General features: G+C 40.8%; 56 protein-coding genes, 1 tRNA gene and 3 pseudogenes (2 of these 60 only partly in view). 47 read left to right on the plus strand and 13 right to left on the minus strand.

Annotated elements, in window-relative coordinates:
- The 5 genes and pseudogenes from A0256_14270 to A0256_14290 form a co-directional block, all read right to left on the minus strand.
- On the minus strand, positions 1–1,004 hold the 5' portion of the coding sequence (locus tag A0256_14270; GenBank protein ID AMR32507.1) for a hypothetical protein. 1 nt of this gene lie to the left of the window's left edge; only the first 1,004 of its 1,005 coding nucleotides appear in the window; the start codon lies at positions 1,002–1,004; only part of the stop codon is in view: it crosses the left edge, with 2 bases visible at positions 1–2.
- A gap of 113 nt (positions 1,005–1,117) precedes the next feature.
- A pseudogene (locus A0256_14275) lies at positions 1,118–2,134 on the minus strand (fatty acid desaturase).
- Between the two features lie 338 nt (positions 2,135–2,472).
- Entirely contained in the window at positions 2,473–3,549 is a 1,077-nt protein-coding gene (locus A0256_14280) for a histidine kinase (GenBank protein AMR34554.1), read from the minus strand.
- Between the two features lie 94 nt (positions 3,550–3,643).
- Positions 3,644–3,889 carry a hypothetical protein gene (locus tag A0256_14285; protein AMR32508.1) on the minus strand — a complete coding sequence of 82 codons (246 nt, stop codon included), beginning with the start codon at positions 3,887–3,889 and terminating at the stop codon, positions 3,644–3,646.
- Positions 3,890–3,964: 75 nt separating this feature from the next.
- Positions 3,965–4,258, minus strand: a complete 294-nt coding sequence (locus tag A0256_14290; protein AMR32509.1) for a hypothetical protein — start codon at positions 4,256–4,258, stop codon at positions 3,965–3,967.
- A gap of 410 nt (positions 4,259–4,668) precedes the next feature.
- Here A0256_14290 and A0256_14295 point away from each other — a divergent pair, with 410 nt between their 5' ends.
- From A0256_14295 to A0256_14355, 13 genes are all read left to right on the plus strand, one after another.
- Positions 4,669–4,887: a hypothetical protein gene (locus A0256_14295; protein AMR32510.1), complete on the plus strand. Its 219-nt coding sequence runs from the start codon at positions 4,669–4,671 to the stop codon at positions 4,885–4,887.
- A 149-nt stretch (positions 4,888–5,036) separates the two neighbouring features.
- Positions 5,037–5,282, plus strand: coding sequence for a hypothetical protein (locus A0256_14300; GenBank protein AMR32511.1), 246 nt, complete (start codon positions 5,037–5,039; stop codon positions 5,280–5,282).
- A 12-nt stretch (positions 5,283–5,294) separates the two neighbouring features.
- The gene (locus tag A0256_14305; GenBank protein AMR32512.1) at positions 5,295–5,690 is read left to right on the plus strand and encodes a hypothetical protein; all 396 of its coding nucleotides are present in this window, start codon (positions 5,295–5,297) and stop codon (positions 5,688–5,690) included.
- Between the two features lie 410 nt (positions 5,691–6,100).
- Positions 6,101–7,096, plus strand: coding sequence for an AAA family ATPase (locus A0256_14310; protein ID AMR32513.1), 996 nt, complete (start codon positions 6,101–6,103; stop codon positions 7,094–7,096).
- On the plus strand, positions 7,096–9,726 hold the full coding sequence (locus tag A0256_14315; GenBank protein ID AMR32514.1) for a hypothetical protein: 2,631 nt from the start codon (positions 7,096–7,098) through the stop codon (positions 9,724–9,726). The genes A0256_14310 and A0256_14315 overlap by 1 nt, the downstream gene beginning before the upstream one ends.
- A gap of 413 nt (positions 9,727–10,139) precedes the next feature.
- Positions 10,140–10,676: a hypothetical protein gene (locus tag A0256_14320; GenBank protein ID AMR32515.1), complete on the plus strand. Its 537-nt coding sequence runs from the start codon at positions 10,140–10,142 to the stop codon at positions 10,674–10,676.
- Positions 10,677–10,707: 31 nt separating this feature from the next.
- Positions 10,708–12,381, plus strand: a complete 1,674-nt coding sequence (locus A0256_14325) for a hypothetical protein (GenBank protein AMR32516.1) — start codon at positions 10,708–10,710, stop codon at positions 12,379–12,381.
- A 187-nt stretch (positions 12,382–12,568) separates the two neighbouring features.
- Positions 12,569–13,798, plus strand: coding sequence for a hypothetical protein (locus tag A0256_14330; GenBank protein ID AMR32517.1), 1,230 nt, complete (start codon positions 12,569–12,571; stop codon positions 13,796–13,798).
- Between the two features lie 56 nt (positions 13,799–13,854).
- Positions 13,855–14,610, plus strand: coding sequence for a hypothetical protein (locus A0256_14335; protein ID AMR32518.1), 756 nt, complete (start codon positions 13,855–13,857; stop codon positions 14,608–14,610).
- Between the two features lie 721 nt (positions 14,611–15,331).
- Entirely contained in the window at positions 15,332–15,517 is a 186-nt protein-coding gene (locus A0256_14340; GenBank protein ID AMR32519.1) for a hypothetical protein, read from the plus strand.
- 650 nt (positions 15,518–16,167) lie between these two features.
- Positions 16,168–16,956: a ferredoxin gene (locus tag A0256_14345; GenBank protein ID AMR32520.1), complete on the plus strand. Its 789-nt coding sequence runs from the start codon at positions 16,168–16,170 to the stop codon at positions 16,954–16,956.
- A gap of 35 nt (positions 16,957–16,991) precedes the next feature.
- Positions 16,992–18,023 carry an FAD-binding molybdopterin dehydrogenase gene (locus A0256_14350; protein ID AMR32521.1) on the plus strand — a complete coding sequence of 344 codons (1,032 nt, stop codon included), beginning with the start codon at positions 16,992–16,994 and terminating at the stop codon, positions 18,021–18,023.
- 4 nt (positions 18,024–18,027) lie between these two features.
- Positions 18,028–20,316, plus strand: coding sequence for a hypothetical protein (locus A0256_14355; GenBank protein AMR32522.1), 2,289 nt, complete (start codon positions 18,028–18,030; stop codon positions 20,314–20,316).
- Positions 20,317–20,566: 250 nt separating this feature from the next.
- Here the strand turns inward: A0256_14355 and A0256_14360 are convergent, their stop codons facing one another.
- Positions 20,567–21,961 (minus strand): hypothetical protein, encoded by a 1,395-nt coding sequence (locus A0256_14360; GenBank protein AMR32523.1) that lies wholly within the window; start codon positions 21,959–21,961, stop codon positions 20,567–20,569.
- Positions 21,962–22,873: 912 nt separating this feature from the next.
- Here A0256_14360 and A0256_14365 point away from each other — a divergent pair.
- The 4 genes from A0256_14365 to A0256_14380 are packed head-to-tail and all read left to right on the plus strand — an operon-like array spanning position 22,874 to position 27,496.
- Positions 22,874–23,998 (plus strand): glycosyl transferase, encoded by a 1,125-nt coding sequence (locus tag A0256_14365; protein ID AMR34555.1) that lies wholly within the window; start codon positions 22,874–22,876, stop codon positions 23,996–23,998.
- The gene (locus tag A0256_14370) at positions 23,991–25,136 is read left to right on the plus strand and encodes a UDP-galactopyranose mutase (protein AMR32524.1); all 1,146 of its coding nucleotides are present in this window, start codon (positions 23,991–23,993) and stop codon (positions 25,134–25,136) included. The genes A0256_14365 and A0256_14370 overlap by 8 nt, the downstream gene beginning before the upstream one ends.
- A complete protein-coding gene (locus tag A0256_14375) occupies positions 25,129–26,307 on the plus strand; it encodes an amine oxidase (GenBank protein AMR32525.1) in 1,179 nt (392 codons plus the stop codon). Before A0256_14370 ends, A0256_14375 begins: the two co-directional genes overlap by 8 nt.
- Positions 26,297–27,496, plus strand: a complete 1,200-nt coding sequence (locus A0256_14380) for a hypothetical protein (GenBank protein AMR32526.1) — start codon at positions 26,297–26,299, stop codon at positions 27,494–27,496. The genes A0256_14375 and A0256_14380 overlap by 11 nt, the downstream gene beginning before the upstream one ends.
- Here the strand turns inward: A0256_14380 and A0256_14385 are convergent.
- Positions 27,435–28,028, minus strand: a complete 594-nt coding sequence (locus A0256_14385; protein AMR34556.1) for a methyltransferase — start codon at positions 28,026–28,028, stop codon at positions 27,435–27,437. The genes A0256_14380 and A0256_14385 overlap by 62 nt on opposite strands.
- A 21-nt stretch (positions 28,029–28,049) precedes the next feature.
- Positions 28,050–28,766: pseudogene (locus A0256_14390) on the minus strand (GlcNAc-PI de-N-acetylase).
- A gap of 457 nt (positions 28,767–29,223) precedes the next feature.
- On the opposite strand from A0256_14390, the gene A0256_14395 reads away from it, so the two are divergent.
- The 6 genes from A0256_14395 to A0256_14420 all read left to right on the plus strand — a co-directional run bounded on the left by A0256_14395 (position 29,224) and on the right by A0256_14420 (position 32,869).
- Positions 29,224–29,300 (plus strand) — tRNA-Pro (locus A0256_14395).
- A gap of 307 nt (positions 29,301–29,607) precedes the next feature.
- Positions 29,608–30,834 (plus strand): integrase, encoded by a 1,227-nt coding sequence (locus A0256_14400; protein ID AMR32527.1) that lies wholly within the window; start codon positions 29,608–29,610, stop codon positions 30,832–30,834.
- Between the two features lie 57 nt (positions 30,835–30,891).
- Positions 30,892–31,353: a hypothetical protein gene (locus tag A0256_14405; protein AMR32528.1), complete on the plus strand. Its 462-nt coding sequence runs from the start codon at positions 30,892–30,894 to the stop codon at positions 31,351–31,353.
- Positions 31,354–31,400: 47 nt separating this feature from the next.
- Positions 31,401–32,165, plus strand: coding sequence for a hypothetical protein (locus tag A0256_14410; GenBank protein ID AMR32529.1), 765 nt, complete (start codon positions 31,401–31,403; stop codon positions 32,163–32,165).
- A 158-nt stretch (positions 32,166–32,323) separates the two neighbouring features.
- Complete coding sequence (locus A0256_14415; GenBank protein ID AMR32530.1) at positions 32,324–32,596, plus strand: hypothetical protein; 273 nt, start codon at positions 32,324–32,326, stop codon at positions 32,594–32,596.
- A 12-nt stretch (positions 32,597–32,608) separates the two neighbouring features.
- On the plus strand, positions 32,609–32,869 hold the full coding sequence (locus A0256_14420; GenBank protein ID AMR32531.1) for a transcriptional regulator: 261 nt from the start codon (positions 32,609–32,611) through the stop codon (positions 32,867–32,869).
- Positions 32,870–32,871: 2 nt separating this feature from the next.
- Here A0256_14420 and A0256_14425 read toward each other — a convergent pair whose 3' ends face one another.
- Positions 32,872–33,054: a hypothetical protein gene (locus tag A0256_14425; protein AMR32532.1), complete on the minus strand. Its 183-nt coding sequence runs from the start codon at positions 33,052–33,054 to the stop codon at positions 32,872–32,874.
- Between the two features lie 105 nt (positions 33,055–33,159).
- Here A0256_14425 and A0256_14430 point away from each other — a divergent pair, with 105 nt between their 5' ends.
- From A0256_14430 to A0256_14485, 12 genes are all read left to right on the plus strand, one after another.
- Complete coding sequence (locus A0256_14430) at positions 33,160–33,552, plus strand: hypothetical protein (protein ID AMR32533.1); 393 nt, start codon at positions 33,160–33,162, stop codon at positions 33,550–33,552.
- A complete protein-coding gene (locus A0256_14435) occupies positions 33,533–34,483 on the plus strand; it encodes a mobilization protein (GenBank protein ID AMR32534.1) in 951 nt (316 codons plus the stop codon). Before A0256_14430 ends, A0256_14435 begins: the two co-directional genes overlap by 20 nt.
- 40 nt (positions 34,484–34,523) lie before the next feature.
- The gene (locus A0256_14440) at positions 34,524–35,159 is read left to right on the plus strand and encodes a hypothetical protein (protein AMR32535.1); all 636 of its coding nucleotides are present in this window, start codon (positions 34,524–34,526) and stop codon (positions 35,157–35,159) included.
- Positions 35,160–35,226: 67 nt separating this feature from the next.
- Positions 35,227–35,676, plus strand: coding sequence for a hypothetical protein (locus A0256_14445; GenBank protein ID AMR32536.1), 450 nt, complete (start codon positions 35,227–35,229; stop codon positions 35,674–35,676).
- 24 nt (positions 35,677–35,700) lie between these two features.
- Positions 35,701–35,880, plus strand: a complete 180-nt coding sequence (locus A0256_14450) for a hypothetical protein (protein AMR32537.1) — start codon at positions 35,701–35,703, stop codon at positions 35,878–35,880.
- Between the two features lie 70 nt (positions 35,881–35,950).
- Complete coding sequence (locus A0256_14455; GenBank protein ID AMR32538.1) at positions 35,951–36,682, plus strand: hypothetical protein; 732 nt, start codon at positions 35,951–35,953, stop codon at positions 36,680–36,682.
- 44 nt (positions 36,683–36,726) lie between these two features.
- Entirely contained in the window at positions 36,727–36,993 is a 267-nt protein-coding gene (locus A0256_14460; GenBank protein ID AMR32539.1) for a hypothetical protein, read from the plus strand.
- A gap of 33 nt (positions 36,994–37,026) precedes the next feature.
- Positions 37,027–37,311: a hypothetical protein gene (locus A0256_14465; protein ID AMR32540.1), complete on the plus strand. Its 285-nt coding sequence runs from the start codon at positions 37,027–37,029 to the stop codon at positions 37,309–37,311.
- A gap of 404 nt (positions 37,312–37,715) precedes the next feature.
- Complete coding sequence (locus A0256_14470; GenBank protein AMR32541.1) at positions 37,716–38,243, plus strand: hypothetical protein; 528 nt, start codon at positions 37,716–37,718, stop codon at positions 38,241–38,243.
- A gap of 3 nt (positions 38,244–38,246) precedes the next feature.
- On the plus strand, positions 38,247–38,573 hold the full coding sequence (locus A0256_14475; protein AMR32542.1) for a hypothetical protein: 327 nt from the start codon (positions 38,247–38,249) through the stop codon (positions 38,571–38,573).
- A complete protein-coding gene (locus tag A0256_14480; GenBank protein ID AMR32543.1) occupies positions 38,570–39,193 on the plus strand; it encodes a hypothetical protein in 624 nt (207 codons plus the stop codon). The genes A0256_14475 and A0256_14480 overlap by 4 nt, the downstream gene beginning before the upstream one ends.
- A gap of 4 nt (positions 39,194–39,197) precedes the next feature.
- Positions 39,198–39,404 (plus strand): hypothetical protein, encoded by a 207-nt coding sequence (locus tag A0256_14485; GenBank protein ID AMR32544.1) that lies wholly within the window; start codon positions 39,198–39,200, stop codon positions 39,402–39,404.
- 38 nt (positions 39,405–39,442) lie between these two features.
- On the opposite strand, the gene A0256_14490 is transcribed toward A0256_14485, so the two are convergent.
- The gene (locus A0256_14490; protein ID AMR32545.1) at positions 39,443–39,787 is read right to left on the minus strand and encodes a transcriptional regulator; all 345 of its coding nucleotides are present in this window, start codon (positions 39,785–39,787) and stop codon (positions 39,443–39,445) included.
- Positions 39,788–39,991: 204 nt separating this feature from the next.
- On the opposite strand from A0256_14490, the pseudogene A0256_14495 reads away from it, so the two are divergent.
- The 3 genes and pseudogenes from A0256_14495 (at position 39,992) to A0256_14505 (ending at position 43,454) form a co-directional block, all read left to right on the plus strand.
- Positions 39,992–41,515 (plus strand): annotated as a pseudogene (locus A0256_14495) (hypothetical protein).
- A 99-nt stretch (positions 41,516–41,614) separates the two neighbouring features.
- Positions 41,615–42,508 (plus strand): hypothetical protein, encoded by an 894-nt coding sequence (locus A0256_14500; protein AMR32546.1) that lies wholly within the window; start codon positions 41,615–41,617, stop codon positions 42,506–42,508.
- Positions 42,495–43,454: a hypothetical protein gene (locus A0256_14505; GenBank protein AMR32547.1), complete on the plus strand. Its 960-nt coding sequence runs from the start codon at positions 42,495–42,497 to the stop codon at positions 43,452–43,454. The genes A0256_14500 and A0256_14505 overlap by 14 nt, the downstream gene beginning before the upstream one ends.
- 511 nt (positions 43,455–43,965) lie before the next feature.
- On the opposite strand, the gene A0256_14510 is transcribed toward A0256_14505, so the two are convergent.
- A complete protein-coding gene (locus A0256_14510; GenBank protein AMR32548.1) occupies positions 43,966–44,640 on the minus strand; it encodes a hypothetical protein in 675 nt (224 codons plus the stop codon).
- Between the two features lie 93 nt (positions 44,641–44,733).
- Complete coding sequence (locus A0256_14515; GenBank protein AMR32549.1) at positions 44,734–45,132, minus strand: transcriptional regulator; 399 nt, start codon at positions 45,130–45,132, stop codon at positions 44,734–44,736.
- Between the two features lie 129 nt (positions 45,133–45,261).
- On the opposite strand from A0256_14515, the gene A0256_14520 reads away from it, so the two are divergent.
- The 7 genes from A0256_14520 to A0256_14550 all read left to right on the plus strand — a co-directional run bounded on the left by A0256_14520 (position 45,262) and on the right by A0256_14550 (position 53,826).
- Complete coding sequence (locus A0256_14520) at positions 45,262–46,359, plus strand: hypothetical protein (protein ID AMR32550.1); 1,098 nt, start codon at positions 45,262–45,264, stop codon at positions 46,357–46,359.
- A gap of 2 nt (positions 46,360–46,361) precedes the next feature.
- A complete protein-coding gene (locus A0256_14525) occupies positions 46,362–47,690 on the plus strand; it encodes a hypothetical protein (GenBank protein AMR32551.1) in 1,329 nt (442 codons plus the stop codon).
- On the plus strand, positions 47,687–47,875 hold the full coding sequence (locus A0256_14530; GenBank protein ID AMR32552.1) for a hypothetical protein: 189 nt from the start codon (positions 47,687–47,689) through the stop codon (positions 47,873–47,875). Before A0256_14525 ends, A0256_14530 begins: the two co-directional genes overlap by 4 nt.
- Before the next feature lie 14 nt (positions 47,876–47,889).
- The gene (locus tag A0256_14535; GenBank protein AMR32553.1) at positions 47,890–48,516 is read left to right on the plus strand and encodes a hypothetical protein; all 627 of its coding nucleotides are present in this window, start codon (positions 47,890–47,892) and stop codon (positions 48,514–48,516) included.
- A 713-nt stretch (positions 48,517–49,229) separates the two neighbouring features.
- Positions 49,230–49,811 (plus strand): hypothetical protein, encoded by a 582-nt coding sequence (locus A0256_14540; protein ID AMR32554.1) that lies wholly within the window; start codon positions 49,230–49,232, stop codon positions 49,809–49,811.
- Positions 49,812–49,951: 140 nt separating this feature from the next.
- Positions 49,952–50,944: a hypothetical protein gene (locus A0256_14545; protein AMR32555.1), complete on the plus strand. Its 993-nt coding sequence runs from the start codon at positions 49,952–49,954 to the stop codon at positions 50,942–50,944.
- Positions 50,945–51,108: 164 nt separating this feature from the next.
- Positions 51,109–53,826 (plus strand): hypothetical protein, encoded by a 2,718-nt coding sequence (locus A0256_14550; GenBank protein AMR32556.1) that lies wholly within the window; start codon positions 51,109–51,111, stop codon positions 53,824–53,826.
- Between the two features lie 415 nt (positions 53,827–54,241).
- Here the strand turns inward: A0256_14550 and A0256_14555 are convergent, their stop codons facing one another.
- Complete coding sequence (locus A0256_14555; protein ID AMR32557.1) at positions 54,242–55,321, minus strand: hypothetical protein; 1,080 nt, start codon at positions 55,319–55,321, stop codon at positions 54,242–54,244.
- Between the two features lie 594 nt (positions 55,322–55,915).
- On the opposite strand from A0256_14555, the gene A0256_14560 reads away from it, so the two are divergent.
- The gene (locus tag A0256_14560) at positions 55,916–57,031 is read left to right on the plus strand and encodes a hypothetical protein (GenBank protein AMR32558.1); all 1,116 of its coding nucleotides are present in this window, start codon (positions 55,916–55,918) and stop codon (positions 57,029–57,031) included.
- Positions 57,028–57,671, plus strand: partial view of a hypothetical protein gene (locus A0256_14565; GenBank protein AMR32559.1) — the 5' portion only. 379 nt of this gene lie beyond the right edge of the window; only the first 644 of its 1,023 coding nucleotides appear in the window; it begins with the start codon at positions 57,028–57,030; the stop codon falls past the right edge of the window. The genes A0256_14560 and A0256_14565 overlap by 4 nt, the downstream gene beginning before the upstream one ends.

The raw sequence follows: 57,671 nt of genomic DNA on the forward strand, positions 1-57,671 counted from the left end.
TACAAGGTGATGTAAAATTTAGATCCCTCACCAACAGTACTTTTAAACTCAATTCTTCCCTCATGACGTTCAATACATTCTTTGGTGAAGCTAAGGCCTAAACCGGTAGACGGTTCTCCGTTGGTGCCTATTCTTTGAGCACTGGTGAATTTATTAAATATCTTGGATTGCATATTTTCAGGTATGCCTATCCCCGCATCTACTATTTTTAATATAATATGTTCGTTTTCCACTTTCGTAGAAACTTTGATGATCGATCCAGGAAGGGAGAATTTAATAGCATTCGACATTACATTATGGACCGCCCGCTTAATTTGCTTCTGATCGATTAAACGAACAAAAGGAGTATTACAAATTTCAGATTTTACCTGAATATCTTTAAGCAGGCACAAGCCGTTCTGGGCGTGTATGCACTCCTTGAAAAAATCATTCATTTCTGTTGGCTCCAGGTTTAAAGGTTTGTTTTCATCAAGTTCAACAAACAACAAGTCTTCTAAGATATCCATTGCATGATCTGCTGATTGGTTGGTTAATCTTAACAAATTGTTCTTTTCCTCTTCATCTATCGGTTCACCTAAAAGAACAATAAGTCCCTGTATGTTAGCTATGGGGTTGCGAATATCATGGATAACCTTTTGGTAGTTTTGCTTTGCTTCGTTGTTTAAAACAATAAGCCTATCGGTAATACTCCTGACCGATATAACACCGATAAAAACCCCTAAATGAAATACCGGGAGATAATCACTCGCACTAAATTTCATTAGGTCATAAGTATCAAAAAGTGTCTGTCCTATCGCTGCATGTGGCTTAAGTATATCGCAATCAGCAATAGTACCGTTTTGATTTAAACAGAAATCTTTTAAGGTAATGATACCGGTAACGATAAGATTAGCATCTTCCACTGCTACAAACCCACGTTTGACAACGCTGTCCAAAATATCAGGCATACTCTTCAAAACAGAAATTTTGTAGTAGTCCTTTTCAATAAGGTTGTCTATTTTCATGTCTGATAGTTTTGAGCTCTCACATTGTGTGATTGTACTTTGGTATCTTGATTTTCGCTAAGGTATGCTATTTTGTTCCCATCTATTTTTTTAATCCCTAAATTTCTGCTTTCCAGATACGGGTTATGATAGTGCTTATAAAATTGCTTTTTGTAATCTTTGTAACTGCTAACAGCACCTAATGCATTCATCATTTTGATATAGTACCAGGCCAGGTCGAATTGGTACGGCCTAAAACCACTACGCGCACTTTTAGGGTATAAATGATGATTATTATGCCATTCGCCGGCAACTAAGCCAGGCCATAACTGATTAATAGATTTGTCTTTTTGACTAAAATCAATGCCCTCCCGCTGGTTGTCCTGCCCTTTGGCATGACCCTCATAATTGAAAGTACGCACACCAACTGCCCAGAAACCCGCTGCGCCGAAAAGGCTGCAAGCCAGCGCATGGCCGCCCATCAAATAGAAAGCTAAATACCAGAATGACCAGTTCAATATCCATGAAGTTATTGCAGCAATTGGCTTTACATAAGAGCCCCATTTTTGATATTGGGCAAAGCTATTGCCCAATACGCCTGTATGCTGCATGAGCAGCCTCACGCGGTTGTAATCTGCTTCACTTAAGTTTTTAGCTATAGGCTGATGATTCACATCAGCTAAAAAGCAATATAGAAATCCCGCTTGTGCATTATAGGGATCGCCCGGCTTGTCAGATTTTGCATGGTGAACATGGTGCGAGATCACATATATTTCTTCTGGTATCACACTTAGCGTTAGATTTTGCGTAACAACGCGCCAAAATGGATTACTAAATTTATACGCGCCATGCGTACAATACCGATGGTGCCAAATAGTACCGTGTGTACCCATGATGATCATGCTGTAGACAAATGCAGCCAGGAACGTCCACCAACTTAAGAAGTAGAACAAGAATACGACGAAAAATGGAATGAGGCAAATAACCTTAAACCAGCTAAAAAAAGGAAGCCAGTTCTTTCGGTCTTTAAATACATTCAACCTTGAAAAGAACTCCCGAAATATTTGGGAAGTAGTAGGCTTAATCAACTTACCCTTGGAATCCTGCCAACCGTATGATGGGCTTTGCAATACATGATCTAAAAATGGCATGGCATCAAATTTAAAACTGTTAAATTTTTAATTAAATCCTTATCGTATGTCAAATCGAATCGCAATTATAATAACCGTCAGAAATAAAAAAAAATTGATTTTAAATTTTTTGGTGTGGTAATCAGTCACAATACGGAAGTATTAAGGAAGGAGTTTTACAAGATCAGCTTAGCTTCTGTAAGCCATTTACATAATCACTCTAAAATCAGATACCCTTATGCTGGCAAGTTCTTTTTTACTTTCAAGCAGATAATCATTAAAAGGTTTATGGTGTTACAAAGCAAATATTAATTACTAATAGCCAGCCTAAATTTTATTTTCGAAACTATTGTTCAGTGTTATTGTGCTTTTAAGTACACCTGGAATTCAGACCCTTTACTTAACTCGCTTTTCAAGACTATTTTCCCTCCGGAATTAGTCACTATCTCATTGACTAAATACAAACCGATCCAGGAACCTTCCACTGTATTTTCAACTCTGGTATATTTTGAAAATACTTCTTTGTGTTTGCTCTCCGCTATGCCTATGCCGTTATCCTTTACTGTAATAACCACATAGTTTTTTTCCTTCTTCGTTTTTATCGATATTTCGGGAAGCTGATCAGGAGTATGAAATTTGATGGCGTTATTGACAAGGTTGTAAACTATACTTCGCAATTTTCTTCTTGAATATAATAGCTGGGATATCTTAATATCAGTTTTTATTATTGCGCCGGATTCCATAATTGTTCCAGCCAGCGTTAGCCTTACATCTTCAAGGATATTTTCAAAATCTAAAAGTTCTTCTTCTGCTTTATATTTATCCTTTAGCTTTCCTGCATCGGTCAGTTCTGTTATGATGACTTGCATCTTTTTAATCGAGCTTTCCAAAATCCCAAAAAACATTAGGAATGCTTTTGACTTGTCGGTAGAAACTTTTTTAAGTTGATTAATGGTTAATAATAAGCTGGTTAGTGGGCCCTTAATATCATGTGATATCGTATCCAACAACGTTTCGTGGTCGGCAATTAGCATTTCCTGATTAACCAAATCCTTTATCCGTGCTGTTATTTCCACGAATGTGATGATTACTCCATTTGTTTTTTTAGTTTTTATAACAACATAGGGTATGATATTCATCTGATACCACCTTAAATCCGTTGTTTGAATTTCCTTTTCAAGGATTTCGTTGCAATTAATGACCTGCTCTATGTTTTCTACGATGGTTGGAAAACGAAAATTATCTTTGATGTCATCTATATTCTTACCAACATCCTCTATTTTTAAAGAAAATTGCTTCATCGCCGGAGGTGTAAACTTTCGTAATACCAGGTTCCTATCGACAAATAATTGTGGAATGATCGTGTTTCTAAAATAGTTCTCTAACTCATCATTTAATTTGATGAGTTTTTTCATTTTCTGATCTTGATTAAGCATAGTATCGGAATAATTCTTAAAAAAAATAGCTTTTCGGACTAATAAGTTAAACGATAAACTACCACAAACCGGAATCATTACAATAAAGCCCTACTTATTCTTTGTAATGCTCTATTGTATCGCTTGAACGCTTATGCGCCCTATTTGGGTCGTCTCCTGCCTCACGGAAAGCCCGCCGCTGACGGAGCAAATCCCAATACTGGTCAAGTTCAGACTTAACTGCGTGGATATCCTTTATATCCTGATCAGATAAATCAGTTTTGGCATACAGCATTTCTTCCTTTTCAGTCAGCTGCCTTATATGTGTAAGGACACTGTTATCTTCTTTATTATCGTTCATATCGGTCTATTAATAAAATTTAAAAAACACAAATCATAATTTAGTGCGATTTGGCTAAACCAAAACTTAAAAATCCTAACTGGACTTCTCGTTTAGAAAAGCGATAAGGTGCTGTTCAAGTAAATCCGTGTTGTATTCACTATTATCGCCGTTATTTGATAACTCAATTTCATTTTCATTAACGATAATTGTAAATACCGTACCCTCAATGATTTCGGGAAAAGAAACATTAATTACGTCGTAAACGTGTGCGAACTCTACGCTTAAACTCGAACTAAGTTTGGAATTGATCTCATCTGTAAAATCATTTTTTAAAATATGGTAAAGTTCCTCGGGACTTAGAGGATGTACATTTTTGATTGTTGTCATCATTAAATTTTTAAGAAGGTGTTTAAGAAAGGCATTAAGCCTACGTCAAAATGAGCCGGGTAAGTGGTTGAAGGGTCTTAAGCGATTCGCTAATTGATAGTGACTGTATACACATAACAATTTTTGGGAGATTTGTTTCGCCAGTACTAAAAATAATGGTAGAATCACGTTTTATTATATAATGAATTACATCGCCCATTATAGTGTAAACAGTGAGGCGATCACCACTGTTATTTCTGACGGATAAATACCGGCTGGTGTCACGGCCTGTGGTTCGCTGTTGAATCTCGGTTATAACCACACCATAGAAACGCTCTCTCAATAACTTAATTAAAAACTAATATAAACGCTGTTTTATTTTCGGATTAATCATCTTAATAAAATCATCCTATATTTTATAATTTCACCTGATGCCAGTACAATTGAATATAAGCCGTGAAGAGTTACATGACTTGCTTTGGTCAAAGCCACTTAGTTTCGCAGCTGCGGAATGTCAAGTATCGATGCCTGTTCTTCGTCAGGTTTGCCTGGATCATGATATCCCGCTGCCGTGGGGTGGTTTTAAGCCCACTAAAAAACTAGCGACCGTAAAACGTTATCGCCACGTGCAGGCTTTAATTTCCCTTTAGCTGTTGCTAACGCTGTAAATTCACTACATTTTCCTGATGAAACACCAGCGTCGTTTCAACTCCCACTAAAATTGTCCAGCCCCGATTCATTAGTCGCTGCTGCTAAAAGTGAAGTTACTGAAGATTACCATTTTTATCGTATGCCTCATATGCTCCGTGCCGGGCATGGACAATTAGCAATCCGTGCTTCTAAAGATAATTTTGACCGGGCATTGAGAATCATGGACATATTGATTAAAGCCTGGCGAAAGAGGGGCTACCGCATAGTTAATCAAGATAAAGAAACTACTATTTATTTGCGCGAAGTGACACAGCATGTAAGTATACGCGAAACCACCACAGTAGAACCGGCTGAAGAAAAGTACGGTAGCCAAATACACACCGCTACTGGGTAGCTTGCATTTAAGATGAAAGGTTGGCTTGACCGGGAATGGAAAGACGGCAAAGTGCCGTTGGAAAATTACATCAAAGAAATTCTCGATCACATGGAAATTTCTGCCCGCGATCTTGAAAAAAGTTGGGCGAAGAGAACGGCAAGGGAACAAATCGAAGCAAAGGAGCGACAGGCCGAGGCTCAACGCATTAAAGAAAACGCCGAAGAGTCTGCAGTATTTGAATCACTTTTACAAGAGGCTCAAAGGTGGAACCAGCTGCAAATATTAGATAAATATTTAGACGCGCTTCGCCAAGAAGCTCCCCGCAATGCCGCATTCGAACAATGGCTGCAATGGGCGCGTCACCGCCGCCGCTTGTTCGACCCCATAAAGCAGCGAATAGCTGACCAAGGCTACAAAAAATTTTAGAGATCGTTTAGCGGTACCATTTGGGTATTAATTCTATCATTTCACTTTACAAATAATTAGTAGGACAACAAGTTTTCTACAAGACAAAACAAGTTAGTTTCATAGATAATATAATAAAAGGATCAAAATTTTTGATATTTATCCGCTACTGAAAATCCATAACTGCTTGATAATTTGCAAAGAAGTACCTTCTGGATGCAAAAGTATTAGTGAGTTTTACTTTCAGTAAATATTTTGGCAAAAGAATTCTTTTTGTAGAACAGTCAATCGGCAGCGGCTGCGCATATAATAACAAAAAGCTAAAGATCAAGCTAACGTATCGATGCATGACCGATAAGTAAAACAAAGATATTATGTCCGGGCATTGTGATTATTGTGATATATTTGTATTTTAGAATTTCCTTGCTGCCATGAACCAAGACCTGCTAGTACGCCTTTTTCGCTCTATTGATGGTGAACATACCGACGATATCGTTTTGGTCGCGGAATCCATTATCGATGCAGAAAGACAAAAAGGACATGGAAAATTAGCCGACAGGTTGAAGGGTATCCTTACCAAAAACATCAAGACCAACCAATCCTTCAAAGGGGAACTCAGAAATATTTTTGGTAACTCCATATTGATACCGACCGATAAACGCAGCAATATTCCTTTGGCGATTCAGGTCGGTAGGGATGAATTAAGGCATGAGATGATCCTATCAGCGTCGGTTGAAGAAAAGATTGAACGGATTGAAAAGGAATTTCTGGCCCGTGAACGTTTGGCTCATTTCGGATTAAGTCCCCGGAGACGCATACTGTTGCATGGATATCCCGGCTGCGGTAAGAGCATGAGTGCGGAGCGTATTGCTTGGAATATAGGCCTGCCATTTCTAAAAGTTAAATTTGAGGCGGTAGTTTCCTCTTATTTGGGAGAGTCTGCTAGTAATTTATCTAAGCTTTTTGACGCAATCAAAACTTTCCCATGTGTTCTTTTACTGGACGAATTCGATTTCATTGCCAAATCTCGCGATGGCAAACAGGATATCGGCGAAATGCATCGGGTAGTCAATATCCTGTTGAACGTTTTAGAAGATTTTAATGGACCTGGATTGATCATTGCGACAACCAATCTTGAAGGCACGATAGATAAGGCTATCTTTCGAAGATTCGATGATATTATCGAGCTTCCAAAGCCTGGTGCCACTGAAATACAAAGAATATTAAGGTCCACACTCTCATCCATTAAAACAGACAAAGATGTTAATTGGGACCGCATCGCAGAAAAGCTGCAGGGTTTTTCATCAGCACTGGTCGTTAAAATCGCGACCGACGCAGCAAAGTTTTCTGTTATTCAGGGAGATGGCATTATCAAATCAAAGTATTTTGATCAATCCCTTGCAGAGAATCAACTGTACAATAAATAATGTCTGAATTTCCACACCTAAATCTCAAACAAAAACTAGATGGCCGTTACCAATTCGCAGGCAGGCGGATTGAAAAAAAGATTGAGCCGCAAACCGAAGCTAACCTGGCTAACCGTGCAGGTCACGGCACCAAACTGGCCACAGCAGTGACTAAGGTCTCTCAGGATTATATTGATTTCCTGAGAGAACGTGAAGAACAGGGACTGCCACCTGCATTTGATGACCATACTGTGCCGGTGTTTTTAAGGGTCGATCCTAAAGATTTTGATATCGAAGCCTTAAAAGGTTTCGGGATTGAAATTGTTTCCGAGGAAGAGGACGGATTCATCATTGGTGCCAATACGGATAATTTCCGCTCACTCAATGATAAGATCCAAAGCTATTTAAATCAGCAGGGTATATCCAAAAATCAGGCAGCCAAGCTTTGGGAGATCATAGATGGTCAGGAATGGCGAGCCGATTATATTTTATCAGAAGATCTCAAAGAACACTACCAGGCAGGAATAGCGGATGATGATACGTTTACTGTCGATATCTCTGTGGCTTGCTACCTGAAATATCCTGACCGCCCGATTCGTTGGGAAGCTGAAACCGACGCGGCTTATGCCCTGTCAAAGGCAAAACACAATGAAAAATACCGTTCGCAAATTAATAAGCCCGAACATCGCAAGCAGCGGGAAGCAGAAACGACGGATCATTATGAAGAACGGTTGACCAGATGGCGCCGCAATATATCAGTCGCTGAAATGGAACGAGATGAGATTGCAGATGCCAGGCAATCCTATCTGACCAATTTCATTGTGAATGTTTATCAAGGAGAATTGTTAAGTGGTTTTATAGATCTGAAGGATAGTTTCGGTTTTAGCGCCCGGATGTCGGGGAAAGCACTGAAAGACCTGATTCGTGGTTATGCATATGTGTTTGAAATTACCGGGCATGATCTGGTCGATAATGAAGATGGTATGGATACGCCAGATCTGCCTGAAGATATAGAAGTATTAGCACCTGAACCTAACTCACCTACGATATGTGTCATTGACAGCGGAATGCAAGAGCAACATCGTTTGCTCGAACCGGCAATCTTGTCCGACTATTCAAAAAATTATGTTCCGTATGAAAATACAACCGCTGATGGCGTCTCCAATGGTGGTCATGGAACAAAAGTAGCTGGCGCAATCCTTTTTGGGAATGATCTTCTTCCGGGAGGAAACTACCGTCCGCCCTGTTTTTTGGTTAATGCAAGGGTATTAGACAGTGGCAATTACTTGCCAACGAGTATTTATCCGCCGCAATTAATGGTGCAGATCGCCGACGATTTTGACGGTATCCGTATTTTTAATATGTCCGTTGCCTCACGCGGCCCTTGTCGTACTACACACATGTCGGCATGGGCAGCAACTATCGACGCCTTAATCCATACCAGACGCTTGCTATTTATTTTGGCCGCAGGTAATATCACTAGCGAAACCGGCCGGGTAGATCGGCCAGGCGTGGCAGAACATTTACGTGCCGGGAGGGGATACCCGGATTATTTGTCCGAAGCTTCTTCCCGCTTGTCCAACCCAGCCCAAAGCTTGCTGGCCTTGACCGTAGGTTCCGTATGCACCGGTACCTTCGAGGATGCTGACCGCATATCTTTTGGGAAACGAGACCATACCTCTGCTTTTTCAAGAAGCGGACCCGGACTTTGGGGAAGTATAAAACCGGATGTTGTTGAATATGGCGGCGATTTTTTAAGAGAGAAAAACGGTTATTTAATAACAAAACATAACGATGTTTCGGCAACAGTCGTTAAAACAGGAGCAGGTGGAACAGGGTATGATGTAGGTACTTCATTTGCTGCACCGAAAGTAGCGCATATTATCGCTCAATTGGCAAAGAAACAACCTAACGAAAGTGTTTTGCTTTACAAAGCGCTTGTTATACAATCCGCCAGACTTCCGGAACATGTCTTTTACCAACCTACTTTCGCTGCTTTAAAAACTTTAGGATACGGTATTCCTGATCGACAGAGAGCGGTAGAGAACACGCCGTACCGAATTACTTTCGTTGCGGAAGGAAATGTTGCAGCACAGCAAGCGAATCTATATTCGGTTGCAATTCCTGATGCATTGAACCGAGCTGGTGCAGACCATGATATATTAATTGAGATCACTCTTACTTATACGGCGACACCTCGCCGGACCAGGCGACGTTTACGCTCATATTTTGGTTCGTGGCTTTCATGGGAATCGTCACGTCTCCACGAAAACTTTGAGAGTTTTTCTACCAGAGTTCTTAAAGACTTGGATGATCCCGAAAACGAATTAGAAGATCAAGCTATAGATAAACGATCTATTCGGTGGGCCGTTTCAACTTCACCAAATTATGGTCAGATCGCCGAATTTAAAAGGCAGGATAGCGCTACTCAAAAGGATTGGACAGTGATCAAATCGAATCAACTTCCGACAGAACTCAGTTTTGCGATCGTAGGCCATAAGGGTTGGGATAAAGATACCACCCAAGAATTACCGTTTGCTTTAGCGATTAGTTTTGAAGCGATCAGTAAAGACTTAGAGATTTACCAAATGATCGAATTAGCCAATGAGGTCGAGATAGAAGAAGCAGTCGTTATACCAATCAACCATTAGTTGGAAGTAGGACTTGATAATCTGAGAATCTACAAGTTTCTAGAACTTACAGCTGCTGATATATTTGGTATAAGGCTGGGCTTGGTATTACAAATTCAATTAGTAACATAATTGCATGTCAGTAATTGTAATATAATAGATTCTATGGCAAGTGCCTGACCGCCGGACGAGCGGGACGGAGCAGCCAAGTTAAGCGCAGCATACGATCTGATCCGGGTTTGGCCGGGGCAAACGACGGTCAGGCTTTTACCGGGCGTCCGGGTTCTGGCGAAAGTATGGAGCGGGGCGACAGTATTGAGCGGGAACAATGGACAAAAAATCCCCTGCTTCAATTCTGGCCACGACAGCGATAAACCAAGCTTAAGCCATCTATACGGCCTTTCGCGTCCGCCCTTAAATAGCGATATTTGCGCATGGAAAATAAATTCACTAAAAAACACATCATTTCGGCTTATAATATTCACTATAAAGGCCATATCGTCGCGGGCGTGGATACCTATTTTAAGGAAGGAACGAGTTATATTGTTGAGGTAACCCCTTACGGCGACGAGGCGGAAGCAGCCGGTTTGAAACTGGCGGATCAACAAGACTGGACAATTCATGCCGAAGCTAAAAAGGAAGAGGGGCAGCCTAAGCCGTCCGACACGCTGAAGCAGATGCTCGGTACGATATTCGGCGGCTACGCGGCGATGAGCGATCAGTTCGCGGTCAAAAAAAGAAAAGATGTGTACGAGATGGGCATCGAAAAAAACGGAAGTAATTTATCGCTGGCCATGGTTTACGAGTATGAGCGCTTCGTCGCTTCGGACACCGGATTTTCGCCTGCGCTGTACATCCATGATACCAAGGAATTCGATATCTGGCGTTTAGCAATCAATAGCAGCGAGGAAGTTATTTATCAAACCGTATATCTTAATCTGAAAAGCAGCGGATACAGAAGCAGACGCTAATCAAGTTAAAGTAGTTAAAAGAATAAATCCAATGAGTTTTCCGTTACCCAGGACCAGCGTTATACTCGGCTATCGCGACCTATTCGGTACGGAGCCGCCTGAAAACCGCATGGGAATCATTCGGCATATTTCCAAAGATCACCTGATTGCTGAGATCGCGGGGTTAAACTACCGGCTGACCGGACGTACTGCCAAAGAGGTCGATACCTCTTTCAGTACGCAGTTTCGTGAACTGGCCTATTTCTGCGGGGGCATACAGCTTTTGATTGATAAATACTCATTAATGATAGACAGGATCAGCCGGGGTAAGAAGATGTTCATTTTCACCCGGCAGTCCTGCCTATACGCGCTCGAAGAGATTATCCAGTCGGAAATCCCTTTTGTCGAAGGGTTCAAAATGGGGCCAGTCAATACTTGGGAATCCCTGTTGCTATACCTGCTCTGCGTGAACAACGAGGTCACCAAAGTCGACCAGGGCAAACCCGACGAACCCGTGAATTTCGAGACGCTGAGCCCGAAACTGCTACCCTTGTCCGAACTGCTGCTGATCAAAGATCCTTTCTATGTCGTACACCGCGGACTGATACTGATGGAATACCTGGCTGCGCATTCGGAAACCACCGTCCATCTCAGTGAGTACTTCGCCGAAACATATGCGCTTCCTTATGATCATTTTATCTTCGAACTCCACCGCATGTGGATGGGGAATAATGCAGCAGAGGACTACCTGAACTTTTATTATAAAGTTCCGGCAAAAGATAAGTTCAAGCGGCTTTTCGACACGCTGTCGGACAGATTCGCTAACGACAAATTCTACACCCTGGTCAATATCAGAAAAAATCCTTTCTACAACGTCGGCAATAACCATTATATACTAACCGATCAGAATATACTGCTTGAAAAAGCCTATAACCAGTTCATCAACGACTTTTGGTTCGACAGACTGAAAAAATCAAAACGAGCCGACGGTAAAGCTTTTTCCATGCAGGACTATAAGTCCATTATCGGATATTTTTTCGAATCCTATGTCGGCGATCTGTTAGACTACTCGTTCAAAAATTCAAAGAACTATATCATCAAAAAGTTCCATGAGCTGAAATATTATAAAGGTAAAGATCTTAAAGAAGCGGGGGACCTCTATATCCGGGCTGATAAGAAGATATTTCTGGCCGAAGTCAAGTCGACTTCCATTTACGATAACGAGCGCTATGGCGGTAATATCAATGCGCTATATAAAAACGACCGGAATAAATTTTTTAAGGATTTCGGCGTGGATCAGCTCATAGCTAACATTAAAGGTATTCGGGATAACCTGCAGCTGATCGATACCGGGCTGGAAAAACGGAAGCAGGTGCGCATCTGGCCGGCGATCATTTTTAACGAAAAGGCCTTTCAAGCGCCTTTGATGGCTCCGGTATTCTATGCAAGGTTCAAAGAGTTACTGGGAGATTTTAAAGACAAGTCTATCCATATCTACCCGCTCACGCTTATCCATATCAGCGACTTGGAAAGGCTCGAAACGCCGCTTCATAAAAGCCCGGATCGGTTCTGGGATCTGCTAAGCAGTAATTTTTACCAGCAGATCAGATTCATTCCGCCTTTTCATATCACTCTGAACCGGAATAATGTAAAGGCAAGCTACGACAGGATCATGAAAAAGATCAGACCGCTCTTCGACAAATACGGCCCAGATAAAAATCAATAAGTTATTTGGTCTCACGCTTGTTGATCGTCCTGAATTGCTTGCCTATGATTAGGCCGGTAAAGGAATTAGCTACAGATATGCCCGCTATTTTTAGAAAAGTGTATTTGCCTTTTTTACTTCTGAATAATATTTTTAATTATTTTTTGACGCATTTTATATAATTTACAGCTCTAAACTTATTACATATATGTCTTATAAAATATTTATCAGTTTTACGGAAGAAGACAAGGCACTAGCAATACTTCTGGATAAATTTCTGAATAACCAATACGGCGGAAAAGTACACACCTCATTCTCAAAACTTGACGTCAAATTTGGTGAGGATTGGAAAAAATGGATAAGGACTCAGGCAACTGAATGCGATGCAATTGTAGTATTGCTCACAAAGAACTCTCTGAAAAAGCCGTGGATTTATATAGAATGGGCCGCTTTCTGGTACAACGACCGGGAATCGCTTGTACTAAAAACTGATGAGGTTGGTATTAACGAAATGATCAATCCGATGCTGAGCAAACAGTTCGGTGATATTACGGACGAAGAAATGTTTAACTCGTTTATATCGAGAATACAGGAATTGTGTGGTGCTGACAGAATACCGTATCGCGCCGTACCGCAGTTTCTTACCGATGCAAGGGCCGCCATTGAAGAGCAAAAGGTCAGCGGCCTGAATAAACTCGCTGCGGAAATCGAAAAGTCCTTATCTGCTATTCCGGCTGATGATGCCGAAAAAAAAAAGATAGCTGAGAGCCTGCTGAAAGGCGGTAAAAAAGGTGCGGCATTACAGCGGATAATTACATCCATCGGAAGTCCTGGTGTAAAAAGTGATTTGATTGCCGGAGCAATACAGAGTAGAGATAGCGATTTACTCAGTATGCTTTCTTTTCCGGATGACAATGAAATTATATGGAAATCAGCTATTCAACTTTTAAATGCCGGTTTTCAAGATCTTGAGAGCTTTAAAACAATGATTGATTTGTGGACACCTGTTAATAATATAGGATTGCGGAACATCGGCATTGCTTTGGTTAAGCTGAATATGGAAGATAGTGAGCTTTTCCGTTACATCCTATCAAGATTTGAAAATCTCAGTGTTCTTGTAGCAATTGCTGAAGCAATGATCAATGCTGATAAGGTAAGCAATGATTATTTTAAAGCGGTGTGGCGAAAAATGGTACCTAGTAATGGGTCTCCTGCAAGAGTGGTTGGCGGTAAGCTAATCAGTGCGGGTTATGATAATGAAGGAGATTTTATGCCCTTGTATAAAGCTTTGATAGATGCTAAAAAATGCAAGCCCGCTGCTCATTTACTGAACCAGCTGCGCGAAAAATCAAGTAACATTTATAAGTATGCCGCTGAATGTTATCAAAAAAATTGTGGTGAATTGCCTGATCCAACATTTAAGATGGGTGAAGAGTAATTGCTCTTTTTTCAAGCATCAAGTTTAATTTTAATACCATTCTCAGCTTATTGGTTATGAGCCTTATTCCAAGTAAACGAAAATTAAAGAACGACCATATCGTCGTACAAACCGGTAAGATAAAAGATAAGTCGCACCAGTCTGCCATCATAACCTCTCTGCTCATGGATGAGGAAACATGGTGGTGTCAGCCACAGACGGAATGGCACATTGACTGCGATGGAAAGGACTACAGAATAGACCTGTGGTATGATGACCTGAAGCTTGCAGTGGAAATAGATGAACTTCACTATAATACTGCCCAGTCTGAAAAAGATGATCCCGAGCGGGAAAAAAGTATTGTTAAGAAAATGGCCTGTGAGTTTTTACGGTTTAAAATTGATGATCCTGGGTTTATTCATGCTGATGCTGTCAAAAAAATCAAGGTCAGAATGAACGAATTACGGGCTAAAAACCTTGGTCTAAAAGAATGGGATCCGCAGCACTTTACACCAGATCAGGTTTTTGTTGAGCATCAAAATATTGTTTTTGTTAAAGGCGACGAAAAGAATCCGTTTCCAAATTTTAAACTGGCAAATCAATTTCTCGGAATTAATGACCTAACGGTAGTTTTACTTAGAGAATCTGTTACCGGCTATGCTGATAAGCTTTTAAAGCAGGTAGATCAGGTCATCAAGGTGGAACATATGGAGTCTGCGGGCAATGGTTACGTCAGCTGGTGTGGTTCGACTATCAACCATCCTGTGATGAGCAGCGGGCAGACAAGCGTATCACTTATTGGAGGAGCAATGCATAATTTGAAAAAAAAGTAGATTAAATTTCCACCAGACATTAGCCTTCCTACGCTCTTTAGTTAAAACTTTAATGGACTAATATATAATTATGCCTATTATTGCTAAGTTATCCACACCTTGGGTAACAAAATAGTTCCAAAAATGCCCTAAATTAGGTCAAAAACTTTGTTTCTAATTTGGCACTGAAATCTCATAACTTACTGATAACCAAATAGTAATCACTTTCTGTATCGGTAAATAAAAATCAAATTCTATCTTGCTTAAATATTTAATTAGTTGCAAATTATACTTTTTGTATAAACCACACTTGAGTGACCGTCCTTGGTAAATCTAAAAGTGACTACCTTTAGATGTTAATTTCAGGCTTTTATGTGCATTACCTAAATTGATCTTAAATCTTACAGCATTGGCTGCACTTTCGATCGTTTTTTTGTGCGCGTTTTATAGGATGCCAACAGCGGCTGTGTTGCCGGTGGCTGTCACGACCTGTCCCGACTTTTGCTAAAAGATAATTTAACCTCTTTACTTTAAGATTGGTTATTTGGGTGTTGGCAGTGCTACTGAGGTTCTTTATACTCGCTGCCATATTGATTAAGCACACTAGGCTTAAAATTAAAATATTACCGTTTTTAGAAGCTATCCTTCGGTTCGTTACACAGCTGAGGTCGTTTGTTTCCACCGTCTAATGAAGGCTTAAGGAGAATTTAAAATTTGGTATGCCTATTGTGTTAAATGAATTATGAATACAGGAAACCAACATACACCAATAGAATCACAGACCGGTCCGGATGACATCATCGACACGGAAGTAGACAACTTAGATAGTAAAAAGGACAGCGTACAGGAAGAATTGGAGGGCGCAGAGCCATCAAAAGATGAAACAGAGGTAAACCCTGAAGATGCTAAGATTTCGCGGAGTGAATAGTGTATTATACCCAGGCCGCTTTGGCGACCTGGGTATACTCGTAATACGTCTGCCAATCTTTACATTAAAATAATTGTCCTTAGTTGAGTATTTACTTTCTGTTATTTTACATGGTGCTGGAATAGCCCCTTTGGGGTAGCTGATGCTTAATCATAACTTGGCAGAAAAAACCATCGGGTATCGTAAAGAAGCTCCGGCCACCGTAATGCTTGAGCTGATTTTTTAATTTGACGCGTTAACTCAATTCTTGCCGCTACAATTTGAAACATGAAGTAGCGGTATACGTTGTTGATTGATCTCGCTCACTGCATACGGCTTTCGCAACATATTTCCATCGGTCAGACAGTATGACTTAAACATCCGCCTTTTTCAAATGGTATTGGTACATAGACTCTGTCGGGTCCAATACCCTTAATTATTATCTCTCCACCCAGAATTCTTGCTTATTTTTTGTAGTATTTAAGTAATAGGTATATTTACTTTCAATACGTATTTGATTACACCGAATTGCCCTAAACCTTATATTAGTAAGATTGAATTTTCAACGTAAATTAATAGGCGGGGCAACGAAAATCCGAAAACAATCTCAATGAGCTGATGTTTTATAAGAAGCAGTTAACCTCAACTTCGAATTACTTCAATCCCACGTTATGGACGAAAAACCATTACTCTCTGACTTTTCTGAAGCGGAACGTAACGCATTAGAAGACCTGATGCCTGATGAAATGAGCGAGATCATAACGTCTGGTATTAGGCGCAGGCATTTCTTAAAGCTCTTTGCAGTAACCGGGACCAGTGTATTGGCCGCGCATCTGTTGGGCATAGAACAGTTAATGGCTCGCAGCATGCCGATTGAGCAGCGGGCGCCAATGTTAATTGAGAACGGAATTGAGTTAACATTTAAAGTTAACGGAAGTACGCAGCAACTAACGGTTGATTCACGTATGACATTGCTGGATACGTTACGTGAACGACTTAACTTAACTGGTTCAAAAAAAGGTTGTGATCATGGGCAGTGCGGCGCGTGTACGGTGCTGGTGGATGACAAACGTGTATTGTCCTGTTTGACACTTGCCGCAACTTGTGAGGATAAAAAAATCACCACGATAGAGGGGCTCGCAATCGGCAATGAATTGCATCCTATGCAAACGTCCTTTATCAAGCATGATGGCTTTCAATGCGGATACTGCACCCCGGGGCAAATCTGCTCAGCAGTTGCCTTAATGGATGAAGCAAAAAATGGCGATGCCAGTTATGTAACTGCTAATGTTCGGCAGAAACGCCAATCAGTTGACCTATCAGACCAAGAAATAAGAGAGCGCATGTCTGGGAATATATGCCGGTGCGGTGCTTATCCAAATATTGTAGATGCCATTCGGGAAGTGCACGGGGATAAAGCCGTAGCGCAGATTTGGCAGTTTGCCGACGGAACAATTTAGATCGTACCTTTTTATCACTCCATTAAGCGTCTATTATGAGACCATTTAAATACTCAACTGCATCCGATCCGGCTACGGCGATAGGGATCGTATCTGCTAAGACAACCGCGAAGTATCTTGGTGGGGGAACCAACATCCTCGACCTGATGAAGGAAGATGTGATGCACCCTACCGAATTGGTTGACGTGACGCGGCTTAAATTTGCAAAGATTGAAAAGAAAGCAGACGGCGTTTCCATCGGAGCGACTGCCACCAACTCATTTACTGCGAATAACGATCTTATACGGGAAAATTACCCTTTGCTATCCATGGCAATATTGGCTGGTGCCAGTGCACAGATACGCAATATGGCCACTAATGGCGGTAACCTCAATCAACGCACGCGATGCACTTATTTTTATGACGTGAATATGCCGTGTAATAAACGCGAGCCGGGAACCGGCTGCGGCGCTTTAAATGGCGTGAATAAAAACCATGCTATTTTTGGCTGGTCGGAAAAATGTGTGGCTACTTATCCTTCGGACATGGCGGTGGCCCTGGCTGCCCTTGATGCAATTGTGCAAGTGGGTGGCCCGAATAATACAAGCCGTAGTATTCCTTTTGCAGAGTACCACCGGCTTCCGGGCGAGCATCCCGAAATAGACAATAATCTAAAGCCGGGAGAGTTCATCACCGCTATCGACTTGCCCGCGAACCGGCTAGCTGAAAAATCATACTATTTAAAAATTCGTGAACGATCATCCTACGCCTTTGCACTGGTTTCTGTTGCAGCAGCTCTGCAAACAGAGGGTAACCGGATAAGTGATATACGCATAGCGCTCGGAGGCGTAGCTCATAAACCTTGGCGCGCAACCATTGCTGAGAAATGGCTTATTGGGAAACAAGCTACACAAGCCAACTTTAGGGCGGCAGCAGCTGCTGAACTAAAAAATGCAAAACCTCTGCAGCATAACAAATATAAGGTAGGCCTCACTGCTAATGCGATCGTTCGTGCCCTGGAAGGAGCAATGCAGGGAGGGGTGTACGGAGTAATGGAAGCTGATTCAATCACCACTAGTAAAAATTAAGCTTATGAGCGAAACTGGTAAACCAATTAGCCGCATTGATGGCCGCATGAAGGTAAGTGGCAAAGCAACCTACGCCGCAGAAAATAACCTTCCGAACATGGCCTATGCCTTTCCTGTGCGCGCGACTATCGCAAGAGGTAAGATTGCATCGATTGACGACGCACTTGCTATGAAAGAACCTGGTGTAATTGCCTTGATCAGTTATAAGAATGCATTTAAATTGAAACCGCTCGATATGCAGGCGCAGGCAAAAGCAGGTGCCGCTTTTCTCGGAGAAAATCTTCCTCCGTTTCAGGATAACGTTATTCATTATCCGGGACAATTCATTGCATTGGTTGTAGCCGAAACCTATGAGCAAGCCAGAGCGGCTGCATTTAAATTGAAAGTGCAATACAGCATAGAAAAGGGTGCTGTTGATCTGAAAACAGAATTGCCAAATAGTGAAAAGCCAAAAATGTTCATGGGCGAAGAAGCCCAGGTAAATGATGGTAAAGCAGCTGCACCGCTTGCGGCGTCATCCCAAAAAGTTGATAGTTCATATTCAACCCCCGCCGAACATCACCACCCCATGGAACCCCATGCCACAGTTGCTGTTTGGAATGGTCCGGATAAACTTACCCTTTACGATGCCACCCAGGGTGTTGGACTTACCAGTTCTATAGCTGCTTACTTCTTTGGCTTAAAGCCTGAAAATGTAAATGTAATAGCTCCTTACGTAGGCGGCGGCTTTGGATCGAAAGGGCTTTGGTTGCATACACTAATAGTCGGGATGGCAGCAAAAGCAGCGGGTCGGCCGGTTAAGCTTGCACTCACAAGGCAGATGATGCAAACCAACGTAGGGCATCGTGCAGCAACCTTTCAAAAAGTAGCTTTAGGCACAGATGCTGCCGGAAAATTAAGCGTAGTTCGTCATCATACTGATACTTATAATAATTTAACGCAGTTTTTTGAACCTAGCGGCAAGCAATCCCTCGTTCTGTATCAGGCACCGCTACGCGAGGTTACTTATAATGTAGCTCATCTGGACCGGAGTACGCCTACCTTTATGCGTGCTCCGGGTGAAAGTCCCGGTACATTCGCGCTTGAATCTGCGATGGATGAAATGGCTTATCAGTTAAAGATGGATCCAGTTGAATTTCGGATCAAAAACCACACTACCAAAGACCCTATTAAGGGACATGATTTTTCAAGCGAATTCCTGCTAGATTGTTATCGTATAGGTGCAGAAAGATTTGGCTGGTCTTCGAGGAGTTTAGAACCGCGGCAAAAAAGAAACGGAAAGTATTTAGTGGGATACGGCATGGCAACAGCAACTTATCCCGGCGGCAGGAGCGCCGCGTCGGTTAAAGTAAAAATGAATGCCAATGGCGACGTTACGGTGATGACTGCATCAATTGATATCGGTACCGGAACCTATACCGTTCTGGCGCAAACAGCCGCTGATGCACTTGGCGTTCCGGTTAATCGCATCGATGTAAAGATCGGTGATTCCAGTCTTCCTCCGGCGCCTCTGGCTGGTGGTTCGCAAACTACAGCGAGTATCCATCCTGCGGCATTAGATGCCTGTGTGTTACTGCGAAAGCAATTAACGGCGATGGCGATTGCTGACCCAGACTCCAAGTTAAATGGCCGGAAACCAGAAGAAATTGTATTCGCCGATAGCAAGCTGTTCTTAAAAAATGACGCTAGCAAAAGCGACACTTATGCGCATATTTTGAGCCGGGGGAAGCAAAATGAAATAGAAACCTGTGCAACAACATTACCGGTTTCCGGGAATGGTCTTACCATCCCAAGTGCGCTTTGTACCCCTAGCCAAACGCCGCCGGAAGAGAACAGCGATAGTAAACGGTATGCTTTTCACTCTTTCGGAGCGCAGTTTGCAGAAGTTTGGGTGGATGAAGATTTTGGCACAATTAGGGTTAAACGCTTTACCAGTGTGCAGGATGTTGGCAGGATCATGAATGAAAAAACAGCCCGGTCACAGGTAATTGGTGGTGTGATCTTCGGAATTGGTGCAGCATTGATGGAAGCCACAGAATACGACAAACGCTGGGGTAATCCGGTAACACGTACACTTGCTGATTATCATGTACCGGTCCACCTGGATGTACCGCCGATTGACGTGCATTTCATAGGTAAGCCGGATCCGCACATCTCACCAATTGGTGCACGTGGGATTGGCGAGATTGGAATTACCGGGGTCTCTGCAGCTATTGCAAATGCCGTATTTAACGCAACCGGAAAAAGATTACGTGATCTTCCGCTAACACCGGAAAAGTTTTTCGATGTGTAAATTTGGTAGCTTCAAAATTTCGGTCGTTTTTCCAATATGTCCAAATAGGGAGAATTTGTTATCAAATGGTTTTCATTAATAAAAAAAGGCAATTGAAAATAGTTTCAATTGCCTTTTTTTATTAAGATAGTAAATAGAGTTAGGTTGCTTGAATCAATATATTACGGCTTTGTTACCTGTTGGTAGAGCCGTATGATTATGTATACGAAAGCCTGAATGTTTTAAGACTTTATTATGATTGGCAATTCATTTATTTATTTTCTTTTATAATCAGCACATAGTGGCAAAATGCGCCGTTAGCAGAGCCCGATGAATTTCCATCCAAGGCAACCGTGCCATTTTCAAAATCCTTTTTATATAAATTCAATTTAGATACTTTAGGATCATCTATGCCAAGTTTGTCAGTTACTTTTGTATACTCTTTCAACCAGGCTGGGATTTTGGTTGCGCGGCTATCGTATGCAATGTATACGGTAGCGGGCCTGGCTAGTTTAAATGAAATATAGCCTTCCTGTTTGTTAAATTTATCGTCGTTGGTGGTCTTAATTAAAGTTGAATTTGCTAAATAGGTTGGCAGTGATTTTATTTTGTAAACCCTATCAGTGTAATAAGTAGATTCAACTTTTAGTTTTGAAGCTTGGAACTTGCTGCCTGAATTTCCGGTGATATTTGTGACTAACTCGGTATCAATAGGTGTACTAGGGGTATTGGTAGCGGTGTCTGTTGGCGGATCGAGAATGGATTTGGAAAAACTTTGAGCTACTAACTTTTTTAATGAAACGGTGAAAAGATTAGTCCATTTCATAAAGCCATAGTTACCTTCATGTGAGCCTTTGTATGGCTCATCAAATAATTCGTATGCTATGGCTACTTTTACACGTGGGTTGTTTTTACATTTTTCCACAAATTTTGTCATGAATTCGTTCTGGTCCGCTTCGTTTTTGAGTGATAGGGCTTTGTACCTGTACCCATATTCCGTAAACCAAATTTCTTTGTCTGGAAAATTATTTGCTAGTGTAACCGTAATATCCGAAATGTTGTAAGGCGCTCTTGCTGCCGGGCCTTCCATGTCTGAATACCAGTGGTAACCAACTGCATCGAAATTTACATCGTTGTTTTTGCAAATCGTTAAAAATCCCCAGTGCAGCCACCCTGCGTCAATAATCGTTTTTGCACCCGGATCGTTTAATTTTATTCCTTCATCCATGCCTTTTAGGTAAGCTGCGGTGATGGAAGATTTTGCTGCATCGTAGTTGGAAACCTCGCGCCCTGTGGTGTGTTTGTTCAATAAATCAAGTTCAAGATCATTGCCCAAATTGTAATAGGTGAAATATTGGCCATATTTGGCAGCGAAATTTCCACCTAGCACCTTTCCTTTTTTATAAGCATCAGCCGCGTTGTCGTTGAGACTCAGTGTGCGGGTATAAAGCATTGGCAGTAAGTTTACCTTACCACTAGCCGCAGCTTCTTGTAAGGATGCAAACAGCGAAGATGAAAAGGCAGAGATGGTACCATCTGAAGTGGTTAGGACATTAATTCTGTACCAATTCATATTCATTGACTTCAACATTGCTACTTGTTTAGTTGCCGGAGTAGCCAGATAAGCTGCGTCACCAAAAGGATGGCCATTAATTCCCAAAAACAAGCCAGTTGAAGAGAGTCCAGTTAGCGAAGTACTTTGGAATAGTTTTTGAGAAAGTTTTTTTGACGGTGTAATTGTCGAAATTGAATCTGGTGAAAAATCATCTTGCTTTTTGCACGAAGAAATGGAGATTCCAATTGTGCACAAGAGTGCGATTAAGCTTTTGAGGCAATTTTTGGTCATAAGGGGATTTAATTAATTAATAGTTTTAGTTTTTAAGGGTAGAAAACATGCCAGATTAGCTGTATTTCAAAAAAATGTGAACAACACCGCAATTAATTGTCGCATTTGAACCAAATTCATTATTTAGTAGCTCTTTTATAAATAAAGGGTTTGTTTTTATTTAATAACCCCCGCTGAATCTGACACCATAAAGAAAAACATTTAATTTGTTTGAAAAAAGTGCGATTTTAATTTGACCTATAAAGCGTAAAAATTTCACACGTGACCGGACATACGGATTTGCGTCCATGTGTACCCTTTATACTACATTGATTTCCGCGCGTGTTACCAAAGTTTGTTACCGCTGGGCTGATGAACTAAGTGAAATTTAAGATGTAGTGATTACGGAGACGGGGTCCGTGCAGGTATTCCCTATCGCAGCTGTCAACACTAAGACTTTGTTAAACTGTGAACGTTTGTTCCTTTGAAATACTGGCAATTTTTTTTGAGTGGGGTAAATATCAGGGAATTGCCTGGTCGAACCATTTAAATATCGAAAGGGTAAGTCATACAATTAATGTCTGCCATTGTAATTAAAGCTTACCTGAACATGATCTAAATATTTCTTCTTTTAAAAAAAAATAAATTAAAAATTAACAACAAAATTTATTTTCCATTGTCTTATAATCAAAACCGCCAATGGATATAGAATTAAACGCCACTACAAATCAATCGTTATTATTACCCGAACATCTGTTCATATTTTCGCACCTTAGGTGGGATTTTGTTTACCAGCGCCCACAGCATCTCGCAACCCGGTTAGCTGAACATTGTAAGGTGTATTATATTGAAGAGCCTGTATTTGATGCTACAGACAACATTTACTACCGTACTGAGTACAGACACAATATACAAGTTTTGGTTCCGCATCTTCTGCCCGGCTTTGATCATGACGTCACTATAAATGGTTTGAGCCAATTATTCAGCAATCTGATCGAAACAATTGACTTGCAAAATACCGCCTTTTGGTATTACACGCCAATGGCATTAGAGTTTTCTGATCGTTACGAACCTGGGATTTGTATTTACGATTGCATGGATGAACTTTCGGCATTCAAATTTGCACCTCCAAGCATGCAGTTGCTTGAGCGAAATTTGCTAAACAAAGCTGATTTAGTTTTCACAGGTGGAAAAGCGCTCTATCACGCCAAAAAGGATAGCCATCATAATATTCACGCATTTCCAAGTAGTATAGATAAAGCACATTTTTCAAAAGCTAGGCATGTATCTGCGGGGTCACCTGATCAAAACGCCGGTAAAAAAATCAAATTGGGTTTTTACGGCGTAATTGATGAACGGTTTGATATCGAACTAATCAGAGATATGGCAGATGCCAGGCCAGAATGGGATTTTATACTCATCGGCCCAATTGTGAAAATAGACCAGGAAACTTTACCCAGAATGGCCAATATTCATTACCTGGGTTCCAAAACTTATGATCAATTGCCAGAGTGTATGGCCGATTGGGACATCGCACTTATCCCTTTTTTATTGAATGAGTCCACCCGGTTTATTAGCCCTACAAAAACACCGGAATACCTTGCGGCAGGACTTCCTGTAATTTCAACGCCTATTGCAGATGTAGTGGATCCATATGGCGTAAATAATTTGGTTGGAATTGGTTCCAGCGCGAAGGATTTCATACGGTTGGCTGAAATGGTATTGCAGAATACGCATATGGAAGAAGAAAGACTAGAAAAAGTGGATTTATTTTTAGCAAATAATTCATGGGATTTAACCTTTGAAGGAATGAGGGAGGAGATCTTAAAGGTGATTAAACAAAATCATACAACTTTAACTGCAACTCAATATGTTTGATTACCTTATTGTAGGGGCGGGATTCGCCGGGAGTGTTCTTGCTGAACGCTTATCAGCTATAGAAGGCAAAAAAGTGCTTATCGTTGATAAACGTAATCATATTGCTGGCAATGCTTATGATTTTTACGATCATGCGGGGGTATTGATTCATAAGTACGGGCCGCATATTTTTCATACCAATAGTTCCGAAGTATTTAAGTACCTGTCGAAGTTTACCGAGTGGCGAAATTATCAGCACAAAGTGCTGGCCCATACCAATGGTCAGCATGTGCCTATTCCTATTAATCTTACTACGATCAATAGTCTGTATGGGGTAAATTTGAGTTCTTCAGAAGTTGCTGATTTTTTGGCATCCAAAGCTGAAAATATTCAACACGTGAAAACATCGGAAGACGTTGTTCTGAAAGCCGTTGGGCGCGAGCTTTATGAACTGTTCTTTAAGGGGTATACGAAAAAGCAATGGGATCTATATCCGTCTGAATTGGATGCTTCTGTTGCCGCCAGGGTACCAACACGAACCAACAAGGACGACCGGTATTTTACAGACACCTATCAGGCTATGCCGTTGTATGGCTACACAAAAATGTTTGAGAAAATGCTGTCGCATCCAAATATCAAGATTATGCTGAACACAGACTATCGTGAAATTATAGATGAAATTAAATTCGAGCGGATGATCTTTACCGGTCCGGTAGATGAATACTTTGACCATTGTTACGGTAAATTGCCTTACCGATCTATCGACTTTAAATTTGAGACGCTTGACCGCGAATCATTCCAGCGTACGGGTACCATTAACTATCCCAATGATTATGATTTCACCCGGATTACGGAATTTAAATATTTAACAGGGCAGGAACACAAAAAAACGACGATCGTTTATGAATATCCTACAAACGACGGTGACCCGTATTATCCTATTCCACGGCCTGAAAATAATGAGCTATATAAAAAGTACCAGGAGCTTGCACTAAACAGTGATACCATATTTGCAGGACGTTTAGCCACCTATAAATATTATAATATGGATCAGGTAGTTGCACAATCGTTATCGATCTTCAAAAAGATCAAAACTGAAAATGAACAGCAGATTAGTAACCCAGCAGAAACAACGGAAATAAGTGGCGCAAATGACTAGTCCTTTTAAATCTTTTTGGATGGGTGGATTTGAGTGCTCTGATCAGTTAAACGCTTTTGGCAACCGCGTTGACTTTTTGCATTTAACGCGCCATCTGGAGAAGATAGATGCTGATTATTTGCAATTGGCAGAATTTAATATCCAAACCGTAAGGGAAGGAGTGAGGTGGAGCCAGGTGGAACGGTCTCCTCACCAATATGACTTCAGCACCGTAAGAACTATGCTCAGAAAAGGGTGTGAATACGGTATCCAGCAAATATGGGACATCTGCCACTTTGGGTATCCTGATGACCTAACGCCACTTCACCCGCATTTTACAGGCCGTTTTGTAGGTGTATGCCGTGCATTTGTTCAATTTTATCTGGATGAACTACCAGGCCAAACCCTTATTGTGACCCCTATTAACGAAGTGAGCTTTATTTCATGGCTTGGAGGCGATGTTAGGGGGACTTCGCCTTATTGCCATCATATGGGATGGGAAGTTAAATACGCGTTGATGCGGGCTTATATTGCCGGTATAAAAGCAATGAAAGAATTGATGCCCACTATCAGGATCTTGACAACCGAACCTTTGGTAAGTATGGTGCAGCCGTTATTTTACACAGCTGAAGAAAAACTCAGAGCAGAGCATGCTCACCAAAATCAGTTTCAGGCGGTGGATATATTAACGGGTGCGATATGCCCCGAACTTGGCGGTTCACCGGATTTGCTGGATATGCTTGGCTTCAATTACTACTACAATAATCAATGGATTGTTGGCATTGCCAGCTTTTTAAAATGGGCTGACGACGATAAAGATCCACGTTGGAGATCTTTCAGCGATTTATTACAGGAAGCGTACTTGCGCTATAACAAACCTGTGGTACTTACAGAAACTAGCCACCCGGGAGAAGACCGGCCTAAGTGGATTACTTTTATTGGGAAAGAATGCCAAAAAGCAATCGCAGCTGGTGTTCCATTATTAGGGGTATGCTTGTATCCAATTATTGACCGGCCTGATTGGGACGATAATGATTATTGGCACCACAGTGGTCTTTGGGATGAAATCCCATTATTGAACGGTGATACCATTCGGGAATTAAACTTGCCATATGCTTTGGCCTTAAACCAAGCCCAAATTGCTTTAGCTACTACCGAAAAGAAAATACCATTGCCTTCATATGCGTTTTAACGAAATTCAACTTTTGCCGGCCTTTCAGGATTCCTCCCCGTCACCACTGATGGAGACCTGTGTAATTGTTCCGGTAAAAGACGAAGCCGGTCATTTGCAGGCTAACTTGTTATCTCTACTGCAACAGATTGATGAGCAGGATAACAGGTTGACATTTGAATCTTATGAGGTGTTGGTTCTTGTGAATAATAGTACAGATAGTTCGTTGGCTATTGCTGAGGAATTCCAAAAAGCTAACCCTTCATTTTGTCTTCATGTGGCTTCTATTGAGTTACCGCCGGAGCTGGCTCATATCGGTACGGTACGCAAACTGTTAATGGACCAGGCTTGCCGCAGGTTTGAATTATTAGGCAACCATTCGGGCATCATAGCTTCAATAGATGGCGATACCACAGCCGATGCCCAATGGATACACCATATCCGGCAGGAAATTGCTTCAGGTAATGATGCTGTTGGCGGCCGCATATTTACCAGCGATCATGCCGGCTCAGCAGAAAGAGCCTTTCTTCAGGATACAGAATACAGATTGCTGCTTACAGAAGTAGAACATATTTTATGTCCCGAACTCAATGACCCTTTGCCCAGGCACTTTCAATTTTTTGGCGCCAATATGGCCGTTACCGCGGAGTATTATAAAAAATCTGGTGGAATACCACTTGTGGACGTTCTGGAAGACATGGCATTCCATAAGGCCCTTATTCGTTGTGATGCCCGCATTAGGAGAAGCCTCAACGTAAAAGTCACCACATCGCCGCGTTTTGATGGCAGAGTTGCCATAGGCTTTTCTGAACAATTGAAAAAATGGTCAGATGAATCGCAGGGTAGTGTCATTCAAATTGTAGAGGATAGCAGGCTATTCATAAATTTTTATTTGCTCAAAAGACAGTTTAGAAATTGCTGGCTCCATAAAAATGATCTTTTCTTTAAAATGCAAGTGAAAGACTTAGCAGTTTCATTGGGTTTATCACCTCGCTTATTAAAGTCTAAAATTTCTTCCCACAGTTTTTTCGGAGCCTGTTGGGAAGAAATTTGGCAGGAAAGTTCACTGGGTCAAAATAAAGTGAAGGCATTTGAGCCTATGCACAGCGCAATTCAAAAACTCCGCGCCTTCATTGAAAATCCTGACGTTACTGTTTTTCAAATAGATCCAGCCGATAGTTATCTGTACGCTGATGGAACAAATGCTTAAAATATTTACCGTCACCGGCCTTATCCATGAAAAAATTGTGCACTTCGTCACCGGTTAACGGAAAATCTGGAACAAAATGCGTCCAATGAACCAGCAGGAGTTGTCCGGTATCATTTAAATGATTTTTGATTTTTTCTGTAAGCAAGTCCAGGTCAACAAATGAGAAGAAATATCCCACCTCAGACATTACAATTAAGTCAAAGTTCTGTTCAGGGAATTCAGCAGGCACCGTCATCTTCTTAATAGTTGCCTGCGGAAATCGCTCCAGCCTTTTTTTAGCCTGATTAACCGGCGCGTCTGCAACATCAACAGCCAAGATGGTACTGCACTTCTGCAGCAATACTTCGGTTAGCACGCCTATAGAGCAGCCGATTTCCAACGCACTTTCGTAATTCTCTCTTGGCAATGAAGCTAAAGTTGCGTTATATTTATCCCGCTCGTAATCGCTGGTGGCTAAGTTCCAGGGATCTTCTTTCTCCCGGTAAACTTCGTCAAAATAATTTTCGGATAGGGTGTGCAAGGGTTCATTCATAAAGTGAAGTGTTGTTTGATTAAAATATTCTTTGGGCTGATCAAAATGATCCAATACCTCTGCGGACAGCATAAATCCATCTTTATCATCATCGATCAAACCGGTTGTTTGCGATAGGTGAGCCATTACAGCCTGCTTCTTAGTTATTATCACAGTACTGATATCTACGAAGCATAAAGTGCCTTCATGCTTGTTGGGATGGTCAGTGTCTGCAGCCCTTTCCCATAACCAAATAAAATATTCAAATAGCAGCAACTGTCGAGCCGCCAGTTTTATGGCAGCTGTAGCAATTTGCCATGTTGCCTTATGGTCGCGGTGCGGATCCCGTCGCCACGGTAGAAATACCGTCCCTGGTTTTACTTTTTTTAACAAACTGAATACCCGGGTTACAGCGATATTGTATTCGGCATCTCCTGTAACCGGCAAATTTCCATCCGGCAATCGCAGGAAAAAAATATTATTTTGGTTTACACCCAACAGCAAACAAGCTTCTATGGCTTCGGTCTCTCTTAAGGTTACCAACTTTTCTCGCGGGTATTTTATCGATCCCGGGTGCGATTGACTGCCATCGCTCACAAAAACTACGTTTACCTCAATACCTAATTGGGTGGCTAAAGCAATCGTTCCTCCGCAACCCAGTGATTCGTCATCCTGGTGGGGGGCAATAATCAAGATAGGCCCCGAGGCTGAAAGAGCAGAAAGGTCTATTTTTTTACTTTGCTGGAGGTAATCGATCATGTTGAAATATTGTTGCTAACGGTTGTTATAATTTAAATTATTTCCTTTTGGTTATAACCCAATAGCGTTAGCTTTGTTGGTCTTTCGCTAAATAAACATCAGTTTTAACGGCAGAATAACATAAATGATCTAGCGCATTGTAGAATAGGCGGACTACACTCTTTAATGCAAATTATATTCTTAAGAATGTTTGATACAACAAGCCGGCATGCGCTGATAATGCTATCAGAATGAATTACATTAAAATCATGATTTGATCAGGGTTACAACTGAAAAGTAAATTCGAGCAGATTATTGCTATTTAAACATGGAGCAGCTATGATATGCTATGGTCAGAAATTTTTTTTTTTAATGTAAGTTTTTGCAAATGAAATCGTTATCCAATCGCTTTGAATATTTTTGAAAAAAAGTTTTGTAACTTGATTATAAATCCTACTTTTGCACACCCAATCAGGAACGGGATGTAGCGTAGCCCGGTATCGCGCCACATTTGGGATGTGGAGGCCGCAGGTTCGAATCCTGCCATCCCGACAAAAGCGATACCAATCGAGTCGAAAACCCCTTAAATCGTATGATTTAAGGGGTTTTTCTTTTTATTTCAACCCAAGTTATTCAAGTAAAACCAAAGAAAATGAGACCTATTCGGTTACCCATTTTAAATTCTTATGTTTGGGTCACCAAAAGCATTTTAACGTATTGATAGTCAATTAATTGATTAGTTTATTTTGACATATTTTGATGCGATTTGATACTTGTTTTTTATTCAAATCGGTGCCCCTTTTTAAAGGGTACATTAAAACAGTCAAAACCATGCTTTTGTAAATTATTAATTGAAATAGCTATGAGTACGACAAACAACACCTTTGGCGTTGCTTTTTACCTTAAAAAGCAAAAGACCACCCAAGCGGGAAAATCACCCATTTATGCCCGTATTACTGTAAACGGCAAACGTATTGAAATCTCGGTTAAACGCTCCATTGAGGAAAATAATTGGAACGCAACTAAAGGAATGGCAAAAGGCAGCCGGGAAGAAATGATAAAACTGAATAAATACCTTGACCAATTCAAGGCTGGAATTATTGACAGTTACCAACAGCTTTTATTACAAAAGAAATTTATTACCGCAGAACTATTAAAAGAAAAAGTTACAGGGGGCGATCAGGCCGATTTAACGTTATGCAAATTGATAGACTACCATAATACCGATCAAGCCCAGGTATTAGAACCAGGAACGATGAAGAACTATTATACCACCCAAAAGTATGTCAAAGAGTTTTTAAAGGAGCGGTTTAAAACAAGTGATAAGTATTTATCGGAATTGACTTACAAGTTTATTACCGATTTTGAATATTACTTGCGTAACAGGAAGCCGGAAAAAGGACAAAAGGCATTACAGACAAATGGTGTAATGAAACATTTGGAGCGGTTTTGTAAGATGGTAAACCTTGCCGTAAGACTGGAATGGATTGAACGTAATCCATTTCATGCCTACCAGTTGAAATTTGAGAAAGTTGAACGGGATTACCTTACTAAAGAAGAATTGGCAAGGATTGAAGATAAGCATTTTCATATTGTTCGCTTACAAGTGGTAAAGGACTTGTTTGTGTTTAGCTGTTATACAGGGTTGGCTTATATAGATGTGTTCAACTTGACCCCCGCCAACCTGATTGAAAAATCCGGTAAGCTTTGGATAATGACTAACAGGCAAAAAACAAATGAGCCTGTAAGGGTGCCATTGTTGCCCAAAGCTTTAGCCATCGTGGAAAAATACAAAGGTCACCCGCAGTCATTAGCAGAGGGAAAAGTATTGCCGACACTAAGCAATCAGAAATTGAACAGCTATTTAAAGGAAATAGCCGATATGTGCGACATCACCAAACCGCTAACCTTTCATATTGCCCGGCATACATTTGCGACTACTGTAACCCTAACTAATGGTGTACCTATTGAAACCGTTAGCAAGCTGTTAGGGCACTCCAAACTTTCCACTACACAGATATATGCTAAGGTGGTAGAAAGCAAAATTAGCGACGATATGGCACTGCTAAGTAAAAGATTACAGGCTTGATAAGGGTTAACCCTTATCAAAGCCCTGTACTGCAAAGTGCAGGGCTTTGTTTTTATAATGCTTTTGGTAACTTTATTTATAAAAACAGCCACTATGAAAAAGCACCTTGTAAACTTATTATTTGAGCAGTACAAATTAACCTCATTTGTATGCAAGCTAAGCGACCTTGGCGTTGAAATGGACAATCTGCACATCCATAATTATGAAATCGTTTTAGATATTATCGGCTTTCCAAAAGATGACGAGGAACAACAATTAAAAAGACTGCAAGCCTTTAAAGCCCTCACGAGCTACGATGTTAAGAACCTACCCGATGGCTTATTCAGCCGGGAAGACCTATACGAGCGTTATTTAACTACGCTTATTAATTTAGGTGCAGACGACAGTCTTGTATTGACCCGTGACGGTTTAATTATGAAAAAACAAGAGGATGAAGATACTGTTAAACAAGCATTAGGTAAGCATATTGACTGGCTTTACAATCAATACGAGAGCACAGGAAACAGAAGCCTTGTTTAAGGCCAATAGGCTATTAGCTTAATTTGATTATAATCTACCCAAGCGCTATGAGGCCACAGTATTTTAAGCATAGAGCTTTGTTCGACTTTGATAAGCAAACCAATGATGTAGGTTTCCCATTGCCATGGACGAAAGGCAACGAAGACAATCATTTCCTTTATCGTCTGTATAAGAAGATAAAAGACCAATACGAACCTTTTTATCAATATCAGCTTAATTTCTTTTTGGGCCGTTATGAAGATGCAACTGAACAGGAGTTTTTTGTTCACGTTAAGCAGATCATTACTGATTCGATCAGCGAGCTTATTAACAAAGACCGTTATACCCCAAAACATGTTCGGGAGCGTCAAAACCGCTTACAGTTGCAGGAGTTTTTGGATTACCTGAACTCAATTGACCAATGGTTCATTCAATCCACCGATCAGGAAACCATCAAACGCCAACTGGAAGAAATTGCAAAGCTAAATGCTGAAAACAAAAAACTTAAAGAGGAAAACAAAAAACTCCGGGAACTGGAAACCAAAGACTATATAGACATTCGCGAGGGCAGGCACAGAACGCTTTATCACCTCATGTTACAGATTAGGGAACTCAAACTGGACGACAATAAGGAACTGGCCAACGCTACCACGCTAAACATTTGGAGTAAGATGATTGCCAAGTACTTTAGAGCCGGAGGTAAGGAGATAAGCATTGAGAGCGTAAAGCGTTATTTCCCACCTGAGAATAACACCGACAATATCAAGTACAAAGACGTACCCAAAAAAGACCAGCTTTTTACCATCGTTTCGGCGAAAAAAAGAAGTTTGTAAAAAGAGCACTTTCCCATCTTTATAATAACCCCCACCATTTAATAACTAATTGTATTATAATCTATTAGTTGTTAATTATCTTTCCAATAACTACTCCAATTTGACCTTCAAATTTTTGAAGGTCACGCCTGCGCTGCGTTTCTGCTTTCATTTGCGGCATGGAAATAATCAATTACGAAGCCCTAAGCCACTGCATCAAGGATGCAGTAAGGGCAGAATTACAGGAACATTTTAAGAAAGGCGGCAGCCCGCCCCGGCAGGATGAAGAACGGCTATTGTCCAAAAAGGAACTGGCCGACGATTTAGGCGTGTCATTGGTAACACTCACCGATTGGATGAAAAAGGGTCTGCCCTTTTTGCGCCTGCACAAACGGGTTTATTTCAAAAAAAGCGAGGTACTCGCAATCATGCAACAAAAAACTAAAAATTAACAAGGGGGAAAGATGAACATCGAAATTATAACCAAAGATGATTTAAGGAGGATAGAGAACTTGTTAGGCGAGATCAAGGGTCTTATAAAGCCCGGTCAGGCACAAAGTAAACAATGGCTGAAAAGCTACGAAGTCAGGAAGCTGCTAAACATTTCGCCCGGCACCTTACAGAATTTAAGAGTTAACGGAACACTCCGTTATACCAAGATCGGCGGGCTGCTTTATTACAAGTTAGAAGACATTGAAAAGCTTTTGGAGGGCAACAGCAAGTGAGATCATACAAGGCAGCTCCGATGCTTCGCATCGGAAAAATAACAGGTAAAACCAAAGCTTCGCTTTGGTGAAAAGCGGCGCAGCATACCGCTTGCGGTATAGCTGTATAGTTGTCTATACCGGCCGGAGGCCGTTAACAAAAGGCATTTGCCGATAAGAAGCAAGTTTGTGTTTTTGGTACCCAAAAACTCCGTTGCAGCCTACGGCTGAACGGCAAACTTGCTTTTTGCTCCCGATGGTCGCAAAAAGGAAATTAAAAAAAGTGATGAGATTAAGACAGAGTGAGACGCATGGAAACGAACGAAAAATTATCGGTTAAAACCGAAAAACCAAAACATAAAGGTGGCAGGCCAAAAGTTAAGGTCAGGCGCGAAACGCATGTTAAAGTCAGGCTAACAGCAACTGAGCGTTTTATGATCTCGGCGAGAGCTAAGGACGCGGGTATGCGATTAAGCGACTGGATAAGAGCAGCGGCCAAAGCCGCAAAAGTAGTGGCACGTTTAAAGCCGGAGAATTTACAGATCATGCGAATGCTCGCAGGTTTAGCCAACAATCTGAACCAGTTAACGAAGCTGGCTCACCGGGACGGCATCTTAACGATTGCGATTAAATGCGGTAATCTTCTGATCGAAATAAACCAGGCATTAAAATATTTTAACAGCGATGATCGGCAAGATACCTAAACCCGGTAAGAGCTTTGGCGGCTGTATTGAGTATAACGTCCTGAAAAAAGAGGCGGCCATACTTTATGCGGATGGTGTGCGCATCGACAAGACAGCGCACATTATTGCGGACTTTAATATGCAGCGCAAAATGAACCCCGGCTTAGGTCAGGCAGTAGGCCATATTTCGTTAAGCTGGAGCCCCGAGGATAAGGACAAGTTGAACGATGAAAAAATGGTCAGTATCGCTAAGGAGTATCTGCAAAGAATGAAAATACTGGACACGCAGTTACTGATCGTTAAGCATAAAGACCGGGCGCACCCGCATATTCATATCGTTTATAACCGGGTCAACAACGAGGGCAAAACCATTCCTGATAGTTTCCAGCACCTGAAAAATATTAAGATCAGCAAAGAGCTAACCTTAAAGCATGGCATGCACATCGGGCAGGGTAAGGAAAAGGTTAACCGTCAGCAGCTAAAAGGTATTGATAAGCTGAAATATGAATTATTCGACACCATTAAAGCGGTAAGCCAAAAGGTTACCAGTATGGCAGAACTGAAACAGGAATTGTTAAAGCAGGGTATCGGTATGCAGTTCAAATACAAAAGCGGCACATCGGAGAAACAGGGCATCAGTTTCAGTAAAGGCGACTATAAGTTTAAAGGGTCAGAGATTGACCGTAGTTTAAGCTATGGCAGGTTAAGCAAGCAGATCGAGCAGCAGGCGCAGCAGAAACAGGCCGAGGATCAACGCCCAACCTTAGCGCAGCAGCTTAAGGAAGTGATAAACAGGGAGCCGGTTAAAGAGCAATCCGGCCACCGGTCCGTAATTGATTTGTTTGGCCGCATTCCAATCATTACGCCTGAACCGGAACCTGATCCCTACCACAGGAAAAAAAGAAAGGGTCAGGGTAACGATCAAGACCGAAGCCAGGGCATTAGCAGATAGTAAATAACAAAATTAATGAACAACAAAAATTATTAAAGACATGGGAACCCACGAAGAAAATAACATGCAGCAAGAGATTATAGATAGTATGGCTAAAAAGGTTACAGACCTTGAAAAAAGACAGTCCAAAATTGAGGAGCTTGGTTTAAGCGCCTTACCATCAAAAGTTAAGGAACTGGAAACTAAGGTAAAAGAAACCGCCGAAATGAAAACGCTGGAAAACACCAAGCAGTTAGAGCGTTTTGATAAACAACTGAATGGCTTTGATGAAAAAATTAATGCCATACCCAAAGAAATACCTGTTAAGTATAATGTTCAGTTTGATACTAAAGCAAAATTTGTGATCAGGACGATTTTGGGGTCGGGGCTTGCGGTTGCCGTTTTGCTTGCAGTCTCGATAAGCTTGTGGATTGAAAACAGCCGCCGGGCAGATGAAACAAACAAATTCTTGATCCTTCGTGGATTTTATCCCAATGTGGCAAAATATATTGATACTGCTTATACCAGCAACGCCTACTTCCTGATTAAAAAGGCAAAGGCTAATATTGATGAACAACAAACCATGTCAGAAGCGGCATTTGAAGCGAAACAGGCCGCGGAACAAAGTAAGTTGGCAAATGATAAAGTCGAGAAATTAAGGGATAAATCAAAAGCAAGTAAAAAGCATACAAAGTAGTTTATCAGCTACAGCACTAATACAAATTACTATTTTTGAAAACTGATTATCTCCTGAATGTAATACCATGAATTTAGAACGCTATCCATATATTAACAGTAATGACTTTCAAGACTATGAATTTTATAGTGACGGCCCCAAAGGACGGATTAGAAAAATTGTCATGTTTACAAAAATCCCTAATTCGGAACCGCCAATTTATAATTTAGGGTTTGGCGATCAAGACCCACATTCAGGGGAAACAGATGATATTGTGGTTAGTAATAACGAAGACAGGGACATAGTTTTGGCTACCGTGGCAAACACTATTGTTGAATTTTGCAACCACTATGGCAACCATTATATTTATGCAAAGGGTAGCACAACTGCCCGTACCAGACTGTATCAAATGGGTATAGCGGGTTTGTGGGAGGAAATTAGCAAGGATTTTGATGTGTATGGATTAAAAGATAATGATTGGCACGTGTTTAAGCCTAACACTATCAATTATGAGGCGTTTTTGGTGAAACAGAAGTAATTAACTATATTTGATTATTGCATTATGAAAGGAGTAAGTATGCCTACAGTAGAAAAAAAATTAAAAACTATAAAAGGTTTTGGGCCGGGGATCGTTAGCGATAATGTTAAAAGTCACGCCAATGAGCCGTTTTTTATCAAAAAATTAGAAGAAGCCACACAAACCCTTCAAAGGGTGGGATTGCCTGGTCAAAAAAAGAAATAAAACATTTGAAAATCATAAACGAGAGGCTGGATATTAATCCGGCTTTTTTTTTGCCTATAAAGTAAGAACTATGCCCTTTACCTTTTCCCACCCTGCTATTATTCTGCCATTCAGGAACTTACCTAAAAGATGGGTTTCATTAACAGGTCTAATAATTGGTAGTATGGTGCCTGATTTCGAGTATTTTATACGCATGAGGGTTAAAAGCATTTATAGCCACACATGGCCAGGATTGTTTTGGTTTGATCTGCCGTTAGGTTTGGTAATAATCTTTGTTTATCAGATATTAATTAAGGATAGGGTTATTTTACATCTGCCAGTAGTATTAAATCGACGGTTTTCAAGGTTTAGAGGCGTAGATAAACAGGGTTCATTTTTACAATACTTCACCATTGTTGCTTTATCTATTTTAATCGGGGCGGCATCACATATTCTTTGGGATGGTTTTACACATCCGAATGGTTATTTTGTTACAGTGGTGCCAGTTTTATCCACTACTATACAGTTAGGGGGACACCAGCTAATGGTTTATAAAGTCATTCAGCATGGGAGTTCAATAATCGGAGCAATAGTTATTGTATTGGCTGTTTATACTTTACCGTTAGGTAATGCCAAAAGAAGCCATCATATAATAAGTTTTTGGGTTCAAATAATTGTTATATCCATTGTTGTACTTGTAGTTAGGTTGATTGCAGGGCTTTCTTATCATCAATATGGTAATGTGATAGTTACAATAATAGCGGGTGGATTTATAGGATTGATCGTTACATCTATAACTACAAAACCGAAACAGACAATTTAAAATATTAAAATTTTTAACAATGCTCCTAACAAACCGACCTAACCATGAACAACAGATACTCATTTAAGCAAATGTTTTGGGCTTACACTTTTTGTGCAATGCCATTTTTAATTTTAGCCGGTATTTTATCATTTTTTAATGTAACGCCAGTTGAATTTAACGGAACTCCCCGGTACGGCCTGCAAGGCTTTTTTATAGCGGTTATATTTATACCTTTTACTGGCTTGATACTTACTTGCACCAATTGGCTTGCTTTAAATTTTGGCAACTTCCTTTATAGCGCTTTTTTAAATGCAATTAAAAAGAGATGATTATTGCAATAATAAGAATAGCACCCCAACACAATGGAAATAGATAAAGACGAAACAAAAATCACAGGTCATTGGACATTTGACGGGTCTAAAATGATTGCTGATGATGAATGTAAACGGATTGATTCGTTAAGAAGCCACTATTTGAAGTATGTCTCGGCTGACCCAACGTGTTGGCTTAAGCTTTATCAAGACCCAGGGGATGGACGCTATTGGCAATTGCAATTTGAGCATGGTGAAATGCAAGGGGGCGGGCCGCCTTCATTAATATTACTGTCAGAATTAGAGGCTAAAGACAAATACAATATTGGCTTATAATTTATTTTTTTTATTTTGTCCATGTAAAAGCCATTAGAATAATGTCAATTCCCAGCTCGTTTTTCCTAATTATTATGATCAATATGTCAAAAGAGTGTGCTTTGAGTTTAACTAATAGTTACAGAATGGACGGGAGTTTTAGTTGGTTACAACAACGGATTTTTGGCAGCACGATGGACTTATAGGTAGTAATTACCCTCTGCGATTACGGCGCGCGGTTCTATGACCCTGTAATAGGTAGATGGACGAGTGTTGACCCGTCATCCGAAGAGGGCGACCAGGAAAGCCTTACCCCGTATCAATATGGCTTAAACAATCCTGTAAGATACGATGATCCTGATGGTAGGTGTCCGAGTTGTCTTATTGGTGGGATTGTTGGCGGTTTAGTTGATTATGGGGAGCAAGTGGCAACGAACTATGTTCAGGGTAACAAAAATCCATGGACAAGTAACATCAACTTAGTTTCTATTGGAACTGCTGCTCTTGCTGGTGCTGCAACAAGCGGTGCAAGTGTAGTGGAAAACTTGGCTGCAAAAACAGCGATTAAAATTACTGCTAAAGTTGGTGCTGCTCTAATTAATAATACCGTAGAAGTAAACACAACCGATGGTGTTAAAGTACATAACGTTAAAGATGTTTTGAAGAATACAGCAATAGATTTGGCTGCAGATGGCGTGGCTGGTAAAATAGGTGGTAAAGTTGAGGGAGCGCTGTCTAAAGTTGGTGTAACGAATGCAGGTAGATTATCAAGTACTGCAAGAGCAGCTGTGAGAGCAACTGGAAACAATGTTACCCGTGCTACAACAGCAACTGTAAAAGCGGGATTGAAAGTAGCAACTAAAGTAGTTGCACAAACAACAGAAAGCACCATAAAAGCTACGACCAATCAAAAACGGGATGAGCTAAAAAAGAATACGAATACGGGGAATTAAGCTATGGATAAAATAAAAAACATCTTTTGGATTGCTATAGGTGTAGCAATTGTTGGGTACTTTATTTATAAGGTGGCCAGAAACTCATTCACAGACCAGTTTATGGGGAATGCTCCCCAACGAACTAAAGCGGTGATTATAGATAAAAAGAACTTTATGGGAAATCAACCCGTGGCCCCTAAGTTCTCTTACTCATATCAGTTTGTAGTTAAAGGTGAGAAATATACCGGCAACGCCCATGATACCAGTCTAAAAGTTGGCGATACCGTTGAAGTTGAATACAACAAGGAACATCCCAATATTAATAAACCTTTAAACCCCAAAGAATGAGATTACTTATTTTGTTATTATTACTTAGCCCAGCGATTGGCTTTGCACAGACCTTTGAGGGCAAAATCAGTTATGCCAACAGCTATAAAAGCAAATCGCCTCAATTGAAAGATGAGCGATTGGCGACCATGATGGGTACTACGCAAGACTACTATATTAAAGGGGGTGATTACAAATCTGTCTTTAATGGATCGTTTGTTAAAATGCAATTGTATAAAAGTGCCGAAAATAGAAGCTACGCGCTTACAGCTAAGTCCGATTCGCTTTACTGGGAAGATTACAGTAAAAACAAGGATGTAGCAACCAGGTTCGAAGTCGAAAAAGGAAAAGAGACTATTATGGGAGTACTTTGTGATGTATTAATTGTTTATACACCAAAAAGCAAAACTGCCTATTATTATAATAGTAAATATGGTATAAATCCAGCCTTTTTTAAACAACATGCATACGGAAATTGGTATTATGTTATATCAAAGACAAGGGCATTGCCATTAAAAACAATCTCGGAAAATGAGCAGTTTACTTTAATTAGCACTGCTGTGAATATTACTCCTATGAAGTTAGAAGCAAAACTATTTGAAGTGCCTGATAAAAACAAAATTGCACCCGCAACATGGTAAAAAAATGAAAAGTCTAACCCTACTACTTATAGTATTAACCTTAACAGCCAGGGCACAAACACCTGTTCAAAGAGATAGTGCCAAAAGGGATAGTGCCCACCGGCAGTATCATCTTATGCGCAGAGACCCAAAACAAAATTACCCCTACGCATTTGCTGATAGCGCAAAAGCTAAAAAGCCAGTCGGGAAACCGAATAAGAAAACAAGATAATGTAAATGACGAAGCCCCTGTTAAGGGGCTTTTTTGTGTTAAAGCGCATAGGCTTTACGGGCTTTAGCATCCCTAAGCAGACCATCAAGCGCATATAGAATGCTGTCCCTGTCAGGTTCAGAAAGTGAGTTTAATTCGTTGAGACGCTTAAGCATAGCAGGATCTTTTAGCACGTTCAGATCATCGTTTTCTCCCAGTAAATGCCCTACTGTGGTATCAAGCAGTTTCGACATATTACGGGCAACTTCAATAGATGGCTTTGTTTCGTCCCGCTCATACTTACCAATGACTGTATAAGAAGTATGCATCAACTTGGCAAGGTCTTGCTGCGAAAGCCCTTTGGCATCCCTGCACTCCCTTAATCTTTTACCAAATGAATCCATATTGTTATTAACAGCGTTTTTTTACCTATAAATACAAATATACGCAACTAAAGACTACAATAAAATCCTGTCAATGGAGCTAAAACGGCTTTAATCACAGTAAAAAGTAGTATAAACAATACAATAAATCATAATCTTATTGAAAAACTGTACCATATAAATATATTTGCATTATATATAGTTTATTACGACTTTTTTAAAGCGATGCAAAAACCTGTTGGGCTTATCACGGACAACCCGGAGTTATTATTGTACTTAGACGGGAAACTGCACATCACCGTATTGGGCGGCATTAAGCTGACCGGCTTTGACCGTTTAAAGGTGACGCTTAAACTGGTAAATACGGATGATAAGCTAAACGTCTTTCGCCATAGCTTAGACCTTTACAACAGCATCCAAACCGAGCAGCTGATCGAGAAATCAGCCGATGCGCTGGACACCGGCACCCGTGAGATCAGCACGGCCATAACCGGGCTGACCACCGCCTTAGAGCAATACCGTTCAGAACGTTTGGAGGCCATGAAGCCCAAACAGCCTGAAAAGAAACAGCTATCAGAAGCCGAGCGTAAAGCCGCCATAGCTTACCTAAAAGGCCCTGATCTGTTAGGCAGAACCAAGCAGGCCATCGGCCAGAGTGGCATTGTAGGTGAAGAAACCAACGCCCTGATCGCCTACCTTATTTACACATCACGAACCCGTGAAAACCCATTACACCTGTTATGCCTGGGCGCAAGCGGGACAGGCAAGACCTGGTTACAGGAGAAAGTAGGCGAGCTGATACCCGAAGAAGACAAACTGGAGATCACCACGCTCAGTGTAAACGCCTTTTACTACTTCGGTAAAGAGGAATTGAAATATAAGCTGCTATTGCTTGAAGATATGGACGGCGCGGAAGATGTGCTGTACCCGATCAGGGAACTGCAAAGCAAGCGCAAGATCAGCAAAACGGTGACCCTGAAAGACAGCAAAGGCAATCCCAAAACCATCACCTTACAGGTAGAAGGCCCTGTTTGTATCAGCGGCTGTACGACACGGGAGCAAATGTATGAGGATAACGCGAACCGGTGCATCCTGCTTTACATGGATAACAGCCCGGAGCAGGACGTGAAGATCATGGACTATCAGCGTAAAATGAGTGCGGGGCTGATCGATCAGTATGCAGAAAAGAAAGTACGGGAGCAGCTTAAAAACGTTCAGCGTATGTTAAAACCTGTCAGCGTTAAAAATCCTTACGCCCCTTACCTGCAACTGCCGGAGGCCGTGTTTAAACCACGCCGTACCATGCTTTTATTGCTGTTATTCATCGAAACCATTACTTACTACCATCAATACCAAAGAGAACTGAAAACGGACGAGGACACCGGGGAGCAGTATATTGAAACCACTATTGAGGACATACAGGCCGCTTTTAGCTTACTGGAAACCACCTTGCTTAAAAAGAGCGACGAGTTAAACGATGCCTGCCGGGACTTCTTTGAAAAGCTTAAAACCTACCTGAAAGAAAAGGACACCGACACCTTTTACAGCAAGGAAGTACGGGCCGCATTCCGGTTAAGTCCGAGCAGCATAGGCCGCTACCTGTTTGAACTGGAACGCATGGGCTATATCAAAATAGCGAAAGGAAGCCGCTATAAGGGCTTTGAATATAAAATACAAAGCTGGAACGACCTCGAAAACTTAGCAAACGATGCGCAAAGCATGGTTAAATCTATACTTGAAAACATCCAATTAGTAACCCGTATCCCACCGGTAACCCAAAGCCTTAATGGGTTACATAAAATGCAGAAGATCAGCGGGGAACGACCAGTAACCCACGAGTAACAGAAAATGCAAGCCACCCTATATAATCCGCTCTATATCCGCCTGCATGCAGGCTTTACCCAATGGCTGCGGATCCTCAACTTTGAACCGACCAGCCCGCGCGATATGCCTAAGATACTGACCGAGTTCCTGATCTACCTGCAAGATAATAACTGCCATCGCCCGCATGACATCCAGCAGGAACATCTTAAAAAATACCTGGAACGCCTGCACGAGCGGCCAAGCAAAACCGCCGCCGGTGCGATCAGCCTCAACTATATCCGCAAGCACTTGCAGGTGATCCGCAAGTTCAGCCGTTACCTTACCGAAAGCGGACAGGAAAGCTTTACGGTAAAGCTGCGCATCAAAGGCAAAAGTTCCAACGTGAAATGTATCCTTAACCTTGCCGAGATCAGCAGTTTATACGAGGCTGTAAAAGATGATACATTGGGTTTGCGGGATAAAGCGATACTGGCTTTGTATTATGGTTGCGGCCTGCGGAAAAACGAGGGTGCCAATATCAATGTTAAGGACATTTTGTTAGATAAGGGACTGGTCTACGTGCGTAAAGGCAAGGGTTATAAAGAGCGTTACGTACCGCTTGCAGGTACAGGTAAAGCCGACCTGGAGAACTATATCCTGTATGGCCGCCCTCATTTGGCGGCTGATAAAAAAGAAGATGCTTTGCTGTTGAACGTTAATGGCACCCGGTTAAGCGGCCACATGGCTTACGAGCGGTTACAAAAGTTAAAGGCCGTAGCGAAGATAAAAAAGCCCGCAGGACTGCATACGCTGCGCCACAGTATTGCCAGCCATTTACTGCATTCAGGTATGGCTTTGGAACAGATCCAACGCTTCTTAGGGCATAGTAGCATGGAAAGTACGCAGATCTACACCCACCTAAAGCATGAACAAATATAAGTTCGCCTCGGCGATACAGGCAGCTTTGAAAAGCTACCAAACCTATTTACAGCAGGAACATTACGCCAAAAACTATATCCGGCAAAACAGCAACTATGCGGGTATCTTCCTGGAATGGATGGAGGAAGCAAGCTTGGCCACCATACAGGTAACCCATGCCGATGTATTGGAGTTTGCCGATCAGCTTAAACAGGACGGCTATACGATCCGGCTCATTAACCGGGTAATGCTGGCCGTTAGGTATTACTTCACCTGGTTGCAACATGCCGGGCAGGCCACACATAACCCCGCGGCCGGCATCATCCTGAAAGGCACGATCAGGCATGTGCCTCACGACCTGTTAACCCAAGCCGAACTGGAAACGCTTTACGAAAGTTATCCTATAACAGACGAGCGTACCCACCGCAATAAGGTTATTGTAGGCTTACTGGTTTACCAGGCATTGACAAGGGATGAACTGGAAACCTTGCGCTCTGACCACCTGAAACTACGTGAGGGTAAGATACATATTCCCCAAACGGGCAAACTGAACAGCCGGGTGCTTAGCCTTGAACCGCATCAAATCTTAGACTTACAAGAATATATACTAATAATCCGGCCTAAGATATTGGCCGAACGCATGGCCGAGCGTTCCGGCAGAAAGCCGGATAAATATAAGGCCGTCGAAGATGTACAGCGGCTTTTTGTTACGATGAACGGGCAGGAAACGATGAAAAACAGCCTGTTACACCTCAACTATGCTTTGCGAAAGATCAACCCAAAGTATAAACATGGGGTGCAGATCAGGCAAAGCGTGATAACGGAATGGCTGAAAGAAAAGAATCTGCGGGCAGTACAATACATGGCGGGCCACCGCTATATTAGCAGCACCGAACGTTACCAGACCAGCAATCTTGAAGACCTGAAAGATGCGCTTAACAAGTTCCACCCCTTAAACCTTTCTTAATCATCAGGGGTTCAGGTTATCTTCTGTTAAGCAACCAAAAGCGGGAGAAGGCGGGGCTGTCAAGGGAACGTGGAATAAATGGCCTTGTGCGTGAAAGGCTTGCGGGTTTATGCCGCGAAAGTCCCTTTACTGACCTGGCTTCGGAGGCTACCTTTGCTGTAACAGATGATTAACCAACCACGGCCACCCGGCAATGAAACTACCAACAAACGCCGCCTTGCAAATGAAAAACTAACGCTTATCTTTACCCTAACGAACGTTCTTTATGGCACCGAAAAAGTGCAAAACGGAAAACAGCCAAAAACGTAAAAACTTTATGGTAGCCAATACGATTACGGCGCAAAGCGCCATAATCGCAGAGGGTAATTACTACCTATAAGTCCATCGTGCTGCCGAAAATTCGTAGTTGTAACCAACTAAAAATTCTTGCAAACTTTCGTTATAGTTAATAGCCAAATCGTAAAAAACTGGTTATTATTACTTCAGCTTAAGAATGTTTTAGTTGCCTCAATTAGTCAATCCATTGCCGTTTTAAAACGGTAAGAGAATTTTCAGACTGTTTAAGAATGATGTATTTATCACCAATAGGCTCAAACTTGTTAGATTTTAAAGTAGACAATGTAACTTTTAAAATATCATTTTCACCTTGAATCCGGCTTTGTAAAAAGTCAAGGTTACCGTCCTTATTAAAATCTCCAAAGCTGAACTGGCTACCATATTTAGACCATAAGGGGTAGTATTTTATTGTGCCTTTATTAGTTATGTCAAATAGATTGCATATAACTGAACTTGAACTACTGCCACTACCTGTATTAATACAGGTTAAAAGAACATACTTACGTCCCTTAAAGCTTCCCTGATAAACCTTAAAGGAACTTATGTCAAGATCGCAGGCAAAGTCGCTTTCATACTTCCCTTTTATATCAACCCTTTGATTGTTAATAATAAAATAGCTGCATGAGCCGTCAGACGCTATTTGGGGATAACAATATTCAAGCTTAATGCCTGGCATACTAAAGCTATATTTATAAGGCACCTTTTTGTGCTCTCCGTTTGCCTTTGCAGTTTTATAGTCACCGGCTATAAATGAGTTGTTTACTGTTTTGAAGATAGGAACAGCTTTAACAATGCCTTTATAATAATTGTCAGATTGTGCAAAGCTTATTGTTGTCCATATGCAAAGCAAAACACAAATTAGATTTTTCTTAAATGGTGATAGCACAATAATATTAAGAAATGGTTAATTTTATCTTTGTTGCGAAAATAGATTAATGAGGGATTATTTGCCGCCCAAAATCTTTACTTTTTCTTGCTCACTTTCAAGTAGGCGTTCATAAAGCTTTTTATTTTCTTCTACCATTTCCAATAATTTATCTAAGGGATTGAAAGTGCAATGATAAAAAGGGCCATGATTGCTACCATGAAAAGTATTATTAAAATAATTGACCACAGCGTCCTCGGAAAAGTTATCAATAGCTTCTTTACTAACACCTAAAATCTTAGCAACCTTTTCTAAAACCTCATCCTCGATAGTTTCGCTTTGCTCCATACGTGAAACGGTCTGTTGGCTTACACCTAATTCAGCAGCAAGTGCTTCCTGTTTAATACCTCGCATTTCACGAATGCGACCGATTTTCCTACCTATATGATTGTTTGAGGGTTTAGCAGATGTTTCCATGATCAAATATACAAAGATTTTACAACGGTAAAGATAACACCGTTATGAGTAAAACACGCAACGTTTGGGTTCGGTACGCAGCTTAGACCACTGAATTTTGATTAAATCATTAATCAAAATTCAAAAAATATGAACGTTATTAATTTTTCAGGTGGAAGACTGATATTGAATATTTCCGGCATGGATACTGACGGCCTAACCGTCTCCAATATTAGCATGGGTTCAGAAAACCTTACTGAATCTTTATACAAACGGCTGCTACAGGCAGAACGTGAGAAAGTACAAACGCTTAAAGAAGCCATAGATAAAAAATTCCCATTAGAGGAAATTGTCTCCGACTACTATATGACGGAAGAGCAATCAAAAGAGATGTCTGCGCTAATTGAGTTCCTCACTCAAAAATTTGATCTAACGCATATCTTTTGCTTTGCCCACAAAGGGAAAATGACTAATAATTTCAGCAAGTTCGGAGAATTTCCCTCTTATGTTGACCTGCATTTCTTTTTTCTATTTATTACTAAAGGCAGCGAACGAGTTGAGCACGAGATACAAGAATATATCAACTCCCACTATAAAAGCTTTAAGGTAACGGCTATATCGCATGGCCTTGAAAGTGTTCGTAGCGCCGTGGCGCAGGGCAGCAGATTTTTTATTGCAGCATGTTTAGGCGGTTTGGAAATGTTCCATGATAAGCTTAACCACCTTGACGTAGTATTTCCAACGTTAAACCCAGCAAATATACTTCAGAAGGCTGAAAAGCGTTTTCATGACCACATAAAAATGTCAACCGGCTTTTTATATAGCGCAGTTAATTGTATTCGTATTGAGGAATACCCTGAAAATGGTGTTTTCATGCTTCACCAAGCCGTTGAACAAGCCTGTATCGCACTGATTAAAGTTCATATGGGTTACCGGATCGATTTGCATAACCTAACCCGGCTTTTAAACCTCTGTAAATGTTTTTCCGATAAACCCGCAGAGCTTTTTTTAGCGGAAGATGAAGAATCCGTTAGGTTGTTTAAAATACTTCGCGAAAGCTACGGAGACACTCGTTATGCGGAAGACTTTAAAGTTGACAAGGATATTGCTATTAAAATACTGGAACGGGTTGATGCCTTTGTGAATTTGGCTGAAAACATTTGTCTGGATTGGATTAATGCTTTACGCACAAAAGTTGGTGAGGATGCAATTGAAAATGTTTATACCGTAAACGAGGAAAAGGATTAACAATGGCTGCCAAAAAAATAAAAAAGGAGGCCGTTATTATTCCGACCGACCTGTTCTTTTATCCGATACCTTTAACACAGCCCGGTCAGCTTTTGACCCGCGATGAGTTGTATAGGCATTATGAACCACCCAAAGGGCGCAAAGTTTATATGGGTAACCAAGATGAGTTTCTAAGTTTTGAAAGCGGCATAGCTACGGTAAAACTGAAATTAAACGATGGTTCAATATACTACTTGTATCTCCACGTGGAAAAAGAGGAATTGCATATTGGCTGTAAATGCGGGATGCCGGAAGAAAAACTTTGTTTTCACGCTTTTATTGGCCTGTTTAATCTAACTTGGCTAAGTCAAACCTTTGATTGTCAGAATTTGTATTGGCCGAATTTCTACAACGAGGAAACCAGCCGAAAATTCCTTGACATAAACCTATCGAGCCAACATATTAACGTAGAGGCTAAACCGGCGTATGGCACTTTTTACCGCAGCCTGATCGGGTTCGGCAAATCAAGGTTCCCTAAATTACAAGAGCAAATCGATAAGAAACTTTCAATAAAAACCGGAGAGAGTTTCGTGTATGCTTATGCTTTATGTTTTGCACCGGACATTTACCGTGATCGCCACTTCCCATTACTTATTCCATTTCATGGTAAGACCGACAGGAGCGGTTTAAAATTAGTTGCGTTTTCAAATTTTTGTCTTCCCGATAAAGAATCAAACCCAAGTGGAGATCATCCATCCCAACAACACTTAAATGCGATAAGTAAAACCATGTATGAGATTACGCGGCCTCTTACTTATAAAAATGAATATCGGGATTGGCGGGTTTGGGACGATGCGAAAGAAACCATATTTACATTATGGCAAAAAGCTTTGCCGTTGCTTATTGATTTCCCTTACAACCACACCTATCTTTTATACTGGTTTCGATATTTAAGAGAAAGACCAACTAAATTTTTTATGCAAGCGTCAAGATACAGTTTGGAACGGCCCTCACTGTCATTAATGTTAACATTTCACAAAGACCGCTTTAATCTTTCGGTAGAGGTGATTATTGGTAGCCAAGCGATTATAGTAGAACATAAACCGCATTTTTTTATTCATGATGAACAGACAGGAAATTGTTATATGATGAATAGTCTTCAGGATGATAGTTTACTGAATTGGATGCTGGATAACAAAAATAAGATCACAGTTTTAAAGGACGATTTTGTGGACTTTGACGAGAATATTTTAAAAGGTCTTGCTGAACGCTATCCAGTGTTTTTTGCGGATAAGCCGGGGAACAGGTTGGCTTATGATTACAATCTTTTAAAAACACGATTAACCTTGTGAAAAAAGAAGCAACTGCGGCAAGCGGCTCCATACTTCCGCCGCCAGCCTCGCTGCAAAAGCAAACCGCATTTGCCGTTTGCAGAAAAAGCAATGGGTTCCCCTCAATCACCATAGCCGCAAAGGTAGCCCTCGCCGGAATAAAACGTCAAGGCTATACAAGCGGGCAATTGAGTTTTGTTTTTTAGCGGCTTGCCCGGCCTTGACATTTTATCCGGCTAAGCGCTTTTGGTTGCTTACATGGTGGTTAAGGGGTGGTGTGTTTTTCAGCTTAATTTTTCAGAAAAGAATACTTACTATTACACAGCGGCAAACCTTGATAACTTATTATATGTCTTACCAAACCATCAAAATAGCTACTGCCATGATATTGCTTATCATTCCTTTTTTTGCTTTTGGCCAAGAAAACGAGCGTAGTACATGTTTGAAGGTGCTCCAGTATAACCACATAAACCAGGAGTATATTTTCAAAGCTAAAGACCAATCTACAACTCATCTTAAATACTTAGGATGGCTACGCTCGAAGAAAGGTGTGCGCTATAAAATTATAAATTCGGTTTGGTTATGGGGCCAATCACATCACGCAACTAACCGTATTTTAGTTTACAATGAGCATAATAAATATCTTGGCAACTATCGGCTTACAATAATCTATGATCTTCCAAGCTTCATAAAAGGTAATAAGTTGATATTCAAAAACAACCCTGATGACAGCAATGGCAATCTTCGGTCAATTACCTATGTTGACTTTGATAATGGAATACCCCATGAGTTTTTTCGTAAGTGCAACGGCGACAAAGGGGATGTTTATACTTTCGACAAAGAGTAGGTTTGACGTATTTATGTATAAGCATTCAAATAAAAGTGGGTCCGGCGTCCTAAAAAACGACTTTTTTATTCAAAAAAATTCGTTATATTTGTATAACAAGTTCATTGACTATTTGTTACGAGCGTTCCAATGATGCAAATGAAATCAAATGAAGTCTAATAAAATGAGACCCATTCGGTTACCATTTTCAAAAGTAAGCTTGATAACTACATTATAATCAACCCTTTAAGGGGTAGGATCATCATCCTGCCATCCCGACAACAAGCGATACCAAGTAGTATCAAAACCCCTTAAATTGTATGATTTAAGGGTTTTTTTTATCTAACCCAAATTATCCCAGAAAATTCGGAGAAAAGGAAATCTAGTCGGTTACCCCTAAACGACAAGCGTGTCGGAATTTGAATTAAACGCTTGATTAAGGGAATAACTTGAACCCCAACAAAGAATTGGTAAAGGTAAGCCGGCAAAAATCACTATAACGAATTAGTATCTGGATCAATTCAACGCTGTAACGATCGACAGTTACTAAAAGCATGTATTTACGATTTGCCGATTAAGACCCGCATTCAAATGAAAACACATGATGTTAGTAATAACGAAGATGGGTACATAGTTTTGGCAAAATGGATTGCAACTTTATCTTAGTTTGTATAAAATGCAACTAGTTGTGCTTAGCGAACGTCTTTTATAGTAGTACGTTAGTTTAGCAAGCAATGGCAGCATATTTAGTCTTAACAGATCTGCAACTGATCGATCTTTTAAAAAAAGATGATGAGACCGCCTTTTCCGAAATTTACAGTCGGTATGCAGATTCACTGGCAGATTTTGCAAGTTCCAAGTTTTTTGATGTGGAGGATGGCAGGGATATTATTCATGATGTTTTTGTTAAGCTCTGGCAGGAAAGAACAAAATTGAATGTTAACCGCGATTTAAAAGCTTACCTCTTTAAACTAACTCGCGACCGGATAGTGGACAAAATTAGAAAGAATATGACACACCGGAAGTATGCGGCTATGATAGACTCGCTGGCTGTACACTACGACGCGACCATCGAACAAAAAATAGCTGCAAAAGAAATAGCCCAAAGTATTGAGATTTCGCTGGATGAATTATCTCCACGGCTAAAAGAAATTTATTTATTGAGACGAGAAGAAAATTTAAGTATAAGAGATATTGCTAAAAAATTGCAGCTTTCTGAACAAACGGTAAAAAACCAGCTTTCTACTGCATTAAAACACTTACGAGCTTCAATGGCAACGGTCTCTACAGCTGCATTGTTGTTATGGCTTTCCTAAACCCGGCATCCTAGGCATTACATGCCCCTCCACTCAACCTTTCGTCTCAAAGGTGGAGCTAAATTGAACCCTTTTAAAAAAAATCATTTTTCTATAGTACTAAAAGGCATCTCATACGGCTACTGTGAAATGGATAACAAATGAGCCGTAATAAAATAGCCGCCTTATTGGATCGTTATCTCAATGGCGAAACCACAAACGAAGAGAATGAGCTGGTGAAACGCTGGCTGGAAGAAAATAGTAATACTGACCCTCGATGGCATGATTTAGATCAATTAGAAAAAGATAAATGGCTTTCCAGTGTTTTTAGCGAAATTAAAAACACAATTCACGAAAAGGAGGCTAAAGTAGTGTCGCTGCAGCAAAGAGAGCGTAGGTTTTGGCGAAGTATTGCGGCTGTCGCAGCAGCGTTGCTGATCTCTCTCACTTCGTACCTATATTGGCCGTCTTTGCAAAGCCGTTTAAATCCTATTGAGCTTACATCACTTCAAGCGCCCGTTAATCAGAAAAAGGAGGTAACCCTTACCGATGGCAGCCGGGTGTGGTTAAACGCCGGCTCGGAATTAAGATATCCTAAAACATTTAAAGGTAATGCAAGGGAAGTTTATCTCTTGGGTGAGGCTTATTTTGATGTACGCCATGATGCGAGCAAACCTTTCATCATTCATACAGGGACTGTGCTGACCACCGTGCTAGGTACAGCGTTTAATATCAAAGTGGACAAAAATAATCATACCATTCAAGTCACAGTTGCCCGTGGCAAAGTAAGCGTTGCCAATGGCAACAAATTATTAGGTGTAATTATCCCTAACCAGCAGATTAGCTTTAATACATTAAAAGCCGAATCAGTACAGGCAACCGTTAATGCCAATGCGATCGTTGCCTGGCAGCAAAGTGATCTGCATTTTGACGATGTTAGCTTTGAAGATGCTATTGCACAATTGCAAAAACACTTCAACGTGAAAATTAATCTAAGCAATGCAGAATTGAAAGACTGCCGTTTCACGGGCACTTCTTTAAATGGCGAAGAATTAGATAAAATACTCAAAGTAATGTGCGCGTTCAACAATGCCAACTATCAGATCAAGCCGGACGGAAGCATCATGATAGATGGGCCAGGGTGTAGTAACTAAAAATAAAGAAGATAAAGATGAGTAATACCTAAGCCTTGCAAATGCTTTAGTCCTCCAGGCAGGATATTAAGTCAAAATAACCTGTAAACCGACGGTCATCGGCTTACAGGCGTCCCGGATAACCGGGGTTTTAAATAATTGTGTCACTTAAAACATTTAAAAGTATGAATATTTCTGCAAAAGTGCGGAAACCGGGAGGCTTATATACTCGCCTCAGCGGTGCTATAGAATTTAACAAGCCATTTATTTTTCAAATAATGCGTGTAGGCGTTGTAGTTACCCTAATTATTTTAACCACTTTTCAGTTATTACTGGCTACAACTATCAAGGGCCAAAATATGCACTCGGACATGGTTACTATCGGCCTGCAGGATGAGAGTCTTACGAGTGGTCTCGCAAAGATCGAGCAACAAACCTCGCTTCGTTTTTATTACCGCAAGGCGGAAATTAAAGCACTTATCGGATTTAACCTCGCTTCAGAGAACAGAACAATAGAGCAAACCTTGCATGAGCTATTACAAAATACCTTTCTAACTTTCCGACAGATAGAAGGTAACATATTGATCGAACGGAATGATGTACAAGCCAACTATGAGATCAAAGGCCGTGTAGTAGATGTAAATCATCAATCAATAGCTTTTGCTAACGTGGTTATAAAGCAGGTGGCTACCGATAAAATTGTCCAAACGGCAAAAACAGATACCGGAGGACGTTTCAGGCTCACAGCAACAGACAAAGGGGACTATTTGATCGGGATTTCGGAGGTAAGTAAGGATAGTTTGTCCCTTGCTCTAACTTTAGAAGACATGAAGATAGTTCAATTACCGGATTTCATACTGAAGGCGTCAATTAAACAACTTAAACAAGTCACTGTAACCAGCAAAACCCCTGTTCTTGAACGAAAGGTCGATCGATGGATATTTAACCTGAACAACACGATAATGGCAAATGGTTCTTCCCTTTTTGAGGCACTGCAGGTGGCGCCTTTTTTAAAGGTGTCCGACAATGGTGTTTCAATGGTAGGTAAAGGGGGGATGGGTGTTATGGTAAATGATAAAATAATTTATTTGAGCGGAACCGACCTGACTAATTATCTCAAAACCCTCAGATCTGAAGGTGTGGAAAAAATAGAGATCATTACCAATCCGCCCGCAAAATATGAGGCGCAAGGCAATGCGGGATTGATAAATATTGTGTTGAAGAAAAACGAATCATTGGGTTGGCGCGGATCAGTAGGTTCGTCATATCGGAAAGACGTTTACGCCTCCTACAGCTATAATGCCGCTCTTTTTTTTCGATCAAAAAAAATTAACAGCACTTTTACATTTAATCAATCGCGTTACCACAATATGCTGGACGATTGGCTTAATATAATTGGGAACCCCTACCAAATTTTGAGTAACGAACAGCGCATTTCAATTCCACCGGGTTTGCAGGCCGGTTTAAGTATAGATTACGAGTTAAACAAGCACAATAACATCGGGTTTATTTATAACCTTTCGCATAGTAAGGAGAAGGATACCTATGTTAATAGTTATAGCTATGTTACGGGCAATTCTATCGATTCGGTTTTAAACACCAAAGGCGAAATGTTAAGGCCGTTATTAGCAAATACTTTAAATATATACCACGACTTAAAGATCGATTCGGCCGGAAAGAAATTAAGTAGCGCTGTTAATTATTTCACAAACAGGCCTGAAGTAAAAAATATATTTGTTTCTGAATCTGCAAATAACTACTCCTCAGTTCAAAACAATAACTTATCAAAATACAATATCTGGTCTGTCCAATCAGATTTAACATTGCCTTATAAATGGGCTAAATTAGAAACCGGTGCTAAGTTTGCCAATTATAATAACACTGCAAGCGTAGCGTACTATAACGATAGCCTTGATCATCTTGTGTTGGACCAAACACGCAGTAATGATTTTGATTATATTGAAAAAAACCTGGCTGCATATTATAGTATGGAAACTGACCTGTCGAAAAAATGGAGAGCCAAGGCAGGGTTGCGTTATGAGTACACGATGACGGACGGTTATTCACCTACTTTAAACCAGCGTAATAAGCGTAATTACGGAGCATTATTCCCCACGGCCTATATTGTTTACAAAGCCGACGGAAGCAATGTTTTTTCGATAAATTATTCGAGGCGGATCAACCGCCCGGGCCTCGCTTCCCTAAATCCTTTTGACTATTATACAAACATTTATACCTATTCTACCGGAAATCCACTGCTTCTACCTTCATATAGCAATAATTTCGAACTTAATTACCTTTACAAGAGCATGTTGTCTTTTACTGTATTTACCCAACACGCGAGTGATCTAAATTCGTTACTTACGACGATCGAAGGGCCTCTGCTGGTTTCAAGCAGAGGGAATTTTTTAACACGGGATAACGTGGGGGCCTATGTTTCCTTTAACCGTGCCTATTTCAATTGGTGGGAAAATAGCAGCTCTGCCTCATTTTTTTATTCATCCTCCGAGTCCAAAATAGAAGCTATTCCCATTCAAAACGGAACATCTGCATCTTTTAGTTTCAATAATAGTTTCAAGGCAACTAAACTTTTAAATTTCTATTTGAACTACAGCCAAAGTCTTCCCTCAACCAGTGGAAATACTTACACATATAGTCAACGTGATTTTAGAATAGGGGCCAGGTTAAAATTATTTAACAATAATTTTACCATCAACCCGGCTTACTTTTTAGGTACTGAAAGCAGATATGAATCACGATTTAGCGAGTTTGTGCAGACAGAGCGAACGAATTATCATTATAGAACCTTTAGCCTTGCTCTTACCTACTTGTTCGGAAGATCAAAGGTTTCTGGTAATAACAAGAACATATCGTTTGATGAGAAACGAAGAGCTCAATACTGAGATGATTTTATAATAGGGTTCATTGCAATGCTTTTCAAGGTTGATATTCAAGTAGATAACCCAATAATAAATCATGTTTTTAAAAGCATTTCATTCGCCAGTCCAAAAAGATAGCGTCCGCCGGAATAAAACGTCAGGGTCATACAAACGAGCAGGATTTATCCGCTTTTAGCGACCCCGCCCGTCCTTGACGTTTTACCGGCTACGCGCTGTTGATTGCACCACCGGTAACAATGAAAGGCTGTGTGCGTGACTTGTAGGGTTACCGGGAATAGGCTTGTCAGATATTAGGTAATTGATTATCAATGTTTAAAAGATTCCAACGCAAGTCTCATTAGTAACGTTGCTTGCATAATTGCTTCGCCATTATTTTAAGTCTCTGTATCTTGTCCTGAATTTTACATTCTCGGCTCGCTTATTTGCCCTTCAGCTCATTTTTTAACAGCCGGATGGTCTTGGTATCCAGTCCTAATACAGCTTCGTCTCTATCTTTTGAGCTGGCACGTGCTTTGGGTTCGTTAATGGCTTCATATAAAAAAACACCATTACTTTCGGAGAGATATTTTTTAAATAACGACGGAAGATGTTCGCTTGCAGATAAACCTTTGGAGCGGCTTGGTTTAAATCCCATTTCAGAAACAAAATACTCCGGTACCCTGGGGAAATCCCCTTTCATTAATTGAACAAACCTGCCATGAGCCGGGCGACCATGCTCATCGTTAGAAAATTCTTCATTATTATAAGCATCTATCCCAACAAAATCTAGTGGTACGTCATTATTGATCCGCTGAAGTAATCCAGCATGCCGCCATGCGTAATTCATTCCGCATTTTGCTTGCGGGGTAGCATCTTTTATCCCCTTTATCATCGCCATTATCTGAACGATAAGCAAAGGGTAGGTTATCAAATTATAACCAAAATCATGTTGTGATAATCCGTAACGGTTTAGTGTATAATTAACAAGGCTCTTATGAGTATTACCTACCGCTTTAACGTCAAGCTCATTGTCAATCTGGTAATACTTTACGTCGGGATAGGTAGATGCGAAGCCTTTGGCTGAAGTGTAGCTAATCTTTGCAGCAGCATTAAGTTCATCTTTGGAATAGCCTACTCCGTTGTCAGGCATGCGTCCTCTTCCTTTAATATATAAAACTACATAATTTTTCATACCGCTAGCTTTTGCAGCCTTTAGAAACATATCGCCGTTTACAGATGGTTTTCCGTTGTTGTCGATATTAAAGTCGCCACGAAATGAGTTTAGCCCTATTTCTTTAGCCATCCGGATTACGCTACCTATCTGATCAACAGTGTAATCAGGATGTCCATTCATCCCCTGGCCAAAATGATGGTTTACGCCCGCTAATTTTAGCTGATGGATTTGGATTGGCCTGTGTAAATAGCTGCTTTCTGTTGCTTTTTTTAAAGTAGGTTGCATTGTTAACATTCCTAGCAAAGGTAAAGCTACCAAAATCGCTATAAGTGGTTTCATTTTCATTATCATCCGGATTAGATTTTGTACACTTATTTCAAAACATGTAGACCTGTTATGGAAATTAATTTATTAGCTACTTAACTTATATTTCGGCCAAGAGTTTTTCATTAAGCGGTTATTATAAAAAATGTGTCAGACAAGCTGATTAATTTCTCCGACTTCAATAATCTAATAAAGCGTATAATCACTCGGGAATTTGTAAAAATGGAACAAATTTTCAAGGATTAAAACTGCTCAGGATTCTAAGGATCATAAAGTTAATAAAAAGTTTATCTCCTGAAATTTTTGGTGCGGACACTAAAAACCTAAACGCCAGAGCGATTGTGCAATGATCAAGACTCACATTTAACTGATCGATTTAATGATTTCTTTGTCTAGTACTGATTTGCCGAGCAAAATTTCTTCCGATACCGTCGAAACATTACAGCACCGAAGCGGTTTTTGTAAGTCAAAACTATTCGAAAGAAGATAAGCATTTTCGTTTTATGATATTAATTCTTTCTGCTGTAATGAAAGAATTAATACCAAGGAATCGATTTTTGGGTGATTACTAAAACTTTTCTTATTTCGGTTTTATGTGCATGTACTAGTTATTATATGAATATTTTACTTGTAGCAGGTCCTGGCATATCACTTAAGGAGCCTTATGAAAGCGGAATAGAAGCGTTTATCGTTTCATTTGCGAACCAGCTTATTGATGAAGGGCATAAAGTAGATGTGGTTGCCAATGAGGCGGAAGCCAGCTCTAAATTTACGCTTATCAACCCTTTCAATAAAAAGACTCCGGGAGGTTCTGAAGTTGTTGACCTTATCAACGAAAAGCGTGAGTTTGAAAATTTAAATTTTAAGTTATATGATGTTATTCATTATAACATGTTTTATCCTCACCTGTTGAGCGTAGGATTAGAACTTAATAAAATTTCCTTTCTGACATTACATTCACCGGCCGACCAAAAACGAATAGCGGCTTACAAAAAAGTATCTGGGCGAAGCAATTTGGTATTTGTATCGATTTCAGAACGGATTAAGAAGCAATGGGACCAGGCATTAGGAATAGATACCGCGCTTATTCCGAATGGGATTAATTTGGACCTTTGGTCCACAATTGGCTCAGAAAATCGCGATTATCTGTTGTGGTCGGCACGAATCAATGAACAAAAAAATTTAGCAGCTGCCATTTGCTTAGCAAAAAATATGCAGCTGCCGCTGAAGATTGCCGGCAGAATTACTGACCAGCAGTATTTTGATGAGATGGTAAAACCTCACCTAAACGAGCAAATCCAGTATGTTGGTCACGTTACTCAGAGGGAACTGGGCATGTTAGCGAAAGGGGCGTCTGCTTATCTCGCAACAGCAACATGGCAAGAGCCTTTTGGCTTATCAGCCCTGGAAATGCTTGCAAGTGGCGTACCAGTTGTTGGCTTCAAAACCGCCGTTCCGCCTGAGTGGGATCATGAAAGCGTTTTAACAACCGCATCTGTGCATTGGCAAGACTTAGTAGAGCTGGTTAAAAAGAGTACTGCGATCAGTTCGGAAGCGTGTAAAGATTTTGCATCGAACATGAGTATTCAAAATATGACCACGAAGTACGTGAAGTTATATGAAGATATTTTATTGCCGGAAGCTGATTTGGAAGAAACGAAGATAGCAGACAAGGGCATATTAAAAGTTGCCGCTCAGCAACAAAATACATTAAATAAAACTGGCTTATGAAGATCGCTGTTATAGCTAAAACCAGATTGCCGATAGCTGAGCCATTTCGCGGCGGCCTGGAAGCATTCACCCACGCTTTGTGTGAAGAATACCTATCTCTTGGCCATAAGATCACTTTATACGCCCACGTGGATAGCGACCCTAAATTGAATCTTAAAGGTTTTTATGGCGATGAGCATAGGGAAGACAAACAATTTGAGCTATACGAGAACAACGAATACCTCTCGATACTCAAAGATATTGAACGGAACGATTTTGATATCGTTCACAACAATGCTACGCATGAGCTACCCATAATATGGGGTGTAAAGGCTCCAATTCCGGTGGTTACGACTATCCATACGCCACCAACCAGCAAATTGAAGGCCGCGATCAAGATTTGCTCAAGTTCTGAAAATCTCCATTTTGTTATGCCGTCGAAGTCGTTTCAAGGTACATGGCATCCCTATATGGCTAATGGATCGACTGTTATTTATAATGGTGTTGACCTGCTTAAGTGGCCGCTCGTACGCACTGGTAAAGACTACCTGTTATGGTTTGGCAGGATTGTACATGCGAAAGGGCTGGATATCGTGCTCGATGCAGCACATGAATTAAATTTACCCCTAAAATTCGCCGGATCAATCGATGATAAAAGCTA

Origin of the sequence: Mucilaginibacter sp. PAMC 26640 (assembly GCA_001596135.1) — a bacterium.
Taxonomy (GTDB): Bacteria; Bacteroidota; Bacteroidia; order Sphingobacteriales; family Sphingobacteriaceae; genus Mucilaginibacter.

Coding starts and splice junctions, on each gene's coding strand:
- A0256_14295 (AMR32510.1), top strand. CDS start 4,669: ATGCCAGTACAATTGAATATAAGCCGTGAAGAGTTACATGACTTGCTT.
- A0256_14290 (AMR32509.1), bottom strand. CDS start 4,258: ATGACAACAATCAAAAATGTACATCCTCTAAGTCCCGAGGAACTTTAC.
- A0256_14460 (AMR32539.1), top strand. CDS start 36,727: ATGAACAACAGATACTCATTTAAGCAAATGTTTTGGGCTTACACTTTT.
- A0256_14285 (AMR32508.1), bottom strand. CDS start 3,889: ATGAACGATAATAAAGAAGATAACAGTGTCCTTACACATATAAGGCAG.
- A0256_14450 (AMR32537.1), top strand. CDS start 35,701: ATGAAAGGAGTAAGTATGCCTACAGTAGAAAAAAAATTAAAAACTATA.
- A0256_14490 (AMR32545.1), bottom strand. CDS start 39,787: ATGGATTCATTTGGTAAAAGATTAAGGGAGTGCAGGGATGCCAAAGGG.
- A0256_14310 (AMR32513.1), top strand. CDS start 6,101: ATGAACCAAGACCTGCTAGTACGCCTTTTTCGCTCTATTGATGGTGAA.
- A0256_14475 (AMR32542.1), top strand. CDS start 38,247: ATGGATAAAATAAAAAACATCTTTTGGATTGCTATAGGTGTAGCAATT.
- A0256_14325 (AMR32516.1), top strand. CDS start 10,708: ATGAGTTTTCCGTTACCCAGGACCAGCGTTATACTCGGCTATCGCGAC.
- A0256_14430 (AMR32533.1), top strand. CDS start 33,160: ATGGAAACGAACGAAAAATTATCGGTTAAAACCGAAAAACCAAAACAT.
- A0256_14505 (AMR32547.1), top strand. CDS start 42,495: ATGAACAAATATAAGTTCGCCTCGGCGATACAGGCAGCTTTGAAAAGC.
- A0256_14415 (AMR32530.1), top strand. CDS start 32,324: ATGGAAATAATCAATTACGAAGCCCTAAGCCACTGCATCAAGGATGCA.
- A0256_14500 (AMR32546.1), top strand. CDS start 41,615: ATGCAAGCCACCCTATATAATCCGCTCTATATCCGCCTGCATGCAGGC.
- A0256_14445 (AMR32536.1), top strand. CDS start 35,227: ATGAATTTAGAACGCTATCCATATATTAACAGTAATGACTTTCAAGAC.
- A0256_14405 (AMR32528.1), top strand. CDS start 30,892: ATGCTTTTGGTAACTTTATTTATAAAAACAGCCACTATGAAAAAGCAC.
- A0256_14485 (AMR32544.1), top strand. CDS start 39,198: ATGAAAAGTCTAACCCTACTACTTATAGTATTAACCTTAACAGCCAGG.
- A0256_14400 (AMR32527.1), top strand. CDS start 29,608: ATGAGTACGACAAACAACACCTTTGGCGTTGCTTTTTACCTTAAAAAG.
- A0256_14550 (AMR32556.1), top strand. CDS start 51,109: ATGAATATTTCTGCAAAAGTGCGGAAACCGGGAGGCTTATATACTCGC.
- A0256_14300 (AMR32511.1), top strand. CDS start 5,037: ATGCTCCGTGCCGGGCATGGACAATTAGCAATCCGTGCTTCTAAAGAT.
- A0256_14315 (AMR32514.1), top strand. CDS start 7,096: ATGTCTGAATTTCCACACCTAAATCTCAAACAAAAACTAGATGGCCGT.
- A0256_14540 (AMR32554.1), top strand. CDS start 49,230: ATGGCAGCATATTTAGTCTTAACAGATCTGCAACTGATCGATCTTTTA.
- A0256_14350 (AMR32521.1), top strand. CDS start 16,992: ATGAGACCATTTAAATACTCAACTGCATCCGATCCGGCTACGGCGATA.
- A0256_14515 (AMR32549.1), bottom strand. CDS start 45,132: ATGGAAACATCTGCTAAACCCTCAAACAATCATATAGGTAGGAAAATC.
- A0256_14420 (AMR32531.1), top strand. CDS start 32,609: ATGAACATCGAAATTATAACCAAAGATGATTTAAGGAGGATAGAGAAC.
- A0256_14465 (AMR32540.1), top strand. CDS start 37,027: ATGGAAATAGATAAAGACGAAACAAAAATCACAGGTCATTGGACATTT.
- A0256_14560 (AMR32558.1), top strand. CDS start 55,916: ATGAATATTTTACTTGTAGCAGGTCCTGGCATATCACTTAAGGAGCCT.
- A0256_14355 (AMR32522.1), top strand. CDS start 18,028: ATGAGCGAAACTGGTAAACCAATTAGCCGCATTGATGGCCGCATGAAG.
- A0256_14330 (AMR32517.1), top strand. CDS start 12,569: ATGTCTTATAAAATATTTATCAGTTTTACGGAAGAAGACAAGGCACTA.
- A0256_14410 (AMR32529.1), top strand. CDS start 31,401: ATGAGGCCACAGTATTTTAAGCATAGAGCTTTGTTCGACTTTGATAAG.
- A0256_14370 (AMR32524.1), top strand. CDS start 23,991: ATGTTTGATTACCTTATTGTAGGGGCGGGATTCGCCGGGAGTGTTCTT.
- A0256_14555 (AMR32557.1), bottom strand. CDS start 55,321: ATGAAAATGAAACCACTTATAGCGATTTTGGTAGCTTTACCTTTGCTA.
- A0256_14435 (AMR32534.1), top strand. CDS start 33,533: ATGATCGGCAAGATACCTAAACCCGGTAAGAGCTTTGGCGGCTGTATT.
- A0256_14525 (AMR32551.1), top strand. CDS start 46,362: ATGGCTGCCAAAAAAATAAAAAAGGAGGCCGTTATTATTCCGACCGAC.
- A0256_14345 (AMR32520.1), top strand. CDS start 16,168: ATGGACGAAAAACCATTACTCTCTGACTTTTCTGAAGCGGAACGTAAC.
- A0256_14320 (AMR32515.1), top strand. CDS start 10,140: ATGGAAAATAAATTCACTAAAAAACACATCATTTCGGCTTATAATATT.
- A0256_14340 (AMR32519.1), top strand. CDS start 15,332: ATGAATACAGGAAACCAACATACACCAATAGAATCACAGACCGGTCCG.
- A0256_14385 (AMR34556.1), bottom strand. CDS start 28,028: ATGAATGAACCCTTGCACACCCTATCCGAAAATTATTTTGACGAAGTT.
- A0256_14375 (AMR32525.1), top strand. CDS start 25,129: ATGACTAGTCCTTTTAAATCTTTTTGGATGGGTGGATTTGAGTGCTCT.
- A0256_14335 (AMR32518.1), top strand. CDS start 13,855: ATGAGCCTTATTCCAAGTAAACGAAAATTAAAGAACGACCATATCGTC.
- A0256_14380 (AMR32526.1), top strand. CDS start 26,297: ATGCGTTTTAACGAAATTCAACTTTTGCCGGCCTTTCAGGATTCCTCC.
- A0256_14545 (AMR32555.1), top strand. CDS start 49,952: ATGAGCCGTAATAAAATAGCCGCCTTATTGGATCGTTATCTCAATGGC.
- A0256_14280 (AMR34554.1), bottom strand. CDS start 3,549: ATGCTTAATCAAGATCAGAAAATGAAAAAACTCATCAAATTAAATGAT.
- A0256_14455 (AMR32538.1), top strand. CDS start 35,951: ATGCCCTTTACCTTTTCCCACCCTGCTATTATTCTGCCATTCAGGAAC.
- A0256_14480 (AMR32543.1), top strand. CDS start 38,570: ATGAGATTACTTATTTTGTTATTATTACTTAGCCCAGCGATTGGCTTT.
- A0256_14440 (AMR32535.1), top strand. CDS start 34,524: ATGGGAACCCACGAAGAAAATAACATGCAGCAAGAGATTATAGATAGT.
- A0256_14305 (AMR32512.1), top strand. CDS start 5,295: ATGAAAGGTTGGCTTGACCGGGAATGGAAAGACGGCAAAGTGCCGTTG.
- A0256_14520 (AMR32550.1), top strand. CDS start 45,262: ATGAACGTTATTAATTTTTCAGGTGGAAGACTGATATTGAATATTTCC.